We start from the raw sequence: 57671 nt of genomic DNA, 5'->3' as shown, positions 1-57671 counted from the left end.
GAGGCGCTCATCGGCAAACTCAGCGCGCGGCCGTGCGGCCGAACAAGCCGTTCGGGCGCCAGATCAGGATCACGATCATCATGGTGTAGATCACGAAGGGGCCCATCTTCGGCACGTAATATTTGCCGGCGACGTCGCCGATGCCGAGCAGGAGCGAGGCCAAAAACGGACCGGTGATCGAGGACGAGCCGCCGACGGTGACCACGATCAGGAAGTAGATCATGAACTTCAGGGGAAAGTACGGATCGAGGCCGAGGATCTCGGCGCTCAGCGCGCCGCCGAGGCCGGCGAGCCCGCAACCAAAGGCAAAGGTGAGCGCGAACACCTGCGGCACGTTGATGCCGAGACCGCTGGCGGCGCGCGGATCGTCAACGGCGGCGCGCAGACGGCTGCCGAAGCGGGTCTTGGCCAGCACCATCTGCAAAGCGATGGTGAGCAAGCCGCAGATTACAATGATCATCAGCCGGTAGCGGCCGATGCCGACGCCGAACACGTCGAACTGGCCCTGGAGCGCGGCCGGCAAATTGATGAAGACGCGCGAGGATCCCTGGATGTAGTCGACGGCCGCGACCGACATGAAGGTCAGGCCGATGGTGAACAGAACCTGGTCGAGATGGCTGCGCGCATAGAGGTGGCGGTAGAGCGTGCGTTCGAGCGCAATGCCGATCGCGGCTGCGGAGACGAAGGCGAGCGGCAGGGCGGCGAAGAACCACCAGCCCATCCGGTTGACCAGCACCATGCAGATATAGCCTCCGGCCATGGCGAAGGCGCCATGGGCAAGATTGACGAAGTTCATCAGGCCGAGCGTGACTGCAAGCCCGCAAGCGAGCACGAACAGCAGCATGCCGTAGGCAACGCCATCGAACAGGTTGGTGAGGATTGCGGTCATCGGGAGCAGATCGTTGTCGAAAAAGTATCAGGTCTAGCGGAGTAGGCTGCTCTGCTCCTCTCCCGCTTGCGGGAGAGGGCTGGGGAGAGGGTATCTCGGCAACGGGACAATCCCCGACTTGAAAAGAGCCCTCACCCTGCGCTTCGCGATAGCCGAGGCTTCGCCTCGGCGACTCTTAAAGGACGGCCACCAAAGCTGGCCTACGCTCTCCCGCAAGCGGGAGAGGTTTAGAAGAGCGCATCACTTCTTGGTCTTGCCGAGATCCTTGACGGCCTCGAAGGTCGCGAACTCGACATTGTAGAGCTCGCCGTCGACCTTCTCGACCTTGCGGATGTAGATGTTCTGCACGATGTCGCGGGTCTCGGGATCGATCGAGATCGGGCCGCGCGGGCTCTCCCACTTCTGTCCCTTCATGGCTTCGACCAGCTTGTCACCGTTGGTGTCGCCGCCCGTCTTCTTCAGCGCTTCGTAGATCAGGTGGATGCCGTCATAGCCGCTCACCGCCATGAAGCCCGGACGGTTGCCGAAGGCTTTCTTGTAAGCGGCAACGAAATCCTTGTTCATCTGCGAGGGATGCGCCGCGGAGTAGAGATGCGCGGTGACCGTGCCGAGCACGGCGTCGCCCATGTTGTTGAGCAGGTCGTCGTCAGTGACATCGCCGGGTCCGATTACTTTGATGCCGGCCTTGTCGAGACCACGCTCGGCATACTGCTTCATGAAGTTGCCGCCCTGGCCGGCCGGCACGAACACGAAGATTGCGTCAGGCTTGGCGTCTTTCATGCGCTGGAGGAACGGCGCGAAATCGGGGTTTTGCAGCGGCACCTTGACCTCTTCGACCACCTCGCCGCCACCGGCGGTGAAATTCTGCTTGAAGAAGTTCAGCGCGTCATTACCCGGCGCGTAGTCCGAGGTCAGCGTTGCCACCTTCTTGATGCCGTTCTTGACCGCCCAATCGCCGATGATGGTCGAGGACTGCGCAAGCGTGAAGCTGGTTCGCACGATGTAGGGCGAACGCTCGGTGATGATGGAGGTGCCGGCCGCCATGACGACTTCCGGAATCTTGGCCTGCGTTGCGAGCGGCGCCGCCGCGAGCGCGGCGGGCGTCACGCCGAAGCCGGCGATGAAATTGACCTTGTCGTTGACGATCAGTTCCTGCGCGGCGGTCTTCGTCTTGTCGGGAATCGCGGCGTCATCCTTGACGATGATCTCGATCTTCTTGCCGGCGACGGTGTCGCCCTTCTGCTGCATGTAGAGCTTGATCGCGTTCTCGATCTGCTTGCCGGTCGAGGCCTGGCCGCCGGTCATCGGCAGAATCAGACCGATCTTCACGGCGTCCTGCGCCTTCGCAGGCGCGATGGCGGCGAGGCCCGCGATGGCGGCCGCTGCTGCCGTCCGTGAAAACGTTTTGAGCTCGAACATCAGATGTCCCTCCCCTTCATTCCTGACCTCTTGTGCATCGAACCGAGTGCCCGGTCCTTGCCTTTACCTTAGCGCGCACGCGCCATGTCGCCGCGCCACATGGCGTCTTTCGCGCCCTTATTGTCAATCGGACGTTTGGCGACCATTCGGCGCAAGCCGCGCGCTCCGATTGTCGACGGCGGCAAGCGGCATCGCGATTACGCCGGCGACCCGAGCGTCCAGATTGACGCCATTTGTACGATTGTACAAATAAAATGGACTTGTCAACGAAATCCGTTGCCCGCGGTCACGCTACTTCCTCGCGAGCCTCGGCCCGCAGTCTAGAAGCGCGACGGACTGCGTGGATGGAGGATTTCGCTCTCTTTTGCAGAATGTGTACCTCAGCGAGGCCTTGATCGACACTCCTCGGTAATAAAATACCCACCTCGAATAAGTCTATTTTACCGTGTTGAAGGCTATTCTCCTCGCGCCGGCCCGGTCCGGCGTCCAACGACCGAACGCGCGCGCACCGATACAATGCCCAAGATTCTTCGTTCCGTCCTCGTCCTCGCTGCCCTCGCAGCGGGGCTGGCCGGCTGCGGCACCGTCAACGAAAGACTCTCTGCCGGCATGGGCGACTACGTCCCGCAATGGGCCGGCGGCCTGCCGGCGGATGCCCCGCCCCGGCCGGGCACCCCGCAATACGACGCCTACATGAAGGAGCGCGAACGCAAGCGGCTGATGCCCGCCGCCGATCGCGAAAAGGAAGAGCAGGCGCAGAAGGGCGCGACGGGATCTTCGTCAAGCAGCGCGGTGCGGTAGGCCGTCATTCCGGGGCGATGCGTCAGCATCGGACCATGGCGCGCAACTTGCGCACGCCGAGAATCTCGAGATACCGGGTTCGCCTCTTTGAGGCGCCCCGGGATGACAGCGCATCAATCCACAAACACCACGGTCTTGCGGCCATTGAGGATGACGCGGTCGTCGAGATGGTAGCGGATCGCGCGGGCCAGCACACGGCGCTCGATGTCGCGGCCCTTGCGGACCAGGTTTTCGGGCGTATCGCGATGGCTGATGCGCTCGACGTCCTGGTCGATGATCGGACCCTCGTCGAGATCACGCGTGACGTAATGCGCGGTCGCGCCGATCAGCTTGACGCCGCGCTCGTGGGCCTGGTGATAGGGCTTTGCGCCCTTGAAGCCCGGCAGGAACGAGTGGTGAATGTTGATACAGCGCCCCGACAGTTTTGCCGAGAGATCGTCCGACAGGATCTGCATGTAGCGGGCGAGCACGACGAGATCGGTGCCTGTGCTGGCGACGAGGTCGAGGATCTGCGCCTCCTGCTCGCGCTTGGTCTCCTTGGTCACCGGCAGATGATGGAACGGAATGCCGCCGAAATCGAGCCCGGCATAGACCTCGCGCGGATGGTTGGAGACGATCGCGGTGGGAATCATCGGCAATTCGCCGGTGCGCCAGCGATAGAGGATGTCGACCAGGCAGTGGTCGGACTTCGACACCAGCAGCATGACCTTGCGGTGCGCGGCGCGGTCGCGCATCTGCCATTCCATGCTGAAACGTTCGGCGATTGCCGCAAAGCCGGTCTGGAGCGCCGACAGCTCCACGGCGAGATCGGCCGCGGTGAAGACCACGCGCATGAAGAACTTTTTGGTCTCGACATCGTCGAACTGCTGGGCGTCCAGAATGTTCTGTCCATTGTGGGCGAGGAACGTCGACACAGCCGACACGATGCCCGGGCGATCCGGACAGGACAGGGTCAGGACATATTGATGATCGGGCATGTCTCTTGATGAAGGTTTGGGCAAAGGCCCGCGGAACTAGCTGCGATTTGCGGCCTCCTCTAGCACCGACGCCGCCCTTGCGCCAATCCCAAGCGCGGAGTCAGGATGAACGTACCATTGCGATTTGACTGACCGGAGCACGCCTATGGCCGATCGCTTGAACGGCACCCGCATCCTCATCCTGGAGACGCGCGAGGAGGCGCAGTTTTCGAAGCTTCTCGCCGAGCAAGGCGCCGAGGTCGTGCAGTGCCCGATGTTCACCATTCACGATGCGCCGGATCCCGCACCGGTCGAAGCCTGGGTCCGACGCGCCATCGACAGGCCGTTCGACGACCTCGTGTTGATGACGGGCGAAGGCCTGCGCCGGATCATGAAGCTCGCCGTCGCTCGCGGGCTCGATCAGGCTCTCGTGGCAGCGCTTGCCAAATCGCGAAAATTCACCCGCGGCCCAAAGCCCGGCAAGGCGCTGCGCGAGATCGGCCTCGAGGCGCAGCAGACCACGGAGAAGCCGACCAGCGAGGGCGTAATCGAGATGCTGGGCAGGCTCGACCTGAAGGGCCGGCGGCTTGGCCTTCAGCTCTATCCGGACAAGGACCACAGCGCGCTGACCGGCGCGCTCGCCGCGCAAGGCGCCGAGGTCGATACCGTGCTGCCGTATGTTTACGATTCCAAGGCGGCGGATGCCAACATCGTCACGGCCATCGACGACATGGCCGAGGGGCGGATCGATTGCATCGCGCTGACCAATCTCGGCCAGGTCCGCCGCCTGATCGAGGCCGCGAAAGCGCATGGCAGCGAGGCCAAGTTGCGCGCAGGCCTTCAACGGACGCTGATCGCCTCGGTAGGTCCGGCGGTCTCCGGCGAACTCGCCGCGCACGGCCTGCGTACAGACATCTCACCGCCAGAGGACGCCTTTTTCATGCGTCCGCTGATCTCGGCGATGGCCGCGGCGCTGGCAGAACGGAAGCCAGTGGCGACGCGTTGATCCGCGGGGCCGGGTCTCCGCAATCCGGTCGCGCGCTTGCGGTGGGCCGGCGCGCTGAAACGGCGGCGCATGGCGGCATGCGGCAGCTTCGATTGACACCGGCGTCCCCGACGCTACCTTCTCGCGCAGAAGAAGAAACAAAGTAAAGGAATCGCCGTGACACGCGTCATCGCGTCGTGAGCGCAGCTGCGCGACGATCGGCGCTCGCGCCATTCCGCATCCGCAATTATCGCTTCCAGTGGCCGTCCGACCTGCTTACCTCCTGGGCATTCGAGGTCGAGACGCTGGTGCTCGGCTGGTACATCCTGGTCGAGACCGGCTCAGTGCTGCTGCTCACCGTGCTTGCATCGCTCCAGTTCGTCGGGACGCTGGTGGCGCCGGTATTCGGCATGATCGGCGACCGTATGGGTCATCGCGACCTGCTGGTCGCGATGCGCCTTGCCTATACGGTGCTCTCGTCGACCATCATGGCTCTGGCGTTGACCGGTCATTTGTCGCCGCTCAGTGTCATGGTCATCGTCGCGATCATGGGCCTGATTCGGCCCTCGGATCTCGGCGTCCGGGGCGCGCTGCTTGCCGAGATCATGCCGGCCGAGCAACTGGTCGGCGCCATCAGCGTTGCGCGCACCACCCAGGACAGCGCCCGCATCGCCGGAGCATTGACGGGCGCCGGATTGTTCGCCGTTCTTGGCATTGGCCTCGTCTATGTGGCGATCGCATGCCTCTATCTCGTGGCCGCGCTGCTCATGCTCTGCCTGACCCGGCCGAAAAGGACCGTCACCACGAGCGATCTCCCGGCGAACAGTCACGCGATGTCCCGATTATTTGCCGACCTCAAGGAGGGGATCGTCTACGCCTGGAACGGCCCGGGAATGCGCGCGGCGCTGTGTGTCGCCTTCCTGGCCAATCTCACCGCATTTCCTTTCACCGGCGGACTGCTGCCCTACATCGCGCGGGAGATCTTTCAGACCGACCAGACCGGCCTCGGCTATCTCTCGGCGAGCTTCGCCGTCGGCTCGCTGATCGGCTCCATCACGCTGAGCTTGGTGAACGGACTGCGCATTGCCCGGCTCCTGATCGGCGCGACGCTGGCCTGGTACGCCATGCTGCTGGTATTCGTCGAGATCAGGACCCTGCCGGTGGCGATGGCCTGCCTCGTCCTCGCCGGTATTGCGCAGAGCATGTCGATGATCTCGGCAGCCGTGATCCTGATGCGGACGGCGAGCGCACATCTGCGCGGTCGCGTCATGGGCGTCCGCATGATGGTGATCTACGGCCTGCCGCTCGGACTACTCGCGGCCGGCAGCCTGATCGATATCATCGGCTATTCCGCCACGGGTTCGCTCTATGCCGCCTCAGGGATCATCGCGATGCTGGCAATCGCGATCCGCTGGCGCGCCGACCTCTGGCCGGTGCACGCCCCCGCAAATGCGCGTTAGTCCCCGTATCCGCGCAGCCGCTCGATATCGAGGATCGTGACGCCGCCATATTCGAGCCGGAGCAGCCCCTCTTTCTCCAGCCGGTTCAACGCGCGGTTGGCGATCTGGCGGGACATGCCGGAGAGCGCGCCGATCTCCTCCTGGGTGATCTGCAGATGCGCAGTCGATTCGGGATAGAGGATCGGGTTGAACAGCGAGGCAATGCTGCGCGCGAGGCGCGCGGTGGCATCAAGCGTGCGGTTGACCTCGAGCATGCCGATGAACTGGCCGAGCCGCTCGTTGAGCTGGCGGACCAGGAAGCGGTTGAAGCCGACACTGTTTTCAAACAGCCACATGAAGGCGCTGCGTTCCATCAGTGCGACCCGGCTGTCGCGCAGCGCGACCACGTCGTAGCGTCGCGGCTCGTTCTTGAGCACGCTGCCTTCGCCGAACCAGGCCCCTGCCGTCAGCCCGGCAAGACTCGTCTCCTTGCCGTCGCGCGACACCCCGCCCATCCGGGCAAGGCCAAAGACCATGCCGGCCCAGTAGCCAAAGGTGTCGCCGCGCATGAACACGGTCTCGCCGGTGCCGTAGGACCGCTCGGTGATTCCGGCGCGTGCGACCTCGATCTCGGCCTCCGTGAGCTCGCGCGACCAGGCGGCGATGCGCTTCAGTTGATCCTCTGAAATCATGATCTCGAAGCCAGCCGCACCGTTTCGTCACTCCGCCCTTCTGCTGCACTGCAACATGATCACCTCGGCCGCCATCCGACCAAAGATGGACGCCGCGCCCGCCCGAAAAACTTTGTCACCGAATTGTCAGGCCGAAGACATTTCAAAATAGCGCTTTCCCGTATTGAGAGCCACCTTGGGCGATGCGGCCTTTGCGCCCTGATGGGAACGAAGGTCGCGCGGCTCCGGTCGAGACCAATGGCTGCATGGCCTCACCAGGACGACCGTACTAGGATCGCCCGAAAACAACGGATGAAGAGCGCAATTGAATGCGCCATCACCGGGAGGGATTTGTTGGTGGGTACTAGTCTAGAAGTGCGCGGCGTGTCCTTGCGATTCGGTGGCGTCCGTGCGCTGGCCGATGTGGGCTTCGCCATCAGGCAAGGCGAGCTGTTCTCGATCATCGGGCCCAACGGCGCCGGCAAGACCTCGATCGTGAACTGTATTTCCGGCCGCTACAGGCCGACCGAAGGCCAGCTCCTCTACCAGGGTCGCGACATCACCGGTTTGACGCCGAACGCCCGCGCCTCGCTCGGCATCGGCCGCACCTTCCAGAATCTCGCGCTGTTCCACCACATGAGCGTGCTCGACAACATCATGGTCGGGCGCCATCACCTCCTGAAGAACAATTTCCTCACGGGCTCGCTGTACTGGCTCACCGGCGCGCGCAAGGAAGAGCTCGAGCACCGCCGCAAGGTCGAGGAGATCATCGACTTCCTCGATCTCCAATCGGTGCGAAAAGCCACCGCCGGCACCCTCTCCTACGGCTTGCGCAAGCGCGTCGAGCTCGCCCGCGCCATGGCGCTGGAGCCGCGCCTCATCCTCCTCGACGAGCCGATGGCCGGCATGAACTTCGAGGAGAAGGAGGACATGGCGCGCTACATCGTCGATCTCAACGAGGAGTTCGGGATGACGGTGGTGATGATCGAGCACGACATGGGCGTGGTGATGGACATCTCGCATCGTGTCATGGTGCTGGACTTCGGCAAGAAGATCGCCGAGGGCGATCCCGCGGCGGTCCTTGCCGACCCTCACGTCAAGCGTGCCTATCTTGGTGAGGAAGACGAAGTGCTGGTCGATCCGGACGATGCCCCGCCGGCGCAGGAGAGCGCGGCATGATGGATTACGCAGGACGCGTAGCGCAGGCCGACACCTATCCCAAGATGCTCCGGCTCAATGCGAGGGAGCATGGCAACGAGATCGCGTTGCGCGAGAAGAATCTCGGGCTCTGGCGCATCTTCACCTGGAACGACTACCACACGCGGGTGCGCGACTTCGCGCTCGGGCTCGTCGAGCTCGGCCTCGGCCGCGGCGACGTCATCGGCATCATCGGCGACAACCGGCCGGACTGGGTCGCGGCGGAAGTCGCGACCCATGCCGTTGGCGGCTTGAGCCTCGGGCTCTATCGCGACGTGCTCGACGAGGAAGCCGCCTATCTCCTGACTTATGGCGAAGCGCAGCTCGTCTTCGCTGAGGACGAGGAGCAGGTCGACAAGCTGCTCACCCTCGCCGAGCGCGTGCCGAAGCTGAAGCACATCATCTATTCCGATCCGCGCGGCATGCGGAAATATGACGATCCCAGGCTGATGTCGGCCAAGAAATTCGCCGAGCTCGGCCGCGCGCGGGCCGTTCGGGATCCGAAGCTTTACGATCGGCTCGTGGATGCGACCAAGGGTGAGGACGTCGCGATCCTCTGCACGACGTCTGGTACCACCTCGCATCCAAAATTGGCGATGCTCGCGGCCGGCCGCGTGCTCAGCCATTGCGCGACTTATCTCGCCTTCGATCCGAAGGGACCTGATGACGAATACGTCTCGGTGCTGCCGCTGCCCTGGATCATGGAGCAGGTCTACGTGCTCGGCAAAGGCCTCTTGTGCCGGATGAAGATCAACTTCGTCGAAGAGCCCGATACGATGATGAACGATCTGCGCGAGATCGCGCCGACCTTCGTATTGTTCGCGCCGCGCGTCTGGGAATCGATCGCAGCCGATGTCCGCGCCAAGGTGATGGACGCCACGCCGTTGAAGCAGCGCCTGTTCGATGTCGGCATGAAATCGGGTCTGGCCGCACTCGCGCAGCGTAAGCGCTCGGGTTTTGCCGACGCGATCTTATTCCGCGCACTGCGCGACCGGCTCGGTTTCACGCGTCTGCGCTCGGCCGCGACCGGCGGCGCGGCGCTCGGTCCTGAAACGTTCAAGTTCTTCCAGGCGATGGGTGTGCCGCTGCGCACGCTCTATGGCCAGACCGAGCTGTTGGGCGCCTATACGCTGCATCCCGAGGGCAAGGTCGATCCCGACACGACAGGCGTACCAATGGCCGACAATGTCGAGATCCGGATCGACAACGCCGACGTCCACGGCGTCGGCGAGATCGTGGTGCGGCATCCCAACATGTTCCTCGGCTATTACAAGAACCCCGAGGCGAGCGTCGCTGACCTCAAGGACGGGTGGCTCTGTTCGGGCGATGCCGGCTATTTCAACGCTCAGGGGCAATTGGTCGTCATCGACCGTATCAAGGATCTCGCCGAGACATCGCGCGGCGAGCGCTTCTCGCCGCAATTCATCGAGAACAAGCTGAAGTTTTCGCCCTATATCGCCGAGGCCGTGGTGCTGGGCGCCGGCCGCGACACGCTCGCTGCCATGATCTGCATCCGCTACTCCATCATCTCGAAATGGGCGGAGAAGAACCGGCTCTCGTTCACGACTTACAGCGACCTCGCCTCACGGGCCGAGGTCTATATGCTGCTGCGCAAGGAGGTGGAGACCGTCAACGCGACGCTGCCGCCGGCCCAGCGCATCTCGCGTTTCCTGCTGCTCTATAAGGAGCTCGACGCCGACGACGGCGAACTCACCCGCACCCGCAAAGTGCGCCGTAGCGTCATCAACGAGAAGTACGCAGGGATCATCGATGCGATCTACCGCGGCGATTCAGACATTCCCGTCGACACCGTGATCCGCTTCCAGGACGGCACCACGCAGCGGGTCCGCACGACGCTGCGCGTCGTGGATCTGGGTGGGCATCGGCACATGGCGGAGGCCGCGGAGTGACACACGTGATCGTCATGCGCAGGCTTGACCCGCGCATCCATCCCCTTCCGAGCAAGCTTCCGTCCACATCGATGGATTGCCGGGTCGGGCCCGGCAATGACGAACTGGGTCAACCGACATGAACACCGCCTTCCTCTTTCAGCTCCTGGTCAACGGCCTCGTGGTCGGCACGCTCTATGGCGTGGTCGCGATGTCGTTCGTGCTGATCTACAAGGCGACGCAGGTCGTCAATTTCGCGCAAGGCGAGCTGCTGCTGGTCGGCGCCTGGGTGTGCTGGGCCTTGCTGGCGAAATACCAGGTGCCGTTCTGGATCGGCATGCCGATGACGCTGGTGTTCATGTTCGTTTTCGGCATCGCGGTCCAGGTGCTGATCCTGCGGCCGATGATCGGCGAGCCCATCATCTCGGTGATCATGGTGACGATCGGCCTCTCCACCGTGCTCCAGGCGACGCTGAAATGGATGTTCGGCGTCAATCCGCAGCCGTTCCCGCGCGTGTTCGAGAGCCAGTCGGTCAGCCTGTTCGGCCTTCAGATCCAGACCGTCTATGTCATGAGCCTTGTGGTGTCGGTGGCGATGATGATCGGCATGGCCTGGTTCTTCCGCGCCTCCAAATATGGTCTTGCGATGCGCGCCACCGCATTCAACCAGCAGGTCGCGCAGTCGCTCGGCATTTCCGTGAAAAGCGTGTTCGCGATGGCCTGGGCGATCTCCGCGACGGTGTCGGCCGTCGCCGGCGTCGTCGTTGCAGTCGTGAACGGTGTGTCCTCTGGCCTTGCGGCCTACGGCATCAAAGTGTTCCCGGCGGCGATCCTCGGCGGACTCGATTCGGTCGGCGGCGCCGTGCTCGGCGGCATCATCATTGGGCTACTGGAGAACGTCGCGCAATATGTTGACAGCGAATATCTGCACTGGGGCAATCTCTACGAGATCGCGCCCTTCTACGTCCTCATCATCGTGCTGATGATCAAGCCTTACGGCCTGTTCGGCACCCACGACATCGAGCGGATCTGACCCATGGCCGGCCCTGCCCTCATCCCCGCTGGTGATTTCCGCACCACTTATGCCGCGGACACCACGATCTTCCCGACCACGACCAGCCGCAATTTTGCGATCGCCGGCGTGTTGCTGCTGTGTCTCGCGCCACATTTCTTCAGCGGCTACTGGCTCAGCATCTTGATCCAGATCGGCATCTTCTCGATTGCGGCCCTGGGGTTGAACATTCTCGTCGGCTTCACCGGCCAGATCTCGATCGGGCACGCCGCGTTCTTCCTGCTCGGCGCCTTCACCTCGGCCTACATCTCCAACAACGCGCCGATCCCGGTGTTCTTCGCAATTCCGCTCGCCGGGATCGTCACTGCGCTGGTCGGGCTGATCTTCGGCATCCCGGCGGCGCGGCTGAAGGGCCTCTATCTCGTCATCGCGACGCTGGCCGCGCAATACATCCTGCTCGACTTCTTCTCCCGGGCCGAATGGTTCTCGGGCGGATCGGTGCCTGCGAGCGCCGAGCCGTTCTCGATTCTGGGCTACACGCTGCGCGGCGACAGGCAGTATTTCTACGTCGTGCTGGCCTATGTGCTGGCGAGCTACATCCTCGTCACCAATCTGATGCGCACGCGCGACGGCCGCGCGCTGGTGGCGATCCGCGACCATTATCTCTCAGCGGAGATCATGGGCATCAATCTCACCAAGTACCGCACGCTCTCGTTCGGCCTCGCCGCCTTCTTCGCCGGGATTGCCGGTGCGCTCTATGCGCATTACCAACTCGTGGTCTCCCAGGAAGGTTTCGGCATAGAGCGCTCGATCCTGTTCCTGGCCATGATCATCATCGGCGGCACCGGCTCGATCATGGGCACGCTGATGGGCACCGCCTTTGTGGTGCTGCTGCCGGAATCGATGGAATTCCTCAGCCTGCACTTGAAGGGAGGCGCAATCGACAAGGCGCTGTCGCTCAACAACAACGTCACTTTCCTGCGCGAGATCGCGATCGGGGTGATCATCATCGCGTTCCTGATGTTCGAGCCTGATGGACTCGCGCATCGCTGGCGGCAGATCAAGGCTTACTGGAAACTCTACCCGTTCTCGCATTGAGCGCGGAAGCTTCACTTAAACAATAACAGGAGGAACCGACCCATGACGATGAAGTCCCTTTTGAGCACCGCATCGCTCGCGCTTGCGATCGCCGCATTCTCGGCAGGCGCGCAGGCACAGATCGCGATCGGACATCTCGCCGATTATTCCGGCGGCACCTCCGACGTGGGCACGCCCTATGGACAGGCCGTCGCCGACACCTTCGCCTGGGTCAACAAGAACGGCGGCGTCGGTGGCAAGCAGCTCAACGTCGACACCAACGATTATGGCTATCAGGTGCCGCGTGCGATCGCGCTCTACAAGAAGTGGTCGGCGCCGGACTCGAAGGTCGCTGCGATCATGGGCTGGGGCACCGCGGACACCGAGGCGCTGACCGGCTTCCTCGCACAGGACAAGATTCCAGACATGTCCGGTTCCTATGCCGCCGCGCTGACCGATCCCGAAGGCGTCAGCGGCAAGGCCAAGCCTGCTCCCTACAATTTCTTTTACGGCCCGAGCTATTCCGACGCGCTACGCGCGATGCTGATGTGGGCGGCCGAGGACTGGAAGACCAAGGGCAAGTCCGGCAAGCCGAAATTCGTCCACATGGGCGCCAACCATCCCTATCCGAACGCGCCGAAGGCCGCCGGCGAAGCCATGGCACAGGAGCTCGGCTTCGAGGTGCTGCCGCCGCTGGTGTTCGCGCTCGCACCCGGTGACTACAGCGCGCAGTGCCTCAGCCTGAAATCTTCGGGCGCCAACTACGCTTATCTCGGCAACACCGCGGCCTCCAACATCTCAGTGATGAAGGCCTGCAAGACCGCGGGCGTCGAGATCCAGTTCCTCGGCAACGTCTGGGGCATGGACGAGAACGCCGCCAAGACTGCAGGCGATGCCGCCAATGGCGTGATCTTCCCCTTGCGCACCGCGGTGAGCTGGGGCGGCGATGCGCCCGGCATGAAGACCCTGATGGAGATCTCCAAGATGTCCGATCCCACCGGCAAGGTCTATCGCCCCGTACACTACGTCGCCGCCGTCTGCTCAGCGCTGTACATGAAGGAAGCGCTCGACTGGGCTGCCAAGAACGGCGGCGCCACGGGCGAGAACGTTGCCAAAGGCTTCTACCAGAAGAAGGACTGGGTTCCGGCCGGGATGGAAGGCGTCTGTAATCCCTCGACCTGGACCGACAAAGACCACCGCGGCACGTTGAAGGTCGATCTGTATCGCACCAAGGTCTCAGGTCCGACCGATGGCGACCTCAACGACCTCATGGCCAAGGGCACGATCAAGCTCGAGAAGGTCAAGACCGTCGAATTGCCGCGCAAGCCGGAATTGCTGGGGTGGTGAGCCCCCGCTTTCGCCCCCCACACAACTGTCATCCCCCGCGAAGTCGGGGGATCCAGTACGCCGCGACCTCTCGGGAACGTTGGGCGTCTCTGGAATACTGGGTCACCCGCCTTCGCGGGTGACGACAGCGGAGAAGACTGCATGATCCAGACCGCCGAAGCAACGCGCCCCAACCCCAGCATCGTGCCTGCGTCCGCCCTCCTCAGCGTGCGCAACATCGAGGTCGTCTATGACGACGTCATCCTGGTGCTACGCGGCCTCAGCCTCGATGTGCCCAAGGGCGCGATCGTGGCGCTGCTAGGGGCCAACGGCGCCGGCAAGTCGACGACGCTGAAGGCGATCTCGGGGCTGCTCAAGACCGAGGACGGCGAGGTCACGCGTGGCGAGATCCTGTTCGAGGGCGACCGCATTAACGGCATCGATCCCGACAAGATCGTGCGCCGCGGCATCTTCCAGGTGATGGAGGGCCGGCGCATCGTCGCCGACATGACCTCGCTGGAGAACCTCAGGCTCGGCGCCTTCACCCGCAGGGATCGCGAGGTCGATGCCGACCTCGACATGGTCTTCAACTACTTCCCGCGCCTGAAGGAACGTACCGGACTTGCCGGTTATCTCTCGGGCGGCGAGCAGCAGATGCTTGCGATCGGCCGCGCGCTGATGGCGCGCCCGAAAATGATCTTGATGGACGAGCCGTCCATGGGATTGTCGCCGCTGCTGGTGAAGGAGGTGTTCTCGATCATCCAGAAGATCAACCGCGACCTCGGCGTCACCATTCTGCTGGTCGAGCAGAACGCGCGCGCCGCACTCTCGGTGGCGAGCCACGGCTATATCATGGAGCAAGGCAAGGTCGTGCTCGACGGCACCGCGGACGAACTGCGCGACAACGAGGACGTCAAGGAATTCTACCTCGGTGGCGCCGGCGACCAGCGCAAGAGCTTCAAGAACCTCAAGAGCTTCAAGCGGCGCAAGCGCTGGCTTTAACTTTCCAGCACCTGTTCCGCTTCCGTGACTGCGCAGAGAACATGATAGAACGACGATGCAGGAATGGTGTCGATCAGCGATTTGCCGTCGCGGTCGAACTGATCGTACCAGCCGCCCTTCACGGGATGGCTGAGATAATGCCGTTCGAGCCGCAACAGCGCTGCACGCGCTTCATCCGCCGCGCCCGCCTCGCCGGACTCTGCCTGCGCGATCCACGCCTTCGCGATCTCGGTCTGGGGCCACAGCCGACGCGTGCTGCGGCGGATGTTGCCGGCGTCGTCGCCCTCGTCGATCAGGCAGCCCGTGGCCTCGTCGCGGTAGCGCAGCGAGGTCGCCAACAGTTCAGCGCGCCGCTGCGCGGTCGGGCATCCCGTGATGCGTTCGAAACCCTTCAGGAGCCAGACCCATTCCGCCTGGTGACCCGGCTCGACGCTGATCGGCTCGATCTTCGACCAGTCCTCCTCGAAATACTCGCCGAGCACGCACTTGCGCTTGTCATAGAGATTGGCCAGGAACAGCGCAAAGAACTCACCGGCGCGGTTCTGGAACGACAGATCGTGGGTCGCCTCGAAGCAGGCGATCATCGCCTCGAACAGATGCATGTGCGGGTTCTGCCGGCGCGGCAGCGAGACCGGAAGGCCTTCGTGGACGCCACCATGCGGCGAGCGCAGATGGCCGTCGAGGAAGGCGAGCAGCGCATCCATCTCGGCGCGCACCTGTGCATCCTGGTCGAAGGCGTAGACCGTCGCGAGCGCAAACAGGATGAAGGCGTGGTCATAGGCATCGCGCCGGGCATCCAGCACCGCCCCTTCCGGCGTCAGCCGGTGCACATAGCCGGGCCGGCCGTCGGGCGCCTTCGCTCTGTCCAGCAGGTGCTCCAGCCCCTTCAGCGCGATCGCTCGCCCCTCGGGGTACCAGCCCATCCGCGCGGCCTTGGCGTAGCAATAGACCTGGCGCGCCTGCACGAACACGCGCCGCGGCGCGGCCGCGTCCGCCGTGCCATCCGGGTGCAGCCGGTCGATGAAACCGCCCGTGGCGTGATCCCAGCCGACGGTCGACCACAGCGGCAGCGCCTGCTCGATCATGCGGCGCTTCAGGCGCGCGACGACGTCCACCGCCTCGTCCGCCGCAATACTTCCTTCGTCGGCCATCGGGTCCTCTTCAAGCCTCGCCAATGGCCGTCTGATACTGATGCCGGCGGCGGCGTGCAACGGACCATCCCAACCCGGAAAGATCAGCCATGACCGCTCATTACGACGCCCTCGAAACGCGCGACCAGGGCGCGCGCGAGGCCGAGCTGTTTTCCCGGCTCCCGGAGGTCCTGCGCGGCGCGATGGCCGCTCCAGCCTATGCCGAGCGGCTGAGGGGCATCGACCCCGCCTCAGTGAGGTCTAGAGAGGCGCTGGCAGGCCTGCCGGTGCTGCGCAAGTCAGAACTGCCGGCCCTGCACAAGGCTTCCAGGCCGTTCGGCGGCCTTGTGGCGGCCGCGCCGGGGTCGTTCGCCCGCCTTTTCACCTCCCCTGGGCCCATTTTCGAGCCGGAGGGGCGCCAAGCCGACCCCTGGCGCGGCGCACGGGCGCTGTTCGCAGCCGGGTTCCGCCCGAACGATATCGTGCTCAACACCTTCAGCTACCACCTCACCCCGGGCGGCTTCATCTTCGACGCATCGGCACGCGCGCTTGGTTGCGCCGTGATCCCGGCGGGTCCCGGCAATACCGAACAGCAGTTCGAGCTGATCGAGGCTTACCGGCCGGTCGGCTACAGCGGCACGCCGGATTTCCTGAAGATCCTGCTCGACGCCGCAACAAGCGCCGGCCGTGACATCTCCTCGATTAAGCGCGCCCTGGTCTCGGGCGCGGCGTTTCCGCCCTCGCTCCAGGCCGAGATCAAGTCCCGCGGCATCGACGCCTACCAGACGTTCGGCACCGCCGATCTCGGCCTCATCGCGTTCGAGACCGAAGCCCGCGAAGGCATGGTCGTCAACGAGGACTTGATCCTGGAAATCGTCAAGCCCGGCACCGGCAATCCGGTTGCGCCGGGCGATGTCGGCGAGATCGTCGTCACCTCGCTCGACCCGCACCATCCCTGGATCCGGCTCGCGCTCGGCGACCTCACCGCGGCCCTGCCAGGCGTCAGCCCGTGCGGACGCACCAACATGCGCATCAAAGGCTGGATGGGTCGCGCCGACCAGACCACCAAGGTCAAGGGCATGTTCATCCGCCCCGAGCAGATCGCCGAGATCGGCAAGCGCCATTCCGCGCTCGGACGACTACGCCTCGTCGTCACGCGGCACGGCGAGAGCGATGCGATGACCTTGAGGGCGGAAACCGCGGTCGCGAACGACGCGCTGCGCGACGAGATCGCCGCCAGCTTGCGCGCCGTGACGAAGCTCGGCGGCAACGTCGAGCTGGTCGGCCCCGGCGTGCTGCCGAACGACGGCAAAGTGATCGCGGACGAGAGGTGAGCCGCTGCCAGTCGCGCGTGTTTACGACATCCTTGACAAGCCGCCGGCGGAACGGTGAACAAGGGCCGCGAACAGCTCTTGGGGCACCTATGACGACATCAACTCGCCCGGCCGTATTCTTCGACCGCGACGGAGTCCTCAACCACGATCCGGGCTACCTCTTCGAGGCCGCCAAGTTCAAGTGGATGGATGGCGCGCGCGAGGCAGTCAGGCTGGTGAACGAGGCCGGCTATTTCGCCTTCGTCGTCACCAACCAATCCGGCGTCGCCCGCGGCTTCTATGAGGAGAGCGATGTAGACACCCTCCACGGCTGGATGGCAGAGGAGCTCGCCGCGGTCAGCGCGCATATCGATGCGTTCGAGTACTGTCCGGACCATCCCGAGGCTCCCATCGAGCGCTATCGTCGCGACAGCTACCGACGCAAGCCCAGGCCAGGCATGATCACCGACCTGATGCAGCGCTTTCCCGTCGCAACCGACAGGAGCTTCCTGATAGGCGATCAGGAGCGCGACTTGGAGGCGGCGCGCGCCGCGGGCATCCGCGGGTTGCTGTTCCGGGAAGGCAATCTGGCGACCTTTGTGCGCGAGGCTCTCAACTTGCGCTGAGCGGGAAGCCTTCCAAGTTGGGTGCCATTAGCTTCGAGGCTGTGTCTGCCATAGGCGCTCACGCATCATTCCCTTGAGCGCATCGGCGCCATAGCCGCTACCTTGACCAAGCCCTGGATCGACGAATCCGGAAAGGGCACTCACCATGATCCGACCTCCCCTTCCGCGGGAAGAAAATCGGATGTTTAGATACGCATCGCTCGCGAGCAGCCTCGACATTGTGCCGAAAACGCTCAGCCACCAGGAAATCGCGGCCGACCGGACCATCCAAGTGGTCGGGATTGCGGGGGACGACGATCTGGATGCACCGGACGCGATTACCGGGTCTCCAGTGGCAACCGGGTCACAACCGGGCACCAAGATCGAATGCCAAGCCCGGCAAGGCGTCTTGAACCGGCGTCCGGTCCTCGATGCCCACGGTCGGGAGCGGCTGGTAGGCGAGCTTGCCGCCGCGGATGCAGAAGGCCTATTGGTCTGGTTTAAGGACGGGTTCAGAAGGAATTTCCAGTTCTCGCGGTCACGACCCAAGTACACCTTGGGCTGACTTACTAAGAACGCCCCATAAGCGTGCTTCAGGCCGTCCGGGCGTGAAGTGTCGAAACGAATCTTGCCACTGTAGCCAACGACGTCGGCCACGACGCGCGCGAACTCGGTGATGGTTACGTTCTCGCCGGTCCCGATATTGATCGCTCTGCACTCGAATAGGTTTTCATCAGGTGTACGCAGGCATCCGCAATGTCCTCGACATAGAGGAACTCGCAGCGCGGGGTCCCGGGCCCCAGACAGTGACGCTCTCCGCGCCCGGCCTTCGCCTCGGCTCAGTTGTCGCCCGGGCCGTAGAGATTGGTCTGCATCACGCTGATGAAATCGCTGCCGTACTAGCTGCGATAGGCTTCCATCCTCTTGATGCCGGCGATCTTGGAATCGCATAGGGCTCGTTGGTCGGCTTCAGCGGACCAGTCAGCACAGAATCCTGCGGAGCGGCTGAGTGGCCAGCTTCGGTAGATGCAGAACGAGCCGAGAAACATCACCTTCTCGGCACCATTCTGGCACGCGGCCTGGATCACGTTCGCCGCGATCGCAATGATGTCGTAGATGAACTCGGCGCGCAGCGTGTTATTGGCGACAATGCCGCGGACCTTTGCCGCGGCGAGGAACACGACCTGCGGCTGCATCCTCGCAACCAGTCGAACACGGCAGCCCGGCTGCAGAGATCGACCTCGCGCCGCTCCCCCGTCACGAGCTTGACGTCTTCCCGCGCCAGCCGGCGCACCAACGCGCTGCCGACCATACCCCGATGGCCGGCGACTTAGACGCTCTTGCCTTTTAGCTCAAACTTTGCGGGTGCTATGAGCCGCGTCCCGTTTTGCTTCCGCCAGATCGCTCGCCATCATCTCCTCGACGAGTTCAGCAAATGTCCGCTTCGGCTTCCAGCCGAGGACCTGACGCGCCTTGCTCGCATCGCCAATCAGGAGGTCGACCTCGGTCGGCCGGAAGTAGGCCGGATCGATCTTCACGACCGTCTTGCCGCTCTTTGCGTCAATGCCGACCTCCTCGACGCCCTTGCCGCGCCATCCGATGCTGCGGCCGACCTCCGCAAACGCCACTTCGACGAATTCGCGGACCGAGCGCGTCTCGCCGGTCGCGAGCACGAAATCGCCGGGCTCGTCCACTTGCAGGATCTTGTGCATGCCCTCGACATAGTCGCGGGCGTGGCCCCAGTCGCGCTTGGCATCGAGATTGCCGAGATAGAGCTTACTCTCCAGGCCGACTTCGATGCGGGCAATCCCACGCGTGATCTTCCGCGTCACGAAGGTCTCGCCGCGGATCGGACTCTCATGGTTGAACAGGATGCCGTTGCTGGCGAACATGCCATAGGCCTCCCGATAGTTCACCGTGATCCAGTAGCCGTACAGCTTCGCCACACCGTAAGGCGAGCGCGGATAGAATGGAGTGGTCTCCTTCTGCGGCACTTCCTGAACGAGTCCGTAAAGCTCCGACGTCGATGCCTGGTAGAATCGCGTCTCCTTTTCCAAGCCAAGAATGCGAATAGCCTCTAAGAGGCGCAACACGCCGACCGCATCGGCGTTGGCAGTGTATTCCGGGCTCTCAAAACTGACCTGGACGTGGCTTTGGGCGGCGAGATTGTAGACCTCGGTCGGCCGGATCTGCTGCATCAGCCGGATCAAATTGGTGGAATCGGTCATGTCCCCATAGTGCATCAGGAATGGCACGTTGCCGGCGTGCGGGTCCTGGTAGAGGTGATCGACACGCGCGGTGTTGAACGAGGATGACCTGCGCTTGATCCCATGCACGGTATAGCCGAGGCCGAGCAGATATTCGGCGAGATATGCGCCATCCTGCCCAGTGATGCCTGTGATCAACGCCACGCGCCGCTTCGAATCCTGAGGCAACATATTTTCTCCCGAGGCGCAAACGGTGCGATCCAAATCGGGACGGTCTGTAGCATCCGACCCGGCTCAAGTCTAATGGCCAGACCACCCGGAATCGCGAATTCGGTCTCCCCAAAATGACTCTTTGCGGCCTGCGCGCGGCCACCATCCGATCAAAACTTCCGAACCAGATCGATTACCTCGTCCTGCTGCTGGCGCGTGATCTCGGCGAACATCGGCAGCGAGAGAATCCGGCCCTGATCGCGATGAGCGTTGGGAAACTGCTCCGGCCGGTGGTTAAACCGCGCATAGGCCGGCAGGAACGGCAACGCCGTGGGGTAGTTGATTGCGGTCTGCACGCCATTGGCGTTGAGATGGGCGGCGAGCGCGTCGCGGCGCGAATGCCTGATAGTATAGAGGTGATAGACGTGGCTGCGCGCCGGCGGGACCTTGGGCACCGTAACGCCCTCGATCTGGTCGAGGCTGGCGTCATAGACGTGGGCTGCGGCCTGTCGCGCCTTGGTCCAGGCGGCGAGATGCGACAGCTTGGCCGACAGGATTGCGGCCTGCAAGCCGTCGAGCCGGCTGTTAATGCCCTCAATATGGTGCTGGTGCTTCACCAGGCCTCCATGCCGCGCTAGCACAGCCATCTGCTCCGCGAGCGCCGCATCATTGGTGACGATCGCGCCGGCGTCGCCCATCGCACCGAGATTCTTGCCGGGATAGAATGAATAGGTCGCCGCCTCGCCGAAGGTGCCGACCATGCGCCCCTTGTAGCGCGCGAGATGGGCCTGGGCGCAGTCCTCGATCACCCAGAGCTTGTGCTTCTGCGCGATCGCCATGATCGCGTCCATGTCCGCAGGCTGGCCGTACAGATGCACCGGGATGATGCCGACCGTGCGCGGCGTGATCGCCGCCTCGACCGCCGCCGGATCGATCGTGAAGGTCGCGTCATCGGTATCGCAGAAGACGACAGTGGCGCCGGCATGGGTGATCATCGCCGCGGTCGAGATCCAGGAATGCGCCGTCGTGATCACCTGGTCGCCCGGCTGCACCTTCAGCGCTCGCATCGCGAGGTAAAGCGCGTCGGTGCCGTTGGCGCATGATACGCAGTGCGCGACCTCCGCAGCCGCAGCGAATTCGCGCTCGAAGGCGTCGACATAGCTGCCGCGAATGAAGGCGTTGTCGCGGATCACAGCAGCTATCGCCGCATCTATCTCAAACTTGATCGACTGATATTGCAGTTGCAGGTCGGCATACGGCACACCCATCGATCGTCCCCTATTGACTCGCCAACAGCCGGCGCGCCGGATTGCCGGCATAAGTGCCTGATATCGTGATGTCCTTGGTCACAACCGATCCTGCGCCGATGACGACGTCGTCGACGATTCTGACCGGCATGATGGTGGCGTTGGAGCCGATCGACACCCGGTTGCCGATCACGGTCTCGCGCCACAGTTCCTTGCGTCCACGCGCCGGGCCGCCGGTTGCGAACGTGTCGTTGACGAACATCACGCCGTGCCCGATGAAGCAGTCCTCGCCGATGGTGACAAGCTCGCACACGAAGGCATGCGACTGCACGCGGGTGCGCGCCCCGACGACAACGCCCTTCTGGATTTCGGTGAACGGCCCGACGAAGCAGTCGTCGCCGAGCTTGCAGCCATAGAGATTGCAGGGCTCGACGATTTTGACGCGTTCGCCGAAAGCGACATCGCGCACACTGGCCTGATGCACGTTCGCCCGGTTCACGAAACGACACCCAGCCGGCTCAGCCGCGGCGTGAAGCGCAGCGCCACCTCCTCACCGGTCTCGATCGACTCATAGAGGGCCGAGATCAGCTCCAGGCTCTTGCGGCCCTCGAGTCCGTCGACAAGCGCAGCACGCTGGTTCTCCAGACAATCGACGACGTGATGATAGTAGGCCTGATGGCCGAAGCCGTAGACGTTGGGCGGGTTGACTGAGAACCTGTCCACGACGTCCTTGTCCCACGGCAGTTCGTGGACAAAGCGCCAGTGCCGGATCTGGTTGACCGCGAAACCGGAAATCTCGACGGTGCCCTTCTCACCGAGGATCGACAGCGAGCCCTCGAGATCGGTCGGACGCGCTGCGGTCGTCGCTTCGATGATTCCAAGCGCACCGTTGCGGAACTTGAGCGTTGCAACGGCCGTGTCCTCGGTTTCGATGTTGGCCAGCGCCGTCGCCGCGCGCGCATGCACGCTCACGACGTCGCCGAAGAACCACTCCAGCATATCGACATGGTGGCTCGCCTGATTGGTCAGCACGCCGCCGTCATAGGCCCAGGTGCCGCGCCAATCGTCTTGATCGTAATAGGCCTGGTCTCGGCACCAGCGCACCCGGACCGTTCCCAGGATGAGCTTGCCGAAGCGGCCGGCGTCGAGCGCCTCGCGCGCCTTGACCACCGGCACGTTGAAGCGGTTCTGCTTGACAATGAACATCTTCACGCCGGCCTCGTCGCAGGCCCGGATCATGTCGTCGGCATCCTGCAGACGCAGCGCCATCGGCTTCTCGACCACAACGTGCTTGCCGGCCCTCGCGCAGGCGATCACATGCGCGGGATGCAGCCCGCTCGGCGTCAGCACGGCGACCGCGTCGATATCCTTGCGGGCCAGGAACTCGTCCATTTCGTAATGGGCCGCAACGCCGAACTTTGCGGCAACCGCATCAGCGCGCCCACGGATCGGATCGCACACCGCAATAAGGTTTGCTCCGTCAATGTGATTGCCACCCAGGAGATCGGAATGACGCTTCGCGATACGCCCGCAGCCGAGCAGGCCAAATCTGATCATGCAAAGGCCCTGTCTTGTCTCGTGACCGGCCATCGCAACCAGCCGAAGAGCCGAGGAAACAAGCGGCCTTGCGAGCCGCACGGTAGCGTTCCATTTCCCAGAAAACCCGGGATAAAGCAAGGCCCTGCGCCGGTCAGGCAGCGGACCGCGTACCGATCCCGCCATGTTCGTCGCCGGGCAGTCGGCAGCAAGTTCGGTCCGCGGCCAGCCGCGAGTGTCGGCCCGACCTCAAACCTTGTGGTACTCGCGGTACCACTTGATAAATCGCGCGATCCCATCCTCGATGCTCGTCGCTGGGCGGAATCCGATGTCTCGCGCCAGATCTTCGATATCGGCATACGTAGCCGGCACATCGCCGGGTTGCATCGGCAGCAGCTCTCTGATTGCTGTCCGGCCGAGTTCCTTCTCCAGCACCGAAACGACGTGTAAGAGCTCCTCGGGGTTATTGTTTCCGACATTGTAGATCTTCCAGGGCGCCCTGCTGCTCGAAGGATCGGGCACGGCCGTCGGCGCGATTGATTTGCGCTGGGGTGGACGCTCCATGAGGCGAATAATCGCTTCGGCGATATCGTCAACAAAGGTGAAGTCACGCCGCATGTCGCCATTGTTGAAGAGCTTGATCGGCGTTCCACTCAAAATCGCCTTTGCGAAAATGAACATGGCCATGTCCGGGCGACCCCAGGGACCATAGACCGTGAAGAACCGCAGTCCGGTGGCAGGGATGCCGTACAGATGGCTATAGGAGTGCGCCATCAGCTCATTAGCTTTCTTCGACGCGGCGTACAGGCTGATGGGATGGTCGACATTGTCATGTACCGAGAAGGGCAGTTTCGTATTGCTGCCATAGACCGATGACGATGAAGCAAACAGCAAATGGCCGCACCCATTGTGGCGACACCCTTCAAGAATATTGATGAAGCCTTCCAGATTTGCATCCACATACGCATGTGGATGCTCAAGCGAATAGCGCACACCAGCCTGGGCGGCGAGATGAACAACGACAGGAAAGCGATACTCGGCAAAGAGCGACTTGATACCCGCACGGTCAGTCAAATCGAGCTTCACAAAAGTGAAGTTCGGGTGGCGCTTAAGGATTTCGAGACGCGCTTCTTTCAGTCGAGGATCGTAATAGTCGTTGACGATATCCAGGCCGATGACCTTGCGGCCTGCCACCAGGAGGCGCTGCGAGACATGAAAGCCAATGAACCCGGCAGCTCCGGTGACAAGTGGTGGATCGTGCGACATCGCTTTCCCAACCATTCTTTCTATAGCCGCCAGAGCTCGATGCCGGCGGGCCTCACGCCACGGTCGAGCTTCGCCTTGACGTCGAGGATGAGGCCCGTGCCGCCATCCAACAGTCGCTGAAAGAGCGGCCAGCCTCCGGCAAGATAGCTATCATGTGCCACGGCCAAGATAACCGCATCTGCCGGACGCAAGGCATCCAGATCAGTCAGCGTTAGCCCGTACTCGTGCTTTGCATCCTCCGCGTTCGCGAGAGGGTCGTGCACCTGCACGTGGATCCCGAATGTCTCGAGCTCGCGAATGATGTCGACCACGCGGGAGTTCCGCGTGTCCGGTACATTCTCCTTAAAGGTGAGGCCAAGCACCGTGACAGTGCCTCGGCCTCCCCTTCCCTTTCCGCGAAGTAGCATTCGAACACATTCGCGGGCAATGCGCTGACCCATGCCGTCATTGATCCGGCGACCGGCCAAAATCACCTCTGGATGGTAGCCCGCTCGCTCGGCACGAAAAGTCAGATAGTAGGGGTCGACGCCGATGCAGTGGCCACCAACGAGGCCGGGCTGAAACGGCAGAAAATTCCATTTCGTGCTCGCGGCCGCCAAGACGTCGCCGGTATCGATATTCAGCACCTGAAAGATCAGCGATAGCTCGTTCATGAACGCGATATTGAGATCTCGCTGCGTGTTCTCGATGACCTTGGCAGCCTCGGCCACCTTGATGGAAGGGGCGCGATGGATGCCAGCCGTCACGACGGACCCGTAAACATCAGCAACGACGTCGAGCGTTTTTGGATCCTGAGCGGAGACGACCTTCATGATCGTCTCGAAACGGTGCAGCTTGTCACCGGGATTGATCCGCTCGGGAGAGTACCCGACTGCGAAGTCCACGCCTGGCTGCAAATCCGAGACCGCCGCCACGATGGGAATACATTCCTCTTCGATCGCGCCGGGATACACCGTCGATTCGTAGACGATGATGTCGCCTTTCTTGAGTGCACCTCCGACGGTGCGCGATGCGGCAATCATCGCCCCCAAATCCGGCCGATGCGCGTCGTCAATTGGCGTGGGCACGGTGACGATGAAAAAATCCGAGCTACGGATCGCCGCGGCATCCACGCTGAACGTCAGCGAAGCATGGCGAAGGTCGTCGGCGTCGACTTCACGCGTCCGGTCATACCCCTTGCTGAGCTCGGCGACACGGCTTGCGTCCACGTCAAAACCGACGACGGGAATACCCTGGCGCGCGAAAGCAACCGCAACGGGAAGCCCGACATAACCCAATCCAATAACTGCAATCTTTCGGGAATGTGACATCAAGAAAGTTCCGACCCAGGCTCATCGTCGACGCCGGTTGTTTAGCCGCCCTACCGCTTGCGCGGCAAGAGCGAAAGTCCTTAAAATTCCAAGGATTTTGCCGCAAAAAGCCTATGCTATTGCCAGCGCGACCTAAACAGAATAACAAGGTAAGCTAACCGCTCCGGCCTCTGGCCCCTTGAGGCACCTGCGACACACCCACATGCGTCGGTCCTTGAATTCTGTCGCCCCCAGTCCTGGTGTCGCCAGCTTTGTTCGATCGGCTCTCCTCGAGATAATCTTCTTGCTATTGGTTCGGGCCCGAGGCTGGCCGTCAACCTTCGATTGCCCTATTCCCGTGGTCCAGATGCGATGTGAACTCATGCCGCGGCAACCGCAATTGCCCGGGTTCGGTCCCTGCCCACCGACCGATTTGCAAGCCTTCCTGTAGGGCACGATGTGTGGAATCGCCGGATTTCTCGCGGACCCCAGCCGTCGGACATCGATTGACCAGCTGAAATCCATCGCTGACGACATGGACGTCAGCCTGGAACATCGCGGCCCCGACGATCACGGCGTGTGGGTCGATGCCGAAGCTGGTGTTGCGCTCGTTCACCGCCGCCTGTCGATCGTCGATCTTTCGCCCGCCGGACACCAGCCGATGCACTCGGCCGACGGCCGTTTCGTGATCGTCTACAATGGCGAGGTCTACAGCCACCTTCCGATCCGGGCCGAGATCGAAGCGACCGGTCATCGTTTTCGCGGACACTCGGACACCGAGGTCTTGCTCGAATCGTTTGCCCGATACGGAATCCGCGCGACGGCCGACCGACTGATCGGAATGTTTGCGATCGCGATCTGGGACAGGCAACTGCGAATCCTGAAGCTTATTCGCGATCGTCTCGGTATCAAGCCGATCTATTGGGCCAAGATCGGCGGACTGTTCATGTTCGGCTCGGAGCTCAAGGCGCTTCGCCAGCATCCGGGGTGGATACCTCGGATCGAACCGGCCGCGGTCGCCTCGTTCATGCGTCATAACTACATCCCCGCTCCGCACACCATCTATCGGGATGTCCACAAACTCGAGCCGGGAACCATCCTGACGCTGGAATTCGGTCGCGAACCACGCACCGAGAAATTCTGGGATGCCCGGCAAGTGGCCCTCGACGGGCTGAGCAACCCGCTCACCGGAAACGAGGCATCGCTGATCGAACAACTCGAGGCGCTCCTTGTCGATGCCGTACGCAAGCGCACGATGGCGGACGTGCCGCTCGGCGCATTCCTTTCCGGCGGAATCGATTCTTCAACCGTCGTCGCGTTGATGAAGGCCGCAAATGTAGGACCGGTAAAGACGTTCTCGATCGGCTTTGAACAAAAAGCCTTTAACGAGGCGCCTCACGCCGCTGCGATCGCCAGGCATCTCGGGACGGACCACACCGAACTCATCGTCACTTCGCAGCAAGCGCTTGAAGTCGTGCCGAAGCTTTCCGAAATTTTCGACGAGCCGTTCGCCGACTCGTCGCAGATTCCGACCTACCTGGTTTCGGCAATGACCCGCAAGCACGTCACCGTCGCTCTTTCCGGCGATGGCGGTGACGAACTGTTCTCAGGCTATAACCGATATCAGCTGACCCGGCGTTCCTGGAGGATGCTTTCGCTGGTGCCGGCCTCCCTGCGAAAGGCATTTGCGGCGAGCCTCACTTCGGTCAGCTCGGAGCGATGGGACGCCATTTTCGACTACCTTCCGGAGCATAGCTATCCACGGCTGCCCGGCGACAAGATCAATAAATTCGCGAACGTGCTCGGGTTGAACGACGCCGACGAACTGTACAGGAAGCTGATCAGCCATTGGGACCCGGCTCGTATCGCGCCTGGCGTGGCGGAAGCTCGTGGACTCCTGTGGGATAGCTCGGTAGGAGCGGACTTTCCGAATTTGCTCGATCGAATGCAATTCCTCGACTCGGTGACGTATCTTCCCGACGATATCTTGACGAAGGTCGATCGTGCGAGCATGGCGGTCGCGCTTGAAGTGAGAGTGCCGCTTCTCGATCACCGCGTTGTCGAAATGGCCTGGCGGCTGCCGCACTCCGTCAAGATCCGGCGCGGCGTCAGCAAATGGTTGTTGCGTCAGGTTCTGTATCGTCACGTTCCGAGACATCTCATCGAGCGTCCAAAGATGGGCTTCTCAGTTCCACTCGACGAGTGGTTGCGCGGCCCGTTGCGGCAATGGGCGGAAAATCTGCTCTCGGAGAAGCGGTTGCGCGAGACGGATTTCTTCGACGTCGCACTTATTCGCCGGCACTGGACCGAGCACCTGTCGCGCAAGCGCAATTGGCAGTACGCGCTGTGGGACGTCCTGATGTTTGAAGCCTGGCGTGAACGCTGGGGCTAGATCACTTCGAAAGCCCGATGCTCGGGATCTCGCCCGGACGCTTGCCCTCCAGCAAACCGCGATAAAGATCCTCGTAGCGCGACACACAAGCATCCAGGCTGAAGTTCTCTTGGGCCCGGTCTGCCGCCTTCGTGCCCATCCTGGCGCGCAATGCCCCGTCCGCCGAGAGGCGAAGGATCGCCTCGCTCATCGCCTTGGGATCACGCGGCGGCACAATGAACCCGGTTTCTCCGTCGATATTCGCCTCGGGGTTTCCCCCAACGTCCGTCGCGATCACCGGAAGCCCGGCCGCCATGCTCTCGAGGACAGCGTTCGAGAACCCCTCCTCGTGCGAGGACAGAACACTGACGTCCGCCCCACACAGAAGATCGGGCACGTCGCTTCTCGAACCGAGAAAGAGCACGTTATCCGCGATTTTCAGGTTCGCCGCTTGTTCGCGCAGCTTCCCGCCGATGCCGTCGTCTCGCCCCACCACCAATAGTCTCCAGCCGGCGGGCAAGCGGGCGCAAGCCATCGAGAAGGCCACGAGCAGGTCCTGATGCCCTTTGTAGGGGATCAGGTTTGCCACAATGACGAAAACAAGGGCGTCCTGATCGATCCTGAGGGACGTACGCATGCTCTGCCGGACCGTCGAAGACTTCTGATAGTTGGCGAAATCGATCCCGTTGTAGATCAGGCCCAGCCGATCTGCCCGGACATTTTCGTCATCGTGCAGTTGACGCACAACGCTGTTCGAATTTCCGAGAATGGCCGTCATGTAGCGATGCAGCCTAGCCTCAATCGCGGGGCCAAAGCGCATGTTGCGCTGATAGTAGTTGAGGCTTCGCCGACTCATGATCCGAACGGGAACGCGGGCCAGGATCGACGCCGGCGCTCCCAGGATGTAGGCCCCAGGCAAAAAGAAATGAGCGATCGCTGGCCGAAATCGGCGCATGACTCGGGAAAGCCAGTACACTGTCTCAGCGAGACGCGCGAGGCTTCTTATCCGTGATACGCCGCCGGAACGTCGCACGGCCGGACAGGCTATCACCTCGAAGCCGGCCGCCTCCAGACCGTCCGCGAGCTTGCCTCTTTCAGTCAGGCAACAAACTATGGGCTTCCATCGGGCGCGATCCAGCCTCGGGATGATTTCCGTCAGATGCCGTTCGGCTCCCCCGACATCGAGGGAGCCTATCACGTATATGATCGGGCGTGGGCTCATTGCCTAGAAATCGATGACAGCCTCGCCGCGACCGCGCGTGTGCCGTCGCGATCCCATGGCGGCAGGGACGTTGCACCGCCCCCGCTATGCATTCCTAACGAACAGGAACTCAGTATTGGCTTCGCCGGTCGCGATCTTCTCGAGTTTGAAGCCCAGCTTCTCGACGAAATCGGTGGCGTCCTTGTCGTAAACGAACTCCATGGGCCAGCCGCCAAGCCAATCGCGGATGTCGGTAAACTTGTTCATGCCGCGCATTTTCTTGTATTCTCGCACCCGCCGTATGAACGCCGGCAAGTTGCGCGGATCCTTGTACATCTCGAAACGCCAGATGTACCAACCGTCCATGAGCCTGCGCTGCAACCAACCGGAAGCAACGTATCGGCGCTTCACATCAAGCCAGAATTCCGGTGTCGGGTCCTTTTGCACGTCGGCCGAGTAGAGTGCGATGTAGAACAGTCCGCCAGGCTTCACACGGCTGGCCGCATTTTGTATCGCATGCCAGACTTCACCCGTGTGATGCAGCACGCCCCACGAATACACCAGATCGTAGAGAGGCAATTTGGCGACGTACGCATCGTCGAGAACCGATCCCTGCTCCGCGGTCCAATTGGCGGGGTTGCCCACTTGCGACTGCACAAATTTGCTGGCCCGGACTGAATCCGCATCATAGTCAAAACCGTCGACCCGAGCGGCGCCTGCATCTAGCATGGCGACCGAATGCAAACCGCTGCCACAGCCAATATCGAGAATGGACAGCCCATCGAGACTGGAACGTCCCATAAACTGAAGGATGTGACGCTTCGAAGTCTGAACCTTCTCCGCGTCAAAATTCTTCTGAATGAAGTCGTGCCAATTCCTTCCGAACTCGAAGCGCTTCTCTTCTCTCTGGTCCATAAAATTGTCCTCTGGAATGCGTTTAACCATACACCGCGAGCGTTTCATCGATCGCACGCTGAACCCCGAAGCGCTTAAACGCGAACTCAGGACCATCTTTCGCCGCGGCTTCTAGCCAAGGGCCATCTCGCAAAAGGCGCACGATTTGGCAAGCACTCGATGCCGCGTCCCAGCCCTGAAGAACCCAGCCTGACTTGCCGTGATTGACAGCCTCTGGTGCGCCGCCGGCCGGCGTCGTCACTGCGGGTACACCCAGGAACTGCGCTTCGACCAAAACGTTCGGAAGCCCCTCCGCACGGGAGGTCAGAAGCATCAGATCCATGCTGGCAATAGCGGCCATTGACTCCTTCAGATGTCCCGCGAAAAATACAGCCCCCGCCAAATCTTCGGCAGCAGCCCGAGCCTCCATGGCCGCGCGCAGAGGTCCATCTCCAACGATCAGAAAACGCACTCCGGGCAGATCTCGGCGGATGAGCGCTGCTATCTCTAGCCACAAAATGGGGCACTTTTCCTCCGTGAAGCGCATCACGGTCCCCACAACCAACGCGCCGGGTTCAATCCCGACACGCTGTCGGAGCTTGATACAATCCGCCTTGTACCCCGCCAGCTCGGACTCATCAAAAGCATACCCGTTGCGAACAACGCCGATCGAGTTCCTGGTCAATCCAAGCCACGCCTCGTAGGCCCTCGCACCGGCCGCGCTGTTGTTGATCATCTTGACTCCCGGCTGACGCGCGAGCCACCGGTAGCTTTCACGCATGTAGGGCTGATGAAAAACGAAATTGATCGGCGGCAGACTGCGTTGCGAGATGATGATCTTTGGAACGCCCATCAGCACCGCTGCGATGCCCCCCTTGATGTTGACTTCGTCGAGCCACAGATGAGCAATCTCGGGCTGTTGCGCCGCCAATGTCTTGGCATAAAGAGCCACGTCGTCCCGCAATTCCGGCGGCAAGGTATCAACGACGGCCCGCAGCGCTGGATCGAGGTTGCTGTCGACTTCAGCGCCGATGACACTGGCTGCAATATCCCTGGACTCCAGCTCCGGCAGGAAGAACCGGCTGATCGGCGTGGATAGGTTGACGCACGCAACGCGGATGTTTGGCTTCCTGCCATCACGAAGCCCCCGCGCCGTGACCACCAGCTGGCGCTCTGCACCACCTGGACCAAGCGTTCCAATCATCATCGTCACGCCGCGCTGCCGCGCAACCGAGTTCCTTGCGCCCAAGATACCGTGCCGTTTCAACTGGGCAGTGAACTGCCTTAGCGCGCGACGATGCCCTCCATCGGGCATCGCCAGGACGAACTTGAGGATTCGACGCTCAACACGCTCTGCGATGCTGAGTTCCGCCGGATTACGCGCCAACAAGGGCCGACAGCGGGCCATCTTCGACCAAGCGAATAAATACACATTCTTGAACGTGACGGATGGAGGCCGGCGCAGCGGGTACCGCCTGATAAATGCAAAAGTGCGGTGTGGCAGACTGCGACGAATCGCCTTTAGGAATGTCCTCGCCACGAATTTTGGACCTGCTGCAAACATGGAAACGGTCCGCTCCGGCGGCCTCCATGCAGCATTGCCCTTCGTTTGTTCCTCCTGGCCCACGTTCTTTGCCCCCTAGACAAACGGCCTGGCAGGCCTTCGTTCACATCCCGCGATCATGACTTGCCCGATCCTGCCTGACAGGCACGACGGGTTCGGCACCACCATCAACCCATTTGCTCGCTCACGATCGATAGATCCAGGACGGGAGTTTGGCCGTAAACCACTGCAGCGCCCAAGATCGTTGCGGTTCATCTGCCTTCTCTGCAGCAGGATAGGCCGGCGGACTCGCGGCCTCAACAATCTCGCCATCAACTGCCGAACGGACGGCAATTCCAGCACGAGCGGCAAGCATCCCGTCGGCCATGAGCTTTACGCTGAAGGATGTCTTGACGTGCTCCGGGGCCAGTTGCGCAGCTTTTTTTCTCCAGCGCAAATTGCCGAGCAAGTCAACGATCGTATCAGCCATAACCCGCGCCGTTGCATCGGGCTTGAATATCTGCCCCGTCTTGCCATCCAGCACCGCCTCGGGAGCACCTCCGGCAGAGGTCGTAGCTACGGGAACCCCAAGTGCCTGAGCTTCGAGAATAACGTTTGGAAAACCCTCGATACGGGACGCCAGAAAGAAAAGATCCATCGCTGCGATTGCGGCGGCGGGACGCAGTTGCAGATTCGTAAATGTCAATGCGCCGGTCAGCCCAAGCTGTTCGGCGCGAGCGCGAACATCATCGAACCGCGCGCCATTGCCCACCAGCAGGAAGCGCACATTCGGCATCTTCTCGCGTATCATCGCAGCGACATCGAGCCAAAGGAACGGACGCTTCTCCGTCATCATTCTGAAAACGCCACCAACGATCAGCGTCTTCTCATCGATCCCCAACGTGGCGCGGTACTGTCTTCTCAAGACCGCTGTTTGGGCATCATTGTCGAGGTCAATTCCGTTGTGCACGACCTTGATCGCTCCCTCAGGGAGCTCCAGCCACTCGGCATACGCTCGCGCACCGGCTTGGCTGTTATTGAGCATCTGCAGGCTCGGTTGCTTTGCCAGGAACCGATAACAATCACGATGGTATCCGTGATAGTAAGGGAAATGGTAGGATGGCATATTCCGGAAACAGAGCAATATTCGGGGAATCTGCAGTACGGTCGCCGCAATGCCTCCCTTGATGCAAACTTCGTCCATCCAGAGATACACTGTCTCAGGATTCACGTCCGCGAGAAGGTCGTAGTAGGTCCTTACGTCAGCGAGCTCGGACGGCAACACTTCGAAGGGATCAGGATTCGGTATCTTGTCGGATCCAGCCGGAGACTTTGCGGCAGATAAGCCAACAATGATCCTGACGCCCGCCTTCTGCAGCCGAGCTCGAAAGAAATTCTCGCGCTCCGTCGCAGGAGGATGGACCAGCGCCACCGCAACTGAATCCACCCCGCGCGATACGATCTGTTCGACCAAGGCGACCATCTGCCGTTCAGCGCCCCCCGGGCCCAACGAACCAATGATCATCAATATTCCACCGCGATCCGGCAACGACTTTGCCGCCGGCACCTTCGACATCGCCTGAGCGGCAAGAGTCTGAAACGTCGTCAATTGCTTCCCATAATCCGTCGCGCGCCCCTTCTGCCCGATGTACAGAAGTCGGTTCCCTGCCCCAGCCTGACTTGGCTTGTTCTGGCGTATGTTCTCAAGCCAATCCGGCAGCGGATCAACGATAGGCTTTCCGCTCCAGAAGGCATCATGCGGGACAAAGATGTTGTCGTCGAATCCGACCTGGTGCGTCACCACTTCATCGAAACCAAATCGCGAGAGAAGCGTCTTCAGCGACGATTGATCGAGTGAGCGTACGTGCTGCCAACGGTGGAATAGCAAATTGCTCACCGGGCAATACGCCATGTCCAGATCGAGGTCTTCGTTGTTAGGGGTTGTGATGACCAACATCCCGCCGGGGCGCACAAAACGCGCCAGACGGTCGAGCGTGGCATCCAGGACTTCGTCCAGGACGTGCTCGATGACCTCGGACATGATCACGACATCAAAGGTCTCCGCCGAGTCATCGCCCACGACGCCCAAGAATCCGTCGAAATTCTCCAGCACACGCTGCAGATTTGCCGCGCGCCCTTTCGACGGCTCGTATCCCGCCACGGTAAGGCCCCGCTGGGCCATGAAGCGAAGAAGGTGACCGTCGCCGGCACCGAAATCGAGAATGCGCCCGTGCTTCGGAAGGATGTGATCGATAGCCGTAATGACGCTACGACCCCCAAGCTTTGCGAAACTGAGTTCGGTCAGCCGGGTCTGCCCCACATTGTCCCAGAACCGATTGACCAGTTCAGGAGTCCACTTCAAGCGTTCCGCAGCCATCTCAGAGCTTTCTTATCATTGAACGAAGCAGCTAAGCTCCATCCTACTGCTTAATCGTGAAGGCCTGTCCGGTTGGCAAGAGCGCGAGGTTCTCGGCCTTCGATTCGAAGAATGCGTCAGCTGCCTGTTTCGCACCCGGGCATGATTTGAACCCGTGGTCGTCGAGCAGGATAATGCCGCCCGCAACCATGCGAGGATAAAAGAACTGCAGCGAGTCGAGCGTAGGCTGGTAGAGATCGACATCGATGTGCACAAAGCGAAACCGGCAGTCGGCCGCCTCTACAAATCGTGTGGGGATCCAGCCCTTGTAGATCCGATAGTTGTCGAACTCTCGCAAGCTCTGCCTCAACTCATCTTCGGCCGCGGTCAGAGAGCCCTTCCGCCAGTAGGTGCCGTCGACGGAAGTCGGCTCAGACAATCCCTCGAAACTGTCGAAGAGATGAATGGAGATCGGCATTTTTCTGAAGGCCCGGCACAGCAGGTAAGCCGTCGCGCCCTTGTACGTGCCGCATTCGGCGGCATCCCCGTCGAGATGTAGCACGAGCTTCAGCAACTCGTTCATCGCATATTTGCGATCAAGCGAATGCCAATTACCTACGTCCATGAACCGCATGTAGTAGGCAAGGAATGTCTCATCCTCAAGGAATATCCGGGCAAACTCAGAGAATTTGAACGTCGGATAGATGGCTGTCGTCAGCGCCTCGGCGGAGAGATAGCGCTCGAATTCTGAGGATTGGGGCTCCAGCCCACGCTTCAAGATCGTAAGAAGTTGAACAGCCTTGTCCGGCGCAAGGCCCTCGATCTCCGCCGCGAGCCGAGCAGCATCGGAGCTGTAGACCGGCGCCGGAGCCGGTTGCACGGGCGCCGGAGCGGATTGCGCCGGGGCCTCGCTCTCGGTCCGCGCGCGCGTTCCCAGCAACGGCGCCATTATTCGCTTCAACATCCTCCGACAGCTCCGCTTACCCGAGCGACATCCTCGCGTTCAGACGAGATCACAATCTCACTCTCCAGATTGACCAGGGCCGTCGTGAAAGCCCCATGCGTACCAACGACCCGGAATTGGATGGCATCCTCGACGAAATCGATCTTTGCTCCATCATGGAGGTGTGCGGCGCCGAGCGTCAAAAAGAAGTCGCCCGCGGCCAACCACATCTTGCAATCGCACGCGATTGTCAGAACGTCGCCGGCGCGGGCCTGCCACGGCACGCCTTGGCTGGTCAGGTTCGTCGCCCCCCATACGACAGTTCCCCTACGGTCCTTGATTGCAAAACCGCAGGACAATGCCGCAATGTCCGCGTCGCAGCGTAACCGCATCGAAAAGCGATAGCTACCTCCACTGTTGAGGAGCGTCGCACGTCGCCCGTGCTCATCGAATATGCCCCAATGGAGCAAGCGCCCTTCACCCGTCCCATATCGAAGCTTCGGCGCGACATCCTCCCCTGGCGGCTCGGAAGCGCCCGCACTCTCGACAGCGACCTGACTGATGGAATTCTCCAGCTCAGGCGGCGGCGCAGCTTCGGGCTCGATCCCCGTCGCGGCCTCCGGCTTTCCAAACAGCAGATTGTGATAGATGACCGATATCGGCCCGGCCTCACCTTCCGCGAAGACGCGCCCGCCTTCCAGAATCAGCGCGCGATCGCAGAAAGTCGTGATCGTGTTGGTGTCGTGGGATACGAGCAATATCGTCGCGTTGTTCTGCTTCAGCCGCTGGATCCAGCCGAAGCATTTCATCTGAAAGCGCGCATCCCCAACCGATAGGGCTTCGTCAACGATCAGGATATCAGGCTCGACGCTGATCGCCGTGGCGAACGTGAGGCGCGCCTGCATCCCGGTGGAATAGGTCTTGAACGGCTGGTCGATAACGTCCTGCAATTCGCTGAAATCGACGATCGAATCCAGCTTGCGCTCGATCTCCGCCTTCGGCATGCCGAGGCACAGGCCGCCCATAAAGATATTCTCGCGTCCGGTGTAGTCCGGGTGAAAGCCAGTTCCGAGCTCGAGGATGGCGGTGATCCGGCCATTGACTTCCAGATCACCCGACGAGCGCTCGAGTGTTCCCGCGATGATCTTGAGCAGCGTCGATTTTCCGGCCCCATTGCGCCCGAGAATTCCGACGATCTCGCCGCGCTTGAGATCGAGATCGACAGCCTGAAGAGCCACGCGCTCGGTGTGGCGTGGAACGCGGCGAATAACTTCGACGAGCGGGTCGATTGCGTGCGCATAGACGCGGTACGCCTTGCGCAGCCCGCGGGCACGAATGGCAATTTCGGTTCGGGTCATAGCGCGTCACCGAAGCCGTGTTTCAAGCGAGAGAACACCGCGTAGCCAATTGCCAAGCAGGAAAACGCACCCAAGGGAAAAACAATCCAGGCCACCGGATGTTGAAAGCCTCCGAAATAGAGCGCGTCTTGCCAGCACCAAACCTGGTAACTGAATAGATTGAGGTGAAAAACCCAATTCATCCAGCTCGGCGTTGCATAGGGATTGAACAGGATGGGCTGCGCGAACAAGTTGACCGCGCAGAAGATCGTCACGATGTCTCGCAAGTCGCGAAAGAAGATTCCGAGGGCCGACAGCATGAGAGCGACGCCGGTCATCGCAACCAGCTGGATCGCAATCAGGAACGGGACTGTCAGAATCATGAAGGTCAGCGTACCGCTGATCGCAGCGTAGCCGATCGTGAACAAGAGCGCGATCGAGTATGGAAGCGCGGAAGCGACCGCAGTTTTGACCGGCAAAACCACAACCGGAAAAATGATCTGCTTCACAAGGCTCGCATGAGCCGTCAATATCGTGGTGGAGCGCGCCAGCAAATCCTGAAACGCCAGCCAGGAGACGATCCCGATCAAGACGTTGACGGCAAAGTCGGGATGCCCGCCGCTGCTGCCTACGCGCGTCGGGAATACATAAGCGAATAGGAGCGAGTACATCAGCATGAGCAGAAGCGGATGGCCGTAAGCCCACAGCGCGCCCAGGAGCTGCCCGGTGTGACGATCACGCAATTCACGCTTCACGAGCTCGGCCACGAGCTCGCGATGCCCATACACCGAGCCAAGAAGTGACGGCGCCGCTATCACAGGGACACCTCCGGATTAGCTGAAAGCCACGCCTGCGCCATCAAGACATTCCACAGCGGATAAGCCCAATTCGCGCCAGCCAGATGCGCCTGCCATCGCTCTTGGATCGGTGCGGGAGTGAACAATTCCTGATCCTTCAAACGTTTCTCAGACAACAATTCTTCCGCCCAGTCCCTGAGCGGCCCTCTCAGCCACTCCGCCAGCGGCACGCCAAACCCCATCTTCGGACGATCAAGCAGCGCACGCGGGACACGGCGATAGAGCACCTCGCGCAACGCCCATTTGGCAACGCCATCCCGGTACTTCATATGCCTGGGCAGGGTCCAGGAAAATTCCACGACCCGGTGATCCAACAACGGAACTCGCGCCTCGAGCCCAACGATCATGCTCGCGCGATCGACCTTCGTCAGGATATCGTCAGGCAGATAGGTCAGCGTGTCGATGAGCATCATCCGGTCGAGAAAATTCGGCACGTCGGTCGGGAGACGCTTGTCCCAAAGCACTCCCTTGGTCTCGGAGGCACCGATCACCAGATCGTCCGGACTGTGCCAATGGCTCAGCATCCCGCGATAGAGTGTGTCGGGATCATCCTCGAGAATAGCCGGGGCGTACCGTTCGACCTTCGAACCAAGACCATTGATCCGCCATCGGCCTGGCAGCACCTGGCCAATCTGGTCCAGGACACGCGACGGGACTGCACGGAGACCTCGAGCCAGCACACCGCGCACAGCCCCCGGGGCGGCGGGGCTGGCGACCTTTCGCATGTCGAGCGCGTAGGCATAGCGGGCGTAGCCCGCAAACAATTCGTCGCCACCATCTCCCGATAGCACGACCTTAACATGCTGGCGGGTCAGCTCGCACACCAGCGCGGTCGGCAGCTGAGAGGAATCCGCGAACGGTTCATCGTACCATTGTGGGAGATGCTCGACCATGTCCAAGGCATGCGAGGCATCGGCGTACAATTCGGTGTGGTCGGTCCCGATATGACGCGCGACCTTGCGTGCAAAGGGCGCCTCATCAAACCCCTTGTCCGCAAAACCGATCGAGAATGTATTGATCTTTCGATCCGCGGTCTCTGCCATGAGCGCGGTGACAAGCGAGGAGTCTATTCCTCCCGACAACAGCGAACCGGTCGGCACGTCCGCAACCAACCGGCGCCTCACCGCATCGGAGAGCAGAGCATCCAGGCGATTGACCGCTTCATTCTCGTCGATCTTTGATTTGCCACGCACCGACTTCTCGACGAGGCCCCGGAGATTCCAGAAGCGCTCAATCGAGACTTCGCCGCCAGGCCCGGTCTTGAGCATGGCGCCCGGTTCGAGCTTGTAGGTATCCTTATAGATCGTGAAAGGCGCCGGGATATAGTTGTGGCGCATGAACGAGGCCATCGCGTTGCGATCCACGACCGGCGCCCAGCCCGGAACAGCGCGCAGCGCCTTCAATTCCGAGCCGAAGGTCAGCACGCCGCCGATCACGCTCCAGTAGAGCGGCTTGATGCCAATGCGGTCGCGCACAAGAACCAGGTCACCCGTCTGCTTGTCATATAGCGCGATGGCGAACATGCCGATCAGGCGCGGCACAACATATTCGATGCCCCATTCCGCGCAAGCCTCAAGGATGACCTCGGTATCCGAGCGGCCTTTGAGCCGACGATTTGTCCGCTCAAGATCGGCCGCGATCTCATTATGGGAGTAAACCTCACCATTGTAGATGATGACGAACCGCCCGCATCCCGACGTCATCGGTTGCGCGCCCGTTGGGGTCAGGTCACGTATCGCCAGACGTCGATGACCGAAGCCCACACCTCGCTCAGTGTCGAGCCATGTGCCTCGCGAATCCGGCCCACGATACGCGAGGCTGTCCGTCATTTCGTCGAGGACACGCTGCGATAGAGGACCCCGGCTGCCTTGCCGAAGTCGCAAGAAACCCGCAATGCCGCACATTAATGCGTCCCTCTCCCCTTGGCGGTAGACACAAACAGATCACTGAAAAAGACGACACGACGAGGACTGGGCATTTTGCACATTCGGTACGGGATCGACGGACAGGACACGATGTTCCGATGACGGGGACCGAGCGGCGTCCGCGGAAAGGCCGGCATTGCAGCAACAGGCATCAAACGCGCCCGCACGATGTACCAAGCATCAATAATGTTCATTGCGACGCATCTTGACTCTCGGAGAGGTTCAGGCCCAGCAGGCTAGGAGCAAGCACACGGCTCCGTCCGTAAAGCCGTACCGCTTCTTCGAAGGCCTGATTGGGATTGGCCACATCGGTGACCATCACAGCGTCGAATGGAACGACAACGCGATCGTAACCAGAAACGACCGGTATCCCGACAAAGCGAGTGTCGCCGGCATTCTGATCGACGATTGCAACGATCGAGACACCGCAATCAACGGCCGACAGCATGGCGATTTCAGCCAGATCCGACCTTCCGCAGAGCACGAGATTCTGGAATTGCTGCGCCTTCGCGAATTGCAGGACTTGCGCGCAATCGGCCTTGGCCTGGCGAAAGAATGAGAAAGAAGACGACAGATACTCCACCGTCAGGCGCGACTTTTCAGCGAAGCCCTTTGGCGTCAGGTAATAGGCGTAGCGGCGCGCCGGCGCCTGACTGACCTTGACAAGGCCCTTCTTAATACATCGCTTGAGATAGGCGTTAACGAGCCCAAGCGCGATACCGAGCTCCTCCGCGATGCGGCGCTGCGATTGCGCGCCGTCATCGACGGAATTCAGCAAATTAAGGACGATCCGTTCGTCCTCGCCGCTCGAATCCGTCAACGCGCGGTCCATTGAAACTCCCCTCCGTCAGCGACAGATAGCGCGTTCACGCTGTGAACGTCAAGCCGATCGTTCACGATGTGAACAATTCAATCTATTGAATTTGCTGATAATTTTGTATCGCCCGAATTGATGTGCCCGGAGACGGGCGCCTTTCTCAGTCTGAATGCGAATGCTCATAGTTTCGGCGTACCGCTCGCATTCGCTCTGCGCTACAACCGGCCGCGTTCGAGCGCCGGCACATGGCCGCACCGTCCCGCCCGGGGTAGCTGCGTGCAATGAACAATCCAAAGCGCGCTGACCGCAATGTCGGTGAACGACGACGCGCTCTCGCAATCCTGCTCCCGCTTTCCGCCTCGGAATGAGTGGTCACCACATCCGATAAGCGCCGCATTGGTGGAGCTGGCGCAAATCAAGAGCAACTGCGTCGAGGCTACTACTCTCATCCGCGCCGCAGCAGCAGGCGCTCTTATAGACCCAGGCGGCACACCAGCGCGCCCGCTCGAGATTTGTGCCGACCAATTCCGATGATGTCGCACGCGCCGCACTGCTGGTGGCCGTGCATTGTCCCGTGGTATGACTGCGGCCCTTCGTGACGATGACGACAATGCTGATCGGCCCACCACTCCGGACTTGCGGCCCTGCCGCTGCCTTCAACACAGATTTCTCATGCGCCCGACTACCGATGACATCCGGGTTTTCCGACAATCCTGCCTCGACTGATCAATGAATCGCCAAGAAACCAAGCTGAAGGGTCGCATCCTCTACATCGCTAACGAGGACTGGGCGTTCTTGCTCAATCGCCTGCCGATGGCGCGGGCGGCGCGTGACGCCGGCCTTGAGGTTCATGTGGCGACCAACGTGAGCAGCGGCGCCGCCTCCATCGAGGCGGAGAACTTTGTACTTCACCGGATTCCCTTCCAACGCGGTCAACGGGCGATGCTCGCGGCTGCTGCAGCGCTCAAAGCCATCCGGGAGGTGGAGCGCGCGATCAAGCCAAGCATCGTGCACCATTCCGGCGTGCAATGCTGCGTCTTTGGCTCGCTGGCTGCGCTCGACCAGAGATTCCCTGTCGTCAATGCAATCACCGGGCTCGGCTACATCTTCACGTCATCGAGCTCGCAGTCACGTCTGCTGAAGCGCGTCCTGACGCGACTGCTGCCTTGGCTGCTCAACCGAAATCGCAGCTACACGATCGTGCAAAATCCCGATGACCGCGAGGCGCTGATGGGGCTCGGTGCCAAGGCCGACCACATGACGTTGATCCCGGGATCTGGCGTTGATGATGAATCATTGCAGCCGTTACCTGAGCCGGCAGGCCCGATCACGGTCGGATTCGCGGGGCGATTGCTGGTCGACAAGGGAATCCGCACGCTGGTTCGCGCCCATGGCCTGCTGCGCGATCAAGGACACGACATCAATCTCATCATCGCCGGAAATCCCGACCCGGCGAATCCCTCGTCCGTGTCGCACGAAGAGATCGAAGCCTGGACTGCGCGGCCAGGCATCACCTGGCTCGGGCACATCGACAACATCGCCTCACTGTGGCGCGCTTCGCATATCGCGGCATTGCCATCATATCGTGAGGGACTTCCGGGCGCGCTGATGGAAGCAGCCGCCTGCGGCAGGCCCTTGATCGCCACGGACACGCCCGGCTGCCGCGAGATTGTGCTTGCCGATCAAACCGGCCTCCTGGTTCCTCTCGAGGACCCGATAGCACTGGCAAGCGCAATTCTGCGGCTTACTGAATCGCCTGAGCTGCGGGCAAGGTTCGGTGCTGCGGCGAGACGCCGTGTGTCGGAGCGATTCTCCGCAAGGATCATCGGTCACACGATCACGCAGCTCTATGGTGACATATTGGCGCGTGGTGAGACACCATTGACTGCTTCGAACGCCCGAACCGATCAATAACCGCGACCTCGCCGATCGTGGCTCACTGAACAAGCGAACTGACGCGGCCGGCGTCAAAACAATCTCACAGGCCATGACCGACCTATCGTGCCCGGGCTTGATACCACCATCAATCTCCGGGCTCCTGCGCCAGCGGCCCGCCTATGATGCGGCAGTTGCCCAAGGAAATCTCGTGAACGCCTCCATGGATCTGGCCCACAAAAACTCCAGCGCAAGCGGAGACGCTGGCTGGATCTAGGCTCCTTGCCGCTCGTTTTACAATTGGCGACTTGTCAACCTGCTTCCTGGTGTTTACAGGATAACGCGATCGTCGAGCAGCGACCAGAGAGTTCCGCTCATGGAAGTAACTCGGGCTCATCCGATCTGGGGCGGCCTCGGTCCCTGGACCAACCATATCTGTGATGACCGGGAGAGCCCAGGCGAACGAAGCAAGCACGGCGCTGGCGCGGAATTGCAGCGATGTTCGCTGAACCGACCCAGTCGCGCGGAGGCGGCAGCCTAGCTCAAGACACGCTGCATCATGCTCGGCATCCGCGCCTTGCGAAAGATGACGAAAGTCATCATGCCAATTGTTGCTTCCTTGAAAGATCCGACGCTTACTCTTGGCCCCGAGCGGGTTAAGTTCTCGAATCTTCGAATCCGCAGGCCACCAGGCACACCCACCGGCCGCGTATGACCTGCAATAGGACTGGCAGCATGAATACGAACGAGATCGCGATAGCGGGCAAGACTTCAACGCGCGTGAGCTTGGGCGTATTGATCAGTCTCCATATCGTCGCCTGCTGCGTCTCGCTCGCCTACCTCAGCCGCAGCTACGGCAACTTCCATATCCTTTATGATCCCGAACTGCTCAACGGCGCGATCGCAACGATCGCCGCGTTTGCCGCTCTCTCCTGCCTGTTCCTCCTCGTTCCATTCAGCTTTGGCTATTTTCTCAGCTTCTATTTCTACACGATGATCCTCGGATACCTCTGGCTGAATTGCTTCTCCCGCTTCGAGTACAATCACTGGCTCAGCGGAGCCTCTGCCGTCGCATCCATGATAGCATTCATGGTGCCATCGCTCCTGGTGACATCTCCGATCCGACGAACGTTCACGATTGGCGAAGCAACCTTCGACCGCGCGCTGACAATTATCTTGGCAGTCGGCGTGGCCACGATCCTGATAGCCGCAAGCTATAGCTTCAAGATGGTCTCGCTCGAGGAGATGTACGACTTCCGCGACAAGATCAGCATGCCCTCCCCGCTCGTCTACTGCATTGGAGTAGTTTCGAACGCCCTGTTGCCCTTCGTCTTTGCTTGCTTTGTGGAGCGGCGGAACTACTGGCGAGCTGGACTGACGCTTTTCCTATTGTTGCTTGTCTACCCAATCACCCTCAACAAGATCGCGTTCTTCACGCCAACGTGGCTTCTTGCCGTGGCTGTACTGACGCGCCTGCTCGATTGCCGGACTGCAGTTGTGCTCTCGCTATTCGTGCCACTGTCTATCGGTGTCGTCTTGTACGTCATCCTCGGCATCAGCGACACGCGCTATCTCGATATCGTCAATCTTCGGATGATTACTACGCCTTCAAATGCGATGGATATCTACAACGATTTCTTCTTCAGTCACCCTCTGACGTCCTTCTGCCAGATTACATTTGTCAAAACTCTCGTCTCGTGCCCGTATTCGGTTCAGTTAGGCGTAGTCATGCAGCAGGCCTACCGGCTCGGTAACTTCAACGCCTCGCTTTTCGCCACCGAAGGGATCGCTTCGGTAGGCCCTCTCCTGGCGCCGATCCCGGTTTTGGCATGCGGACTTGTAGTCGCTCTCGTCAATCGACTTTCCTCGGGCCTCCCTCCCCGCTTCATCCTTGTATCGGGTGCGATCCTTCCCCAGATCCTCCTGAATGTGCCGTTCACGACAACCTTGCTTTCGCACGGCGCCGCCGTTCTTTTCCTGCTATGGCATCTGACGCCCCGCTCAGCGTTTGCATCGCAGAGTGCGAACGTCCGTTCTTGCCGCCGAGGGGAGGCTTGAAGAGCGCCTGGCATTACCATCAAGCGTTCGATGTTGGTTAGCGATTGCATTCGGCGCGAAGCCAACCCTGCAAGTAGCCCTGACCTACCCCGCATCCTGATCTGCAAACTGGACACGACATGTCGAAGCGATTTCAGCGGAGGCTCGTTCTCGCGACCATCTTTGGCGCGATCTTATACATTCCGCTCGCGCTCTACCTCGATACACTTCCGCCTTGGCGTGACCCGGACCCGGGACTCATCCGCCCGCCATTCAAGCATTTTGGGGGCAACGCCTGGCAATATCTGACGCTTATCCCGGGCACCGTCTCGGACAGCAATGAGGCACCCAGCCGATCTCGACTCGAAGTGACGGAAGACCGTCACGCTCTCGGACCAGCTCATACGAAGCACGTGGACATCGCCGAGAAAGGAAACGGACGCTACTCCCATTGGCAATCGTCCTTGATTTTCTCGGCGAGCGACAACAGCGACCCGAATACAAACGGGCGTGCCTACCGAGTCATTGATCCAGAAGCTAAGGATCCCTTCATATCGCTCCGAGTTCCTCATCGTCCAAGTCTGTTGAGCCGGCTATTCCTGTCCAGGTTCGATCACTGAACCTCTCGGTCCTCCCAACTCGCACGGTCCGCATCTGCAAATAGATATTCGCGAGCGGTCAGAACCCGAGGTGCCCAAGAAGCCGATCGAGAGGCCTTTGACCGGACACCGAAGGGAACGCCAGAGCCAGCAGATCAATCCTATCGCGATTGCATTGGCATAGTAGAAAACGACGTCCTGCTTGTTCTCAATGTGCACGTACTCGGGATTCCAAACAGTCGTAATTGTCGGATCGGCTCGATACGTAGCCGTAGATCTGGTCGGCGTTCGCCCAGCCTGCGTTGGTATATTTTCGCGGCGATCTCCGCTCGCAAGATGCCGCGTCGCACGTCGTACCTGTAAGCCGAAATGCCGTAGTCTGGATCAACAGGTAGTCGTGGCCCACCGGCGGCAAACTTTACGAGCACATGGCCACCGACACCGAACGCCCACGCTGCGATTCCAGTTTGCGAAGAATCTTGGAAGTGATCACTGCGCGCTAACCACAGAAGCCGCATATTAGACTAGCGTGCGTTTCTGAAGAAGGCCTTCCGCTCCAATTAGCTGCGCGTCGATCGTCAACTGAGCAAGAGCTGCGGAAAGAACACGCTCAATTGGGTCAGCGAAAAGTCGCCCGGTTCGCAGTTGTAGCTGGTGTAGCGCACTACAAGCGCGATCCGGTTCGCGTAGGTGATATCGTCAGTCTCCGAATGCCGTCTCATCAGATCGGCGTCCGGAACCTCGCCAAGTGTGGGCCCGCTCACATAGTCGTATCTGGGTGCACCAACTTGCCTCGCCATTGCCTAGGCAGAAGTTGCGACGCAGAGACGGCCCCCAACAATATTGCGACGACGGTCCGCAGCAGAGTCGGCCTTCTGAGCCTCGGCAGGGTACTCAACCGATTCATTCGCGGGACGCTTTCGTTGAGGGCGCTCTCAAGCTCCATACTGCACTTGCATGAGACGCAAGAAACTTGGTGTGCTTGGACAGATTACTTTCGCGTAAATAGCTCAATTGAGCTATTTACCATGCAGATTTGACCCGTTAGAAACCTGTAGAAACACTGGTGTAATCTGAAACCCAACAACCACATTCGCTAACCAGACGACGGAGAGCTGAGTGGCTCTGCCGGCGCGCCTGGAAAATCATGGAGGGTTTGCAGGCAGCAGGGATTGCGTCGAGCGCAACTCAAAGATCAAGCGATGAAGAACAGGCTATCGTTCAGCGACGTGTCGGCCGGCTCGACGATCCCGGTGATCTCTTATGAGGTAGCGTGGGATCACGCCTTGCCCCACCGGACGCTGCCCTTCAACTCACGGCGGCTTGCCGGATCGCGTCCGAAAAGCTTCGTGCGAACGCACGGACATTGTCATCCTGGTGGGGGACAATATTTCGTACCGTCGAAGGGGTATTGATCTCAGAAACCTGCATCAGATGATCCGCCAGCCCGACCGGGTCATCGACACCGAAATAGCGGGCGGCGCCCGATGTCTGCTCCCGGTGCACGTCGATATCCGACAGGATCATCGGAACGCCGAACGATTTCGCCTCCTCGACGGTCGTGCTCCATCCCTCAAAGCGCGACGGATTCAGCAACGCGGTCGAAGCCCGCAGCAACGCGTAGACGTGCGGCAACGGGATAACGCCGAGGTGGCGGAAGTTCGCTTCGAGGCCACGCTTCTTGATCTCGGAATTGACCAGATCATAGTAGCCCGGCTCGCGCCGATCTTCCGTGCTGCCGGACGCACAGACCACCACCTCGACCCCACGGCGCTTCAGGATCGTCAAGGCATCGACGACGAGCTGGTGGTTCTTGTGGCGATAGAACTGGTTGGGCAAATAGAAATAGTTCGGCGGCAGATTATGCGTCACGATCACTTCCGACGGGTCTGCCAAGAACGCTTCCGGCGGCTGGGTCGCAAAACGGACGACGCTGACCCGATTTCCGGCCCGCGGATAGCAAGCCCTGAAATCACGCAACGCGCTTTCGCTGCTCAGCATGATGGCCCGCCCGGAGGCAATCTGGATGCGAAAGCCGATCTCGCGGCGCCAGCGTGCTGTCGTGGGAAACAGCTGAGGCAGCGAACGGTGCTGCAGATCCGGAATCCACGCCACCGTCGGGACAGGCAGCCGCCAGCCGAAGAAGCGCGCCGCTTCAACAACAACATCGATGTGGGCGGAACGAAACGCCGTCGCCGCTCCACGATCCAGACCAAGCGCGAGCGCCGCAGCCAGACCGGGCTGCCCATCGAATGCTTCCGATCGGATGACCTCGACCGCCGTTACCGCGGCAAGCTCCGCGACTTCGTTCTCTTCGGCGCCCGTCCCGGCAAAGACGACCGGAACGAATTCGCCGGGCAGAAACCGGGCGAGCGCCGCGAACAGATTGCGCTGATAGTTGTATCCGCCGGCCCAGAGCCGTCGCGAAATGTGACTGAATGCGAACCGCAACGGGCGCGGCGTCACGAAGCCTGCCCCTTGAACCAGGCCACGTAATCGGCTAGGCCGCGATCGAGCGGAATGCGCCAATCGAAGCCGATCTGGCGCAGCACTGCATCGTCGGCAAGCAGGCTCACCGGATCACCGGGCCGGCTTACTCCGGAGTGCCGCACGACGGTGGTGCCTCCCCACTGCCGGATGAGGCCGGCGGCAATATCCGCAACGCTCGTCCCTCGGCCCGAACCGCCATTGATGACCCGGAAGGTCTCCCTCGACGACAGTTCAGCGACACTTGCAAGCAGCCTTGCGACGTCGCGGACGTCGGTCCAGTCTCGGATTTCGTGGCCCGTGCCGCCAAGCGTGAGCAGCGGCTCCTTGGCCTCAAGCCGCGAGCAGATATCCCAAAGCAGCTGTTTGCGCAGGTTGGGGCCGTAGACCGAGAACAGCCGCACGACAGTGCAGCGGATACCAAACGACTGCGCGGAGCTCCGGCACAATTGCTCCATCATGAACTTGTGTTGCCCATAGGGCGACATCGGAGTTGGGATGGCGCTTTCGCCAATCGGGCCAATGTGGTCGGCCCCATAAACGGCCGCACTCGACGCCGCGACCACGGCGCAGTTCGGCGCGGACCCGCGCAGCCACTCCAGTAGTCGCGCGGTGCTCGCGACGGTCCGCGAAAAATCCTCGAACGGCCGCTCGATCGAGACGCCGACGGATGATCCGCCGGCCAGGTGAAATATCCGCGCCGGAAGCCCATGCGCAGCCGCAAGCGCGTTGAGATTGGCCGCATCGATTTCGCCGTTGATCCACCTCTGCAGGCCGAGCCGCCGGGCCTCAGTTGCGTCGAGTGCCCCGTGCCCGACGCCGTGCACCGTATGGCCCGCCCTCGCCAGCTCATGCACGAGATGGCGGCCGATGAACCCGTTCGCGCCCGTGATCCAGACGATCATCGCTCAGGTCTTATGGCAGACAAAGGAGTAGAGCCGGCCCGGTCGATTGTCGAAACGTTCGGCAATCGACAGCAGCGCGCCGAAGACCTGGCGTGACGCAAGCGCAGTTCGCCACAACGGCGCCACCGGAATCTTTTGCGTCAACTTCATCACGATCGCGGCCTTCAAGGTCTCCAGCGTATAGGGAAACAGGTTGATCGGGCTCTGCAGCGGCGCCAGCGTATCGATCGCGGAAAACCCTGCTTTGGTCAGCGCACCGGTGTAGCTATCGAGCAGGAAGGCATGTTCGCCTCCGTAAAGGTGGTGCAACGGATGCTGCGCGAGGAACTGCGGAAGATCAGCCTCCTTGCTGATGACATGCTCGCGCGCTGCGATCAGCATGCCACCCGGCCGCAGCACGCGAAACATCTCACGGCACGCCCCCTCGAGATCGCGCGTATGGTGCAGAACAGCACGGGCAAAGACGAGATCGAATGTCGCATCGGCGAACGGCAGCCGCTCGGAAAACTCTTCGACCACCTGGATCGGCAATTGCGTCTGTTGCGCCAGACCTCGGATCGCCGCCGCTCCCACGATCGCGCTGGGATCCGGCTCGAGCGCTGTCACGGCAAAGCCGCTTCGGGCGAGCGCGTAGCTCGCAATGCCGCGCCCGGCCCCAACGTCGAGCGCGCTTCCGGAGCGCCGGGTCAGCATCGAGGCGACCGCCTGCCACTCGGTGCTCTGGAAATAGCGTTCGGCAGCGCCGGCCAGGGGATCGTCGTAGAATGCGTCGAGCACAAGCTGGCGCTGGCCGGGCTGATTGCGCAGCCAGACCACCGCATCCTCCCAGGTCGCGAATGCTTTCTCACCCGACATGCAAAATCGTTAACCCCCGCGGACCGGTCAAATCAGATCCTGAAACTTCGTCCACTGGAGCGCCTTGCTGTAACGCTCCTTCACCATCGTATGTCCTGCCCCGGCGATCGACGCGGCCAGCTTCTCGTTTTTCATCAGCTTTCCGATCAGCTCCGGCACTTGCGCAGGTGACGAGTATACCAGCATGGTTTCGCCATCAACGAAACCCTCAGGATAGCGCCCCGCATCCGTCAATAGAACCGCTCCACATCCAAGCGTTTCGAAGCATCTCATGTTGCCACGGTCGCCGCCGGCCATGTCGATCGCGCCATTGAACACCATTCGGCTCTTTGCCATCGCGGCATAGGCATCTCGCCCGTACACCGGACCGGCCCGGATGCTACGAATATCGTTCGGATGGCGGTACGAACGAAGCACTGGTAACGGCGCAAGGGCATTCGCAAGCCGCGTGAGGCGCGAATCCTCAAGATAAAAACGCGCGCGGACGCCGGGCGTTGAGGCTGCAGCCCTCATCGCCTGGCTGCGTTTCACGTGATGGCGCGTGTATCCACCGATGAAGATAAGATCAAATTCCTCCGCGCGAGCATTGGCGTAGGTGTCCATCACCGGATCATGGGCTGGAGAAAAATGCGCGACCTTGCACCCCTTTTGTCGCCAATTATCGAGTATCGAAGCAAAGTTGCACACGACGAGGTCGTATTTGGTCAAATCAGCGTTTCCGGAGGGAGCAGCCCGCCAGGCAATCGACTTTTTCACACATCCTGGCAACTTCGCAACGAATTTGCTGCAATAGCGGATCGGGTCGAGGTTGTAGAACACTTCGGTGCGGTGCTGCTCGATCTGAGCAAGCAGAATCTGCTCCAGATCGTCGGTGCGGAGGTTATTCTCTTTCGCCCACAGCAATTGTAGACGCTCGTCGTCCCCATTTGCATAGAAGGCGTCGGGGTCATCGGTGAGCACCGGGAGGAGAATATGCGATGCCGTGAACCGCGTGTGAAGAAACTGTGCCCGCCCGGCGACGAAGGCCTGATAGGGCGTCTCACGACGGTGAGCGCGAAAGCCGCGCGAGAGGCCATTGTTTTGAAAGAGACGCATAACGATTAAGGCTCACGAATTTCGTCTGAAGGCTTGCCGAGCACTCGAATGACCTTTGCTGGGTTACCAACGGCTAACGAATAGGGCGGAATGTCACGAGTGACAACCGAACAGGCTCCAATGACGGCGCCCGTCCCGATCGAAACCCCCTTGAGGATGCTCACATTGAACCCGATCCAGGCCCGATTAAATATCACGACTGGCGCGTGCGCAATCTTATCCCAATTCTTTCGACCCGCCGCCCACTCCCGAACGTCGTTCCGGCGATCCATCCAGTCGATGCTGTGCGAGTCGTGATCCACGATCGTGATCCCCCATGACATGATGACGTCGTCACCAATGGTGACGCTTCGGTAGCAAACGAGATGACTTCGCCCGATGAAGCTCCTGCTACCGATCTGAATCCTGCCTCCGGTATCCTCGAAGTTGATGTCGGCGTGAACGATCGAACCTTCTCCCACCGACAGTTCGTTACCCGCCGCTCGCCTGATGCGGCGCCAAGCGACCGTCGATCCGCGTCCGACGCGCACCGCCCCGGAGAATCGGCTGCGCCAGCCGAGGACACCGTCAATTGCATCTGTCACGGCACGCCTGAACATCCTACAACCTCGCCAACATCCATTTCATGTTGAGGTATGGCCAGATCCGGCCGACGGATTCCCAATCCCAGCTTTGCCGCGCCGTCAAGCGTCCGACCACCTTTCGAAGGGGCTCTTCGTCGACGAACTCGGCAAATGCCGGAACTTTCCGATCGAGCAACTCCGCGGTCCAGCCCGCCAGCGGTCCATTCAGCCATTCCGGCATCGGCGAGTTGAAGCCGACCTTGCGGCGCGCGATGCGGATGCTTTCGGGCATCAGGTTCGCCATCGCCTGCCGCGCCACCACCTTGGTCATACCATCGGCCGATTTGCTGGCTTCCGGCAGCGCCATCGTGTAGGTCACCAGCCGCCAGTCCATGAACGGCATGCGGACCTCGATGCCGTGCGCCATCGACAGCCGGTCGAAATTGCGCAGAATGGTCGGCAGCGTGGTCGAGTGGAACATCCGGTAAAGACGCCGGTTCAGCGCGCCCCACGCCTTCGGCAGTTCGTCATCCTCGGCGACCAGCGAAAGCGGCGCAGGCACGGCTGCCAGGCCTCCGCGCAGGAAATAATGACCCTGGCGTTTGATCATCTGCGCCCGCAGGAGGTCGATGGCGCGCTGCGCCAGCCGCGATCGCGACGTGAGCGCGGCTGCGGCGTTCCGGATTCGGAATGCGGCCGACTGCCCCTCCTGCAAATAAGCGCCCATCAATTCGTCCGCCCCGTGGCCGTCAAGCGACACGGTGACCTTCTGGCGCCGGACTTCGCGATAGATCAGCCACGGCGCGCTCGGCAGGCTGATATAGACGTCGTCGTTGTCGTCGAGGATCCGGTCCAGGTCGGTGAGCGCATCGGAGCGCCCGATCTCGAGAAAACTCGGCGCCACATCGGCCCACGCGGCCGCCTGCTCTGCCATCGGCCGCTCGTCATTGCTCGCGCCCGGAAAGGTCGCGACAAAGGCGTGCCGCCAGGCCGTAGAGTCACGAGGTCCCATGCCGGCCTTCTCATGGGACGCCATGGCGCAGATCACCGCGGACGAGTCGAAGCCGCCGGACAGGCAGGTCCCGATCGGAACGTCGCTGCGCATGCGCAGGGCGACGGAATCCTGAAACAGGTCGCGAAAGCGCTCGGCGCGTTCGGCCTCGCTGTCCGGGATCGCGGGCAGGTGATCCACGGTCCGCCACCAGCGCCGCACCTCGATGCGCCCCTGGCGCAACCACATGCAATGGCCGCCCTGCAGGCGGCGCAGTTGCGAGAACAGGGTCCGCTCGCTGCCTTCGATTCCGAACGGGTCAAGCAACAGCCGCCGCGCCACGTCCACGTCGAGCGACGTCTCCACCAGCTCGCTCCGCGCCAGCGCCCGCTGTTCGGACGCGAATACGAACCGCTCGGGCGACAGCGCATACAGCATCGGCTTGATGCCGAAGCGATCGCGCGCAAGGAACAAGTCATCCGTGGCCGTGTCGTAAATCGCCAGCGCCCACATGCCGTTGAAGCGCAGCAGCATGCCCTCGCCCCACGCCTTCCAGGCGGCAAGGATCACTTCGGTATCGGATTGGCTGCGGAAGACCGCACCCTTCGCCTTGAGCTCGCGGCGCAATTCGAGGAAGTTATAGATCTCGCCATTGTAGACGATCACGTGGCGTCCATCGCCAGACACCATCGGCTGATGGCCGCCCTCGCCGGGATCGATGATGGCGAGCCGGCGGTGACCGAGCGCGACGTTTCGCTTCGCGTTGAACCAGGTGCCCTCGCCGAACGGACCGCGATGCGCGATCAGGCTGGTGAGCCGTGAGATGTCGGCCGGCGCCACGGGGACCCCGCGCAGATTGACGATGCCTGCGATACCACACATGTCTAGGCGACCTTGAAGGGCAAGAAGCGAGTGACGATGACGCGAAGGTCCCGCCAGCAGACGGTGCGATAGGGACCCAGCTGCGAGACGGCAACGGCGGCGACAAAGATCACCGCCGCCGACACGCCGTAGAGCGACACCACATACCACCATGACGGAACGTGGTCGAATGACACATAGCCAAGCTGAGAGCGCAGCACCAACGCAATGGCGATGCCCGTGCCGAGCGGGATCAGGACGAAGTGCACCATCCGTGACCACATCGCTGAGAGCCTGAAGGTCCGCCGCAACAGCAGCACTGTGAGCACCATCTGGGCGACCATCCCGACACAGGAGCTCCACCCGGCGGCCTGCCAGCCGAAATGCGGCAACGCGATGGCGCTGGTCGCCAACGTGAAGATGCCCGTGACAAGCGAGATCAGCGCGCTGGAACTGGAGCGTCCCTGCGACAGCAGATAAAAAGCAAACACGTTGGCGCTCGAGCCCAATATCCCGCTGATCGCGAGCACCACCAGCACCAGCTGGGCCTCGGCGGCCACCTCGGCGCCGGTCCATCGATGCAGCAAAGCGCCCGCGACCGGGATCAGGCCGCCGAGCGCGCCCGCGGCAAGCACATTAAGAATCCAGGACGCGCGCAGCAGGAGGTCGACCTTGCGATCGTCATCTTCCTTCTGCAACGTGCTGAAGAACGGGAACAAGATCTCGCCGATCTTCAACACACCGATATAGATCGCCTCCTCCAGCCGCTGCGCGACGCTGTAGAAGCCGACGAATTGCGGCTGCAGCAGCGCTCCGAGCAGATAGCGGTCCGCCTGCCCGGCGAACAGCGCGCCGCTCTGTGCCGCGACCTGCCAGCCGCCAAACTTGACCAGGGCACGCAGCGCGCTGCGATCAAGCGCCGGCCGCGCCAGCCAGCCACTGATTGCGTGTCGCGACCAAGCGAAAGCCATCACAAGGTTTGTCCCGAAGCCCAATGCCTGACAGCCGAGGAAGGTCGAGGCGCGCGGCGCATACGGGATGAGCAGCAGCATCGACGTCGTCGTCACCACCGTGCCCGTGACGCTGATCGCCGCGATCCGGCGATAATCCTGACGCGCCGTGAACAGCGAGAGGAAGACCGCGAACAGGCATTGGCATAGCCAGCCGGCGCCGGCCAATGCGAAGGCGAGCCCGAGGTCATCGGCGGCCGGGCCGCTAAGGTGAAATCCCAATCGTGCGAGCGGCGCGCCTGCAAGGCCGAGCACGGCCGAGATCAGACAGCCCACGACGATGGCGAGGGCCAAGGCGGTCGCGAAAAACCGCCGCGCCTCGACGCGATCGGACGGTTCCAACCTTTGTGCGAGCTCGCGCGCCGTCGAGAGACCAAGCGCGTTGCTGAACATCAACGCCGGCGCGACGCAAGCCGTCACGAGACCCGCAACACCGAACGCGGTGAGGCCGAGACGGACGATCACGAACGGAAGAACTGCAAGGTTGAGCAGCACCGCGACCGCAAACGCCGTCGCATTCCATGCCGAGTTACCGAGCAGATGGGATGGACCTTTTTTCACCGCCATTCCCGCTTTCGGTCCATCGCTTCGATACGCCCTCAAGTGCCTCTTCCATAAGGGCAAAACCCATTCGGAATGGCGAGGGGCTAGCAGCCGGCGAACTGATTGTCGAGACTTGGCGATCGTGCACCCGACTGCTTAGCCGGGCCTGAACGGCAGCCAAGGGTTGGCCGATCCTTACAGAACCAGGGCTGGTTGTTGCGGCTCGGTTGTCCTCCGAGGGACAGTTGGAAAGTGCTAAATTAGATGAAGGAGATAAGCAGAGCACCGAAGCCGGCCGCCAAACGATGGAATTATGCCTTGCATGCCAGTCTTTAGCTTCCGCGGCTTCCAGGTCGGCGGGTTCTTCTTTGGTGGCCCTAATGCCTCAAACCGTCCCAATGGCGAGTGCACGTTCTTAGGCGTACGGTTCCCCTCAAACTCTTTGTTAAGTATCGGGAATTCCCGCTGCCTTTTGCCGATCAATTGTTGCAAGCGAGCAAGAGCAACGTGTGGGTGAGCGAAGTACGATAGGTTTGGAGGTAGCGAACGTCCCGATTCAGCAGTTTTTCTAGGAAGAGGCCGACATGAAAAAACTCATAGTTGCCGCACCGGAACCTTGCTTTTGGGATGAGGCCCCGGCCCGCGCAGCGGATCTGGCCGCACCTCCTATACCAAGGCTCCGCCGGTCGTCGCGGCGGCCTATGACTAGCTGTGAGCTTTCAGGAGGTTGTCTATTCGCCCAGACCGAGGAAGCTGAGGTAGCTGAAGCTTCAGATTCCGAGGGGAGAACCGAATGGACACCCATAAGAATGCGCCTCTGACGCCGAAAGGTCGAAAGGCCATGGTGCGGAGTGTGGTCGAAGGGGGCCTGCCGAAGGTCGCAGCCGCGCTCCAGTTCAACGTTTCGGCGAAAACGGTTGCCAAATGGTCAAGCGCTTCCGCGCGGAAGGTGTCGACGGATTGCGTGATCGCTCCTCACGGCCCCTTTCATCGCCGAGCCAAACCCTGCGCCTGCCACATGCGCTGCGGTCGAGATGTTGCGCCGGCAGCGCCACACCGGCCAGCAGATTGCGGCCGAGGTCGGGATCTCTCCGGCGACCGTCAGCCGCATCCTGCAACGGTTGGGATTGAACCGGTTGCGCGACCTGGAGCCGGCCGAGCCGGTGCGGCGCTATGAGCGCGAACATCCCGGGGAATTGATCCACATCGACATCAAAAAGCTCGGCAAGTTCAACCGTGTAGGCCATCGCATCACCGGTGATCGAACTGGCCAAAGCAGCCTGCGTGCCCGCGAGGGCGGCCGTCCCGGACCGCGTTTTCGTTCGAGCGCGGTGCGCCTGCGATAGCTCTCGACGTTCATTTCAACGATGGTGGCGTGGTGAACGAGACGATCGATGGCGGCGAGCGTCATGGCGGGGTCCGGGAAGACCTTGTTCCGTTCGCCGAAGGGCTGATTGGCGGTGATCAGCATCGAGCGGAACTCGTAGCGTGCGCTACGCTGGTCTCGGCCTGATCCTTGGAGACATAGCAAGATCATCGAGGATCAGGAGATCGAAGCGATCAAGGCGGTTGATGGCGGCCTCGAGGTTGAGCTCGCGGCGAGCCAGCTGGAGCTTCTGGACGAGATCGGTGGTGCGGGTGAAGAGGACGCGCCATCCGCTCTCGATGAGGGCCAGGCCGATCGCGGCCGCCAAGTGGCTCTTGCCGCCGCTGGGCGGCCCGAACAGGAGCAAATTGGCGCCCTTGCCCAGCCAGCTGTCGCCGGCGGGGAGCGCCATCAACTGCGCCTTGGAGATCATCGGCACGGCCTCGAAGTCGAAGCTGTCGAAGGTCTTCCCGGTTGGCAGCCGCGCCTCGACGAGATGGCGCTCGATGCGCCGGCGACCGCGTTCGGCGATCTCGTGCTCGGCGATGGTGGCGAGGAAGCGGGCCGCCGGCCAACCTTCCTTGTCGGACTGCTCGGCAAATTGCGGCCACAGCACCTTGATGGCGGGCAGCCGCAGCTCGTTGAGCAACAGATTGAGGCGCGCGGTGTCGACGGTGTTGGCCACGCTCATGCGCCACCTCCGACCTCGGCGGTACCGATGAGGCATTCGTAGGTGGCAAGCGGCGCGAGCTGCACCACGACGTCCGGAAGGTGGGCGGGATCAGGAGCGAAGTGAGCGCGCAGCCGGTTGAGGTCGGGCAGTCGGCCAGCGTCAAGGTCGGCCGTGAGCTGATCGGCGAGTTCGGCCTCGCAGCGGCGCTCGTGAGCGAGCGCGAGGAGATCGACCATGATTTGGCAGGCCTTCTTGTCCGGCAAGCGCTCGCGCAATCGCTCGAAGGTTCTCCGATAGCCCTCGCGCGGGAACAGCCTGTCCCGATAGACCAGATTGAGAAGCGCCATTGGCTTGCGCCTCAGGGAATGAATCACGTGCCGATAATCGACGACCTGATCGTACTTGCCATTGGGATGCGGTGGTCCGCGCGGCAAGGTAAGGAGGTGTGCCGCCGACAAACACGTCGAGGTGATCGTCGTAGAGCCGCGCCCGCAGCCGGTGACCGATCAGGCGTGATGGCACCGTGTAGAACACCTTGCGCAGGGTGAAGCCGCCGGACGATGTCACGCGGACGATCACCTCTTCGTAGTCGGAGGTGCGGCGATCGGGCAGCTCCTGCAACACCACGCGCTCGCTATCGATCCGCTTGGCGTTGCGGGCAGTGCGGCGGCTGACGATCTCGTCGATGAAGCCGCGATAGGTGGCAAGATCGTCGAAGTCGACAGTTCCGCGCAGCAGCAAGGCGTCCGCGATTGCTCGCTTGAGATGACCGTGAGGCCCTTCGATCGAACCATTCTCGTGAGCAACGCCTCGATTGTTGCGGGAAGGCCGCATGCCGTAGTGAGTACAAAGGGCCTCGTATCGCTGCGTGAGATCGTCCCGTGCATCGTGATCGAGATTGCAGAATGCGGCCGACAGGCTGTCGGTCCGATGCTCCCGCGGCGCCCCACCGAGCGACCAGAGGCCATTCTGCAGGCCTTCGGCCAGGGCAACGAAGCTCTCGCCGCCAAGCACGACGTGGACGTGCTCGAACCCGCAATAGGCCAAACGGAAGTGATAGAGACGATGATCCAACGGTGCACCCGCGATCGTAACACCCAGTTCGCCCATGTCTGTGAAGTCGGAGAGGCCGAGCTGGCCAGGCTCGTGGGTTTGGCGGAAGATCACCTCCTGCTCCTCGCCGTGGATCGCCCGCGATGCTCGGATACGACGTTCCAGGGTACGACGGATACCGGTGCCGAGATCCGGATGACGTCGTAGCATCTCCTCGAAGACCGCCAGCGGGCGTAAGTCAGGTGCCGCCTTCAGGATTGGGACGATCTCGGTCTCGAACACGTCGGTCAACGGGTCCGGTCGTCGCCGGCCGCGGGGTGCCTTCTTTTGCGATGGAAGTCGGGGGTCTCTCTCGACCCGATAAGCGGTCGACGCACTGAATGACGCCTTGGCCGCCACTGGCGGGCTATCGGTCTGACGGTACTTCATGTAGAGCCTCATCTGGTGATCTGTGATGTGTCGGCCGGGCAAGCGAGTGATTCCTCTTGGCGGAAGAACCACTTGCATAACCTGCCGGCCGCGATCACCAGTCGGCGCGGTCCCTCGCGGATCGCGCCGACGCCGGGCTCGTAACTCCGGTCGGGCTACGCCCTCCCCACGTCACGAGCCCGACGAAACTCTCTCACCTTGATTGACGCGCTCTTCCATCCTGATCGCCGCGCGACACCTGTTCACGGTCGGCGGCAGCGGCAGCGAGTTTGGCCCCGGCATCGACTACGCCGTCGAGAAGGGCTGGCTCGAGCTGCACGAGAGCGGCACCTACGTGCGGCTGCTGACATGCTGCTGACATTAGGGCAGGATCTGTTCGGCCCATAGATCAGCATAATTGAGCCGTGTCGGCCAGCATCCCCTCAAATGCGCCGGGCCGCCGCCTTGTCCCTATCCAAATTGAGAAACAAGCCAGATCAGGTAGGCCGCTCCAAATGGTGGGCACATCATAGCGGAGCTCTTCAACACAACACCGGTGCAGCGTGCCACTCCACTGCACGTCTCCCAATGGGTGAATAGAAATTGTCCTGCAGAGAAAAGTCCTATTCCCAGCGAAATA

The 57671-nt window shown here is 61.5% G+C and carries 47 protein-coding genes and 4 pseudogenes (2 of these 51 running past the window's edge); 17 read left to right on the top strand and 34 right to left on the bottom strand.

Going from position 1 to position 57671, the window contains the following annotated elements; all coding sequences use genetic code 11:
- The 3 genes from IVA92_RS31775 to IVA92_RS31765 form a co-directional block, all read right to left on the bottom strand.
- A protein-coding gene (locus IVA92_RS31775; RefSeq protein WP_247278759.1) for a branched-chain amino acid ABC transporter permease crosses the window boundary here: on the bottom strand, positions 1–11 show its 5' end (the start). Its footprint begins 1018 nt before the window's first position; only the first 11 of its 1029 coding nucleotides appear in the window; it begins with the start codon at positions 9–11; its stop codon lies beyond the left edge, outside the window.
- A gap of 8 nt (positions 12–19) precedes the next feature.
- The gene (locus IVA92_RS31770; protein ID WP_247278760.1) at positions 20–889 is read right to left on the bottom strand and encodes a branched-chain amino acid ABC transporter permease; all 870 of its coding nucleotides are present in this window, start codon (positions 887–889) and stop codon (positions 20–22) included.
- 240 nt (positions 890–1129) lie between these two features.
- Positions 1130–2308, bottom strand: a complete 1179-nt coding sequence (locus IVA92_RS31765; RefSeq protein ID WP_247278761.1) for an ABC transporter substrate-binding protein — start codon at positions 2306–2308, stop codon at positions 1130–1132.
- 516 nt (positions 2309–2824) lie between these two features.
- Here IVA92_RS31765 and IVA92_RS31760 point away from each other — a divergent pair.
- Complete coding sequence (locus IVA92_RS31760; RefSeq protein ID WP_247278762.1) at positions 2825–3109, top strand: hypothetical protein; 285 nt, start codon at positions 2825–2827, stop codon at positions 3107–3109.
- Between the two features lie 113 nt (positions 3110–3222).
- Here the strand turns inward: IVA92_RS31760 and purU are convergent, their stop codons facing one another.
- A complete protein-coding gene (purU, locus tag IVA92_RS31755; RefSeq protein ID WP_247278763.1) occupies positions 3223–4086 on the bottom strand; it encodes a formyltetrahydrofolate deformylase in 864 nt (287 codons plus the stop codon).
- Between the two features lie 145 nt (positions 4087–4231).
- Here purU and IVA92_RS31750 point away from each other — a divergent pair, with 145 nt between their 5' ends.
- Both IVA92_RS31750 and IVA92_RS31745 read left to right on the top strand, forming a co-directional pair.
- The gene (locus IVA92_RS31750) at positions 4232–5071 is read left to right on the top strand and encodes a uroporphyrinogen-III synthase (protein ID WP_247278764.1); all 840 of its coding nucleotides are present in this window, start codon (positions 4232–4234) and stop codon (positions 5069–5071) included.
- A gap of 176 nt (positions 5072–5247) precedes the next feature.
- Complete coding sequence (locus tag IVA92_RS31745; RefSeq protein ID WP_247278765.1) at positions 5248–6510, top strand: MFS transporter; 1263 nt, start codon at positions 5248–5250, stop codon at positions 6508–6510.
- Here the strand turns inward: IVA92_RS31745 and IVA92_RS31740 are convergent.
- Complete coding sequence (locus IVA92_RS31740; protein ID WP_247278766.1) at positions 6507–7181, bottom strand: Crp/Fnr family transcriptional regulator; 675 nt, start codon at positions 7179–7181, stop codon at positions 6507–6509. The genes IVA92_RS31745 and IVA92_RS31740 overlap by 4 nt on opposite strands.
- Positions 7182–7517: 336 nt before the next feature.
- Here IVA92_RS31740 and IVA92_RS31735 point away from each other — a divergent pair, with 336 nt between their 5' ends.
- The 6 genes from IVA92_RS31735 (at position 7518) to IVA92_RS31710 (ending at position 14663) form a co-directional block, all read left to right on the top strand.
- Positions 7518–8339 (top strand): ABC transporter ATP-binding protein, encoded by an 822-nt coding sequence (locus IVA92_RS31735; RefSeq protein WP_247278767.1) that lies wholly within the window; start codon positions 7518–7520, stop codon positions 8337–8339.
- Complete coding sequence (locus tag IVA92_RS31730) at positions 8336–10267, top strand: long-chain fatty acid--CoA ligase (protein WP_247278768.1); 1932 nt, start codon at positions 8336–8338, stop codon at positions 10265–10267. Before IVA92_RS31735 ends, IVA92_RS31730 begins: the two co-directional genes overlap by 4 nt.
- Before the next feature lie 118 nt (positions 10268–10385).
- Positions 10386–11279 (top strand): branched-chain amino acid ABC transporter permease, encoded by an 894-nt coding sequence (locus tag IVA92_RS31725; protein ID WP_247278769.1) that lies wholly within the window; start codon positions 10386–10388, stop codon positions 11277–11279.
- A gap of 3 nt (positions 11280–11282) precedes the next feature.
- A complete protein-coding gene (locus IVA92_RS31720) occupies positions 11283–12356 on the top strand; it encodes a branched-chain amino acid ABC transporter permease (protein ID WP_247278770.1) in 1074 nt (357 codons plus the stop codon).
- Between the two features lie 42 nt (positions 12357–12398).
- Complete coding sequence (locus IVA92_RS31715) at positions 12399–13682, top strand: ABC transporter substrate-binding protein (RefSeq protein ID WP_247278771.1); 1284 nt, start codon at positions 12399–12401, stop codon at positions 13680–13682.
- Between the two features lie 141 nt (positions 13683–13823).
- Positions 13824–14663 (top strand): ABC transporter ATP-binding protein, encoded by an 840-nt coding sequence (locus tag IVA92_RS31710; RefSeq protein WP_247278772.1) that lies wholly within the window; start codon positions 13824–13826, stop codon positions 14661–14663.
- On the opposite strand, the gene IVA92_RS31705 is transcribed toward IVA92_RS31710, so the two are convergent.
- Positions 14660–15814, bottom strand: coding sequence for an AGE family epimerase/isomerase (locus IVA92_RS31705; protein WP_247278773.1), 1155 nt, complete (start codon positions 15812–15814; stop codon positions 14660–14662). The two genes, IVA92_RS31710 and IVA92_RS31705, sit on opposite strands and share 4 nt — an antisense overlap.
- 89 nt (positions 15815–15903) lie before the next feature.
- On the opposite strand from IVA92_RS31705, the gene IVA92_RS31700 reads away from it, so the two are divergent.
- The 3 genes from IVA92_RS31700 to IVA92_RS31690 all read left to right on the top strand — a co-directional run bounded on the left by IVA92_RS31700 (position 15904) and on the right by IVA92_RS31690 (position 18276).
- Positions 15904–17127 (top strand): AMP-binding protein, encoded by a 1224-nt coding sequence (locus tag IVA92_RS31700; protein WP_247278774.1) that lies wholly within the window; start codon positions 15904–15906, stop codon positions 17125–17127.
- An 89-nt stretch (positions 17128–17216) separates the two neighbouring features.
- Entirely contained in the window at positions 17217–17732 is a 516-nt protein-coding gene (locus IVA92_RS31695) for an HAD family hydrolase (RefSeq protein ID WP_247278775.1), read from the top strand.
- A gap of 181 nt (positions 17733–17913) precedes the next feature.
- Positions 17914–18276: a hypothetical protein gene (locus IVA92_RS31690; protein WP_247278894.1), complete on the top strand. Its 363-nt coding sequence runs from the start codon at positions 17914–17916 to the stop codon at positions 18274–18276.
- A gap of 115 nt (positions 18277–18391) precedes the next feature.
- Here IVA92_RS31690 and IVA92_RS36195 read toward each other — a convergent pair whose 3' ends face one another.
- The 8 genes and pseudogenes from IVA92_RS36195 to IVA92_RS31655 all read right to left on the bottom strand — a co-directional run bounded on the left by IVA92_RS36195 (position 18392) and on the right by IVA92_RS31655 (position 25487).
- On the bottom strand, positions 18392–18514 hold the full coding sequence (locus tag IVA92_RS36195; RefSeq protein WP_346658135.1) for an NAD-dependent epimerase/dehydratase family protein: 123 nt from the start codon (positions 18512–18514) through the stop codon (positions 18392–18394).
- Between the two features lie 96 nt (positions 18515–18610).
- Positions 18611–19023: pseudogene (locus tag IVA92_RS36190) on the bottom strand (NAD-dependent epimerase/dehydratase family protein).
- A gap of 40 nt (positions 19024–19063) precedes the next feature.
- Entirely contained in the window at positions 19064–20149 is a 1086-nt protein-coding gene (gene gmd / locus IVA92_RS31680) for a GDP-mannose 4,6-dehydratase (protein WP_247278776.1), read from the bottom strand.
- 149 nt (positions 20150–20298) lie between these two features.
- Entirely contained in the window at positions 20299–21396 is a 1098-nt protein-coding gene (locus tag IVA92_RS31675) for a DegT/DnrJ/EryC1/StrS family aminotransferase (RefSeq protein ID WP_247278777.1), read from the bottom strand.
- A 10-nt stretch (positions 21397–21406) separates the two neighbouring features.
- The gene (locus IVA92_RS31670; RefSeq protein ID WP_247278778.1) at positions 21407–21874 is read right to left on the bottom strand and encodes an acyltransferase; all 468 of its coding nucleotides are present in this window, start codon (positions 21872–21874) and stop codon (positions 21407–21409) included.
- The gene (locus tag IVA92_RS31665; RefSeq protein ID WP_247278779.1) at positions 21871–22932 is read right to left on the bottom strand and encodes a Gfo/Idh/MocA family oxidoreductase; all 1062 of its coding nucleotides are present in this window, start codon (positions 22930–22932) and stop codon (positions 21871–21873) included. Before IVA92_RS31665 ends, IVA92_RS31670 begins: the two co-directional genes overlap by 4 nt.
- Positions 22933–23160: 228 nt before the next feature.
- The gene (locus tag IVA92_RS31660) at positions 23161–24177 is read right to left on the bottom strand and encodes an NAD-dependent epimerase (RefSeq protein WP_247278780.1); all 1017 of its coding nucleotides are present in this window, start codon (positions 24175–24177) and stop codon (positions 23161–23163) included.
- A gap of 20 nt (positions 24178–24197) precedes the next feature.
- The gene (locus tag IVA92_RS31655; RefSeq protein WP_247278882.1) at positions 24198–25487 is read right to left on the bottom strand and encodes a nucleotide sugar dehydrogenase; all 1290 of its coding nucleotides are present in this window, start codon (positions 25485–25487) and stop codon (positions 24198–24200) included.
- Positions 25488–25923: 436 nt separating this feature from the next.
- Here IVA92_RS31655 and asnB (IVA92_RS31650) point away from each other — a divergent pair, with 436 nt between their 5' ends.
- Positions 25924–27858, top strand: a complete 1935-nt coding sequence (gene asnB, locus IVA92_RS31650; RefSeq protein WP_247278781.1) for an asparagine synthase (glutamine-hydrolyzing) — start codon at positions 25924–25926, stop codon at positions 27856–27858.
- A gap of 1 nt (position 27859) precedes the next feature.
- Here the strand turns inward: asnB (IVA92_RS31650) and IVA92_RS31645 are convergent, their stop codons facing one another.
- From IVA92_RS31645 to IVA92_RS31605, 9 genes are all read right to left on the bottom strand, one after another.
- Positions 27860–29059, bottom strand: a complete 1200-nt coding sequence (locus IVA92_RS31645; protein ID WP_247278782.1) for a glycosyltransferase — start codon at positions 29057–29059, stop codon at positions 27860–27862.
- An 84-nt stretch (positions 29060–29143) separates the two neighbouring features.
- The gene (locus IVA92_RS31640) at positions 29144–29953 is read right to left on the bottom strand and encodes a class I SAM-dependent methyltransferase (protein ID WP_247278783.1); all 810 of its coding nucleotides are present in this window, start codon (positions 29951–29953) and stop codon (positions 29144–29146) included.
- Positions 29954–29975: 22 nt separating this feature from the next.
- On the bottom strand, positions 29976–31496 hold the full coding sequence (locus IVA92_RS31635; protein ID WP_247278784.1) for a glycosyltransferase: 1521 nt from the start codon (positions 31494–31496) through the stop codon (positions 29976–29978).
- 184 nt (positions 31497–31680) lie between these two features.
- Positions 31681–33852, bottom strand: a complete 2172-nt coding sequence (locus IVA92_RS31630; protein WP_247278785.1) for a glycosyltransferase — start codon at positions 33850–33852, stop codon at positions 31681–31683.
- Between the two features lie 43 nt (positions 33853–33895).
- The gene (locus tag IVA92_RS31625; protein ID WP_247278786.1) at positions 33896–34780 is read right to left on the bottom strand and encodes a TylF/MycF/NovP-related O-methyltransferase; all 885 of its coding nucleotides are present in this window, start codon (positions 34778–34780) and stop codon (positions 33896–33898) included.
- Between the two features lie 8 nt (positions 34781–34788).
- Positions 34789–36132 (bottom strand): ABC transporter ATP-binding protein, encoded by a 1344-nt coding sequence (locus IVA92_RS31620; protein ID WP_247278787.1) that lies wholly within the window; start codon positions 36130–36132, stop codon positions 34789–34791.
- A complete protein-coding gene (locus IVA92_RS31615) occupies positions 36129–36878 on the bottom strand; it encodes an ABC transporter permease (protein ID WP_247278788.1) in 750 nt (249 codons plus the stop codon). The genes IVA92_RS31620 and IVA92_RS31615 overlap by 4 nt, the downstream gene beginning before the upstream one ends.
- A gap of 47 nt (positions 36879–36925) precedes the next feature.
- Positions 36926–38872 carry an asparagine synthase (glutamine-hydrolyzing) gene (gene asnB / locus IVA92_RS31610; RefSeq protein ID WP_247278789.1) on the bottom strand — a complete coding sequence of 649 codons (1947 nt, stop codon included), beginning with the start codon at positions 38870–38872 and terminating at the stop codon, positions 36926–36928.
- 211 nt (positions 38873–39083) lie between these two features.
- Positions 39084–39725: a winged helix-turn-helix transcriptional regulator gene (locus IVA92_RS31605; RefSeq protein ID WP_247278790.1), complete on the bottom strand. Its 642-nt coding sequence runs from the start codon at positions 39723–39725 to the stop codon at positions 39084–39086.
- Between the two features lie 714 nt (positions 39726–40439).
- Here IVA92_RS31605 and IVA92_RS31600 point away from each other — a divergent pair.
- Both IVA92_RS31600 and IVA92_RS31595 read left to right on the top strand, forming a co-directional pair.
- The gene (locus IVA92_RS31600; protein ID WP_247278791.1) at positions 40440–41624 is read left to right on the top strand and encodes a glycosyltransferase family 4 protein; all 1185 of its coding nucleotides are present in this window, start codon (positions 40440–40442) and stop codon (positions 41622–41624) included.
- Between the two features lie 696 nt (positions 41625–42320).
- Complete coding sequence (locus IVA92_RS31595) at positions 42321–43643, top strand: hypothetical protein (protein ID WP_247278792.1); 1323 nt, start codon at positions 42321–42323, stop codon at positions 43641–43643.
- A gap of 1156 nt (positions 43644–44799) precedes the next feature.
- Here IVA92_RS31595 and IVA92_RS31590 read toward each other — a convergent pair.
- The 8 genes from IVA92_RS31590 to IVA92_RS31555 all read right to left on the bottom strand — a co-directional run bounded on the left by IVA92_RS31590 (position 44800) and on the right by IVA92_RS31555 (position 53555).
- Complete coding sequence (locus IVA92_RS31590; protein ID WP_247278793.1) at positions 44800–44943, bottom strand: hypothetical protein; 144 nt, start codon at positions 44941–44943, stop codon at positions 44800–44802.
- Between the two features lie 586 nt (positions 44944–45529).
- Positions 45530–46687, bottom strand: coding sequence for a glycosyltransferase family 1 protein (locus IVA92_RS31585; RefSeq protein WP_247278794.1), 1158 nt, complete (start codon positions 46685–46687; stop codon positions 45530–45532).
- The gene (locus IVA92_RS31580) at positions 46684–47613 is read right to left on the bottom strand and encodes an NAD(P)-dependent oxidoreductase (RefSeq protein ID WP_247278795.1); all 930 of its coding nucleotides are present in this window, start codon (positions 47611–47613) and stop codon (positions 46684–46686) included. Before IVA92_RS31580 ends, IVA92_RS31585 begins: the two co-directional genes overlap by 4 nt.
- A 3-nt stretch (positions 47614–47616) precedes the next feature.
- Positions 47617–48468: a class I SAM-dependent methyltransferase gene (locus tag IVA92_RS31575; protein WP_247278796.1), complete on the bottom strand. Its 852-nt coding sequence runs from the start codon at positions 48466–48468 to the stop codon at positions 47617–47619.
- A gap of 27 nt (positions 48469–48495) precedes the next feature.
- Entirely contained in the window at positions 48496–49563 is a 1068-nt protein-coding gene (locus IVA92_RS31570; RefSeq protein ID WP_247278797.1) for a glycosyltransferase, read from the bottom strand.
- A gap of 5 nt (positions 49564–49568) precedes the next feature.
- Positions 49569–50162, bottom strand: a complete 594-nt coding sequence (locus IVA92_RS31565; RefSeq protein ID WP_247278798.1) for an acyltransferase — start codon at positions 50160–50162, stop codon at positions 49569–49571.
- Between the two features lies 1 nt (position 50163).
- Positions 50164–51999: an asparagine synthase (glutamine-hydrolyzing) gene (gene asnB, locus IVA92_RS31560; RefSeq protein WP_247278799.1), complete on the bottom strand. Its 1836-nt coding sequence runs from the start codon at positions 51997–51999 to the stop codon at positions 50164–50166.
- Positions 52000–52001: 2 nt separating this feature from the next.
- Positions 52002–53555: an oligosaccharide flippase family protein gene (locus IVA92_RS31555; RefSeq protein ID WP_247278800.1), complete on the bottom strand. Its 1554-nt coding sequence runs from the start codon at positions 53553–53555 to the stop codon at positions 52002–52004.
- Between the two features lie 769 nt (positions 53556–54324).
- On the opposite strand from IVA92_RS31555, the pseudogene IVA92_RS31550 reads away from it, so the two are divergent.
- Positions 54325–54811, top strand: a pseudogene (locus tag IVA92_RS31550) (leucine zipper domain-containing protein); the annotation flags it as partial.
- Here the strand turns inward: IVA92_RS31550 and istB are convergent.
- Positions 54703–55588, bottom strand: a pseudogene (istB, locus tag IVA92_RS31545) (IS21-like element helper ATPase IstB). The pseudogenes IVA92_RS31550 and istB sit on opposite strands and share 109 nt — an antisense overlap.
- Positions 55585–57130, bottom strand: a pseudogene (istA, locus tag IVA92_RS31540) (IS21 family transposase). Before istA ends, istB begins: the two co-directional pseudogenes overlap by 4 nt.
- Before the next feature lie 124 nt (positions 57131–57254).
- On the opposite strand from istA, the gene IVA92_RS31535 reads away from it, so the two are divergent.
- Positions 57255–57410, top strand: coding sequence for a hypothetical protein (locus tag IVA92_RS31535; protein ID WP_247278895.1), 156 nt, complete (start codon positions 57255–57257; stop codon positions 57408–57410).
- Between the two features lie 92 nt (positions 57411–57502).
- Here the strand turns inward: IVA92_RS31535 and IVA92_RS31530 are convergent, their stop codons facing one another.
- Positions 57503–57671 carry the end of a hypothetical protein gene (locus IVA92_RS31530; protein ID WP_247278801.1) on the bottom strand. The gene runs 218 nt beyond the window's last position, so only the last 169 of its 387 coding nucleotides appear in the window; its start codon lies beyond the right edge, outside the window; its stop codon occupies positions 57503–57505.

The organism is Bradyrhizobium sp. 154 (genome assembly GCF_023073875.1).
Taxonomy (GTDB): domain Bacteria; phylum Pseudomonadota; class Alphaproteobacteria; order Rhizobiales; family Xanthobacteraceae; genus Bradyrhizobium.
Note: the sequence above shows the minus strand (reverse complement) of the source record. Positions and strands in the feature narration are given on the sequence as shown.

Excerpts from the sequence above, each read along its gene's own strand:
- IVA92_RS31750 (WP_247278764.1), top strand. The coding sequence starts at position 4,232 with ATGGCCGATCGCTTGAACGGCACCCGCATCCTCATCCTGGAGACGCGC.
- IVA92_RS31580 (WP_247278795.1), bottom strand. The coding sequence starts at position 47,613 with ATGATCGTCTGGATCACGGGCGCGAACGGGTTCATCGGCCGCCATCTC.
- IVA92_RS31690 (WP_247278894.1), top strand. The coding sequence starts at position 17,914 with ATGTTTAGATACGCATCGCTCGCGAGCAGCCTCGACATTGTGCCGAAA.
- asnB (WP_247278799.1), bottom strand. The coding sequence starts at position 51,999 with ATGTGTGGTATCGCAGGCATCGTCAATCTGCGCGGGGTCCCCGTGGCG.
- IVA92_RS31620 (WP_247278787.1), bottom strand. The coding sequence starts at position 36,132 with ATGACCCGAACCGAAATTGCCATTCGTGCCCGCGGGCTGCGCAAGGCG.
- IVA92_RS31665 (WP_247278779.1), bottom strand. The coding sequence starts at position 22,932 with ATGATCAGATTTGGCCTGCTCGGCTGCGGGCGTATCGCGAAGCGTCAT.
- IVA92_RS31595 (WP_247278792.1), top strand. The coding sequence starts at position 42,321 with ATGAATACGAACGAGATCGCGATAGCGGGCAAGACTTCAACGCGCGTG.
- IVA92_RS31635 (WP_247278784.1), bottom strand. The coding sequence starts at position 31,496 with ATGTTTGCAGCAGGTCCAAAATTCGTGGCGAGGACATTCCTAAAGGCG.
- IVA92_RS31710 (WP_247278772.1), top strand. The coding sequence starts at position 13,824 with ATGATCCAGACCGCCGAAGCAACGCGCCCCAACCCCAGCATCGTGCCT.
- IVA92_RS31630 (WP_247278785.1), bottom strand. The coding sequence starts at position 33,852 with ATGGCTGCGGAACGCTTGAAGTGGACTCCTGAACTGGTCAATCGGTTC.
- purU (WP_247278763.1), bottom strand. The coding sequence starts at position 4,086 with ATGCCCGATCATCAATATGTCCTGACCCTGTCCTGTCCGGATCGCCCG.
- IVA92_RS31720 (WP_247278770.1), top strand. The coding sequence starts at position 11,283 with ATGGCCGGCCCTGCCCTCATCCCCGCTGGTGATTTCCGCACCACTTAT.
- IVA92_RS31655 (WP_247278882.1), bottom strand. The coding sequence starts at position 25,487 with ATGTCACATTCCCGAAAGATTGCAGTTATTGGATTGGGTTATGTCGGG.
- IVA92_RS31565 (WP_247278798.1), bottom strand. The coding sequence starts at position 50,162 with ATGTTCAGGCGTGCCGTGACAGATGCAATTGACGGTGTCCTCGGCTGG.
- IVA92_RS31590 (WP_247278793.1), bottom strand. The coding sequence starts at position 44,943 with ATGAGACGGCATTCGGAGACTGACGATATCACCTACGCGAACCGGATC.
- IVA92_RS31575 (WP_247278796.1), bottom strand. The coding sequence starts at position 48,468 with ATGTCGGGTGAGAAAGCATTCGCGACCTGGGAGGATGCGGTGGTCTGG.
- IVA92_RS31640 (WP_247278783.1), bottom strand. The coding sequence starts at position 29,953 with ATGGACCAGAGAGAAGAGAAGCGCTTCGAGTTCGGAAGGAATTGGCAC.
- IVA92_RS31760 (WP_247278762.1), top strand. The coding sequence starts at position 2,825 with ATGCCCAAGATTCTTCGTTCCGTCCTCGTCCTCGCTGCCCTCGCAGCG.
- IVA92_RS31675 (WP_247278777.1), bottom strand. The coding sequence starts at position 21,396 with ATGGGTGTGCCGTATGCCGACCTGCAACTGCAATATCAGTCGATCAAG.
- IVA92_RS31700 (WP_247278774.1), top strand. The coding sequence starts at position 15,904 with ATGACCGCTCATTACGACGCCCTCGAAACGCGCGACCAGGGCGCGCGC.
- IVA92_RS31645 (WP_247278782.1), bottom strand. The coding sequence starts at position 29,059 with ATGAGCCCACGCCCGATCATATACGTGATAGGCTCCCTCGATGTCGGG.
- asnB (WP_247278789.1), bottom strand. The coding sequence starts at position 38,872 with ATGTGCGGCATTGCGGGTTTCTTGCGACTTCGGCAAGGCAGCCGGGGT.
- IVA92_RS31770 (WP_247278760.1), bottom strand. The coding sequence starts at position 889 with ATGACCGCAATCCTCACCAACCTGTTCGATGGCGTTGCCTACGGCATG.
- IVA92_RS31705 (WP_247278773.1), bottom strand. The coding sequence starts at position 15,814 with ATGGCCGACGAAGGAAGTATTGCGGCGGACGAGGCGGTGGACGTCGTC.
- asnB (WP_247278781.1), top strand. The coding sequence starts at position 25,924 with ATGTGTGGAATCGCCGGATTTCTCGCGGACCCCAGCCGTCGGACATCG.
- gmd (WP_247278776.1), bottom strand. The coding sequence starts at position 20,149 with ATGTTGCCTCAGGATTCGAAGCGGCGCGTGGCGTTGATCACAGGCATC.
- IVA92_RS31715 (WP_247278771.1), top strand. The coding sequence starts at position 12,399 with ATGACGATGAAGTCCCTTTTGAGCACCGCATCGCTCGCGCTTGCGATC.
- IVA92_RS31730 (WP_247278768.1), top strand. The coding sequence starts at position 8,336 with ATGATGGATTACGCAGGACGCGTAGCGCAGGCCGACACCTATCCCAAG.
- IVA92_RS31570 (WP_247278797.1), bottom strand. The coding sequence starts at position 49,563 with ATGCGTCTCTTTCAAAACAATGGCCTCTCGCGCGGCTTTCGCGCTCAC.
- IVA92_RS31725 (WP_247278769.1), top strand. The coding sequence starts at position 10,386 with ATGAACACCGCCTTCCTCTTTCAGCTCCTGGTCAACGGCCTCGTGGTC.
- IVA92_RS31555 (WP_247278800.1), bottom strand. The coding sequence starts at position 53,555 with ATGGCGGTGAAAAAAGGTCCATCCCATCTGCTCGGTAACTCGGCATGG.
- IVA92_RS31660 (WP_247278780.1), bottom strand. The coding sequence starts at position 24,177 with ATGTCGCACGATCCACCACTTGTCACCGGAGCTGCCGGGTTCATTGGC.
- IVA92_RS31605 (WP_247278790.1), bottom strand. The coding sequence starts at position 39,725 with ATGGACCGCGCGTTGACGGATTCGAGCGGCGAGGACGAACGGATCGTC.
- IVA92_RS31600 (WP_247278791.1), top strand. The coding sequence starts at position 40,440 with ATGAATCGCCAAGAAACCAAGCTGAAGGGTCGCATCCTCTACATCGCT.
- IVA92_RS31740 (WP_247278766.1), bottom strand. The coding sequence starts at position 7,181 with ATGATTTCAGAGGATCAACTGAAGCGCATCGCCGCCTGGTCGCGCGAG.
- IVA92_RS31695 (WP_247278775.1), top strand. The coding sequence starts at position 17,217 with ATGACGACATCAACTCGCCCGGCCGTATTCTTCGACCGCGACGGAGTC.
- IVA92_RS31765 (WP_247278761.1), bottom strand. The coding sequence starts at position 2,308 with ATGTTCGAGCTCAAAACGTTTTCACGGACGGCAGCAGCGGCCGCCATC.
- IVA92_RS31625 (WP_247278786.1), bottom strand. The coding sequence starts at position 34,780 with ATGGCGCCGTTGCTGGGAACGCGCGCGCGGACCGAGAGCGAGGCCCCG.